The 57,671-nt window shown below is 44.2% G+C and carries 50 protein-coding genes (2 of these 50 running past the window's edge); 31 read left to right on the top strand and 19 right to left on the bottom strand.

What is annotated here, in order from left to right; genetic code table 11:
- Nucleotides 1–533, top strand: partial view of an ion transporter gene (locus C1X04_RS17935; protein ID WP_137170624.1) — the 3' portion only. 301 nt of this gene lie to the left of the window's left edge; only the last 533 of its 834 coding nucleotides appear in the window; its start codon lies beyond the left edge, outside the window; the stop codon is at nt 531–533.
- 16 nt (nt 534–549) lie between these two features.
- Here the strand turns inward: C1X04_RS17935 and C1X04_RS17930 are convergent, their stop codons facing one another.
- From C1X04_RS17930 to phnD, 5 genes are all read right to left on the bottom strand, one after another.
- Nucleotides 550–2,259: a diguanylate cyclase gene (locus C1X04_RS17930; RefSeq protein ID WP_137170623.1), complete on the bottom strand. Its 1,710-nt coding sequence runs from the start codon at nt 2,257–2,259 to the stop codon at nt 550–552.
- 198 nt (nt 2,260–2,457) lie between these two features.
- Nucleotides 2,458–3,267 (bottom strand): phosphonate ABC transporter, permease protein PhnE, encoded by an 810-nt coding sequence (gene phnE, locus C1X04_RS17925; RefSeq protein ID WP_110577086.1) that lies wholly within the window; start codon nt 3,265–3,267, stop codon nt 2,458–2,460.
- Nucleotides 3,255–4,043: a phosphonate ABC transporter, permease protein PhnE gene (gene phnE / locus C1X04_RS17920; protein WP_110577085.1), complete on the bottom strand. Its 789-nt coding sequence runs from the start codon at nt 4,041–4,043 to the stop codon at nt 3,255–3,257. The genes phnE (C1X04_RS17925) and phnE (C1X04_RS17920) overlap by 13 nt, the downstream gene beginning before the upstream one ends.
- Nucleotides 4,043–4,837, bottom strand: coding sequence for a phosphonate ABC transporter ATP-binding protein (gene phnC, locus C1X04_RS17915; RefSeq protein WP_137170622.1), 795 nt, complete (start codon nt 4,835–4,837; stop codon nt 4,043–4,045). The genes phnE (C1X04_RS17920) and phnC overlap by 1 nt, the downstream gene beginning before the upstream one ends.
- An 8-nt stretch (nt 4,838–4,845) precedes the next feature.
- Nucleotides 4,846–5,787 carry a phosphate/phosphite/phosphonate ABC transporter substrate-binding protein gene (gene phnD, locus C1X04_RS17910; protein ID WP_110577083.1) on the bottom strand — a complete coding sequence of 314 codons (942 nt, stop codon included), beginning with the start codon at nt 5,785–5,787 and terminating at the stop codon, nt 4,846–4,848.
- 259 nt (nt 5,788–6,046) lie between these two features.
- Here phnD and C1X04_RS17905 point away from each other — a divergent pair, with 259 nt between their 5' ends.
- From C1X04_RS17905 to C1X04_RS17830, 16 genes are all read left to right on the top strand, one after another.
- Nucleotides 6,047–7,477 carry an amidohydrolase gene (locus C1X04_RS17905; RefSeq protein ID WP_137170621.1) on the top strand — a complete coding sequence of 477 codons (1,431 nt, stop codon included), beginning with the start codon at nt 6,047–6,049 and terminating at the stop codon, nt 7,475–7,477.
- 420 nt (nt 7,478–7,897) lie between these two features.
- Complete coding sequence (locus C1X04_RS17900; protein WP_137170620.1) at nt 7,898–8,785, top strand: NAD(P)-dependent oxidoreductase; 888 nt, start codon at nt 7,898–7,900, stop codon at nt 8,783–8,785.
- Between the two features lie 19 nt (nt 8,786–8,804).
- A complete protein-coding gene (locus C1X04_RS17895) occupies nt 8,805–9,212 on the top strand; it encodes a carboxymuconolactone decarboxylase family protein (RefSeq protein ID WP_137170619.1) in 408 nt (135 codons plus the stop codon).
- A gap of 44 nt (nt 9,213–9,256) precedes the next feature.
- Entirely contained in the window at nt 9,257–9,637 is a 381-nt protein-coding gene (locus tag C1X04_RS17890) for a hypothetical protein (protein ID WP_137170618.1), read from the top strand.
- 3 nt (nt 9,638–9,640) lie between these two features.
- Nucleotides 9,641–10,516 carry an alpha/beta fold hydrolase gene (locus C1X04_RS17885; RefSeq protein WP_137170617.1) on the top strand — a complete coding sequence of 292 codons (876 nt, stop codon included), beginning with the start codon at nt 9,641–9,643 and terminating at the stop codon, nt 10,514–10,516.
- Between the two features lie 32 nt (nt 10,517–10,548).
- Nucleotides 10,549–11,703 (top strand): ABC transporter substrate-binding protein, encoded by a 1,155-nt coding sequence (locus tag C1X04_RS17880; protein ID WP_137170616.1) that lies wholly within the window; start codon nt 10,549–10,551, stop codon nt 11,701–11,703.
- 74 nt (nt 11,704–11,777) lie between these two features.
- The gene (locus C1X04_RS17875; RefSeq protein ID WP_137170615.1) at nt 11,778–13,319 is read left to right on the top strand and encodes a sugar ABC transporter ATP-binding protein; all 1,542 of its coding nucleotides are present in this window, start codon (nt 11,778–11,780) and stop codon (nt 13,317–13,319) included.
- An 11-nt stretch (nt 13,320–13,330) separates the two neighbouring features.
- Nucleotides 13,331–14,305: an ABC transporter permease gene (locus C1X04_RS17870; protein WP_137170614.1), complete on the top strand. Its 975-nt coding sequence runs from the start codon at nt 13,331–13,333 to the stop codon at nt 14,303–14,305.
- Between the two features lie 5 nt (nt 14,306–14,310).
- Nucleotides 14,311–15,315: an ABC transporter permease gene (locus C1X04_RS17865; protein WP_137170613.1), complete on the top strand. Its 1,005-nt coding sequence runs from the start codon at nt 14,311–14,313 to the stop codon at nt 15,313–15,315.
- A gap of 10 nt (nt 15,316–15,325) precedes the next feature.
- Nucleotides 15,326–16,804, top strand: coding sequence for an NAD-dependent succinate-semialdehyde dehydrogenase (locus tag C1X04_RS17860; protein ID WP_137170612.1), 1,479 nt, complete (start codon nt 15,326–15,328; stop codon nt 16,802–16,804).
- Nucleotides 16,805–17,698: 894 nt separating this feature from the next.
- A complete protein-coding gene (locus C1X04_RS17855; protein WP_137170611.1) occupies nt 17,699–18,388 on the top strand; it encodes a GntR family transcriptional regulator in 690 nt (229 codons plus the stop codon).
- Nucleotides 18,381–18,803: a PaaI family thioesterase gene (locus tag C1X04_RS17850; protein WP_137170610.1), complete on the top strand. Its 423-nt coding sequence runs from the start codon at nt 18,381–18,383 to the stop codon at nt 18,801–18,803. The genes C1X04_RS17855 and C1X04_RS17850 overlap by 8 nt, the downstream gene beginning before the upstream one ends.
- A 456-nt stretch (nt 18,804–19,259) precedes the next feature.
- The gene (locus tag C1X04_RS17845; RefSeq protein WP_137170609.1) at nt 19,260–19,565 is read left to right on the top strand and encodes a hypothetical protein; all 306 of its coding nucleotides are present in this window, start codon (nt 19,260–19,262) and stop codon (nt 19,563–19,565) included.
- Nucleotides 19,566–19,785: 220 nt separating this feature from the next.
- A complete protein-coding gene (locus C1X04_RS17840) occupies nt 19,786–21,039 on the top strand; it encodes a DNA cytosine methyltransferase (protein ID WP_137170608.1) in 1,254 nt (417 codons plus the stop codon).
- Between the two features lie 17 nt (nt 21,040–21,056).
- The gene (locus tag C1X04_RS17835) at nt 21,057–23,033 is read left to right on the top strand and encodes an ATP-binding protein (RefSeq protein WP_217494981.1); all 1,977 of its coding nucleotides are present in this window, start codon (nt 21,057–21,059) and stop codon (nt 23,031–23,033) included.
- 3 nt (nt 23,034–23,036) lie between these two features.
- Nucleotides 23,037–24,221: a hypothetical protein gene (locus C1X04_RS17830; RefSeq protein WP_137170606.1), complete on the top strand. Its 1,185-nt coding sequence runs from the start codon at nt 23,037–23,039 to the stop codon at nt 24,219–24,221.
- Nucleotides 24,222–24,351: 130 nt separating this feature from the next.
- On the opposite strand, the gene C1X04_RS17825 is transcribed toward C1X04_RS17830, so the two are convergent.
- From C1X04_RS17825 to C1X04_RS17815, 3 genes are all read right to left on the bottom strand, one after another.
- Nucleotides 24,352–25,665 (bottom strand): ATP-binding protein, encoded by a 1,314-nt coding sequence (locus tag C1X04_RS17825; protein ID WP_137170605.1) that lies wholly within the window; start codon nt 25,663–25,665, stop codon nt 24,352–24,354.
- Nucleotides 25,666–25,782: 117 nt separating this feature from the next.
- Complete coding sequence (locus C1X04_RS17820) at nt 25,783–27,021, bottom strand: type II toxin-antitoxin system HipA family toxin (protein ID WP_137170604.1); 1,239 nt, start codon at nt 27,019–27,021, stop codon at nt 25,783–25,785.
- Between the two features lie 12 nt (nt 27,022–27,033).
- A complete protein-coding gene (locus C1X04_RS17815) occupies nt 27,034–27,348 on the bottom strand; it encodes a helix-turn-helix domain-containing protein (RefSeq protein WP_137170603.1) in 315 nt (104 codons plus the stop codon).
- A gap of 631 nt (nt 27,349–27,979) precedes the next feature.
- Between C1X04_RS17815 and C1X04_RS17810 the strand changes: the two genes are divergently transcribed.
- Both C1X04_RS17810 and C1X04_RS17805 read left to right on the top strand, forming a co-directional pair.
- On the top strand, nt 27,980–28,270 hold the full coding sequence (locus C1X04_RS17810; protein ID WP_110577071.1) for a helix-turn-helix transcriptional regulator: 291 nt from the start codon (nt 27,980–27,982) through the stop codon (nt 28,268–28,270).
- Nucleotides 28,260–29,609: a type II toxin-antitoxin system HipA family toxin gene (locus tag C1X04_RS17805; RefSeq protein WP_137170602.1), complete on the top strand. Its 1,350-nt coding sequence runs from the start codon at nt 28,260–28,262 to the stop codon at nt 29,607–29,609. Before C1X04_RS17810 ends, C1X04_RS17805 begins: the two co-directional genes overlap by 11 nt.
- Nucleotides 29,610–29,656: 47 nt before the next feature.
- Here the strand turns inward: C1X04_RS17805 and C1X04_RS17800 are convergent, their stop codons facing one another.
- A complete protein-coding gene (locus C1X04_RS17800) occupies nt 29,657–30,262 on the bottom strand; it encodes a LysE family translocator (RefSeq protein WP_110577069.1) in 606 nt (201 codons plus the stop codon).
- A 114-nt stretch (nt 30,263–30,376) separates the two neighbouring features.
- On the opposite strand from C1X04_RS17800, the gene C1X04_RS17795 reads away from it, so the two are divergent.
- Nucleotides 30,377–31,351, top strand: a complete 975-nt coding sequence (locus tag C1X04_RS17795; RefSeq protein ID WP_137170601.1) for a GlxA family transcriptional regulator — start codon at nt 30,377–30,379, stop codon at nt 31,349–31,351.
- Between the two features lie 47 nt (nt 31,352–31,398).
- Here C1X04_RS17795 and C1X04_RS17790 read toward each other — a convergent pair whose 3' ends face one another.
- A complete protein-coding gene (locus C1X04_RS17790; RefSeq protein WP_110577067.1) occupies nt 31,399–32,265 on the bottom strand; it encodes a YicC/YloC family endoribonuclease in 867 nt (288 codons plus the stop codon).
- Nucleotides 32,266–32,478: 213 nt separating this feature from the next.
- On the opposite strand from C1X04_RS17790, the gene rph reads away from it, so the two are divergent.
- The 4 genes from rph (at nt 32,479) to C1X04_RS17770 (ending at nt 37,356) form a co-directional block, all read left to right on the top strand.
- Nucleotides 32,479–33,198, top strand: coding sequence for a ribonuclease PH (gene rph, locus C1X04_RS17785; protein ID WP_137170600.1), 720 nt, complete (start codon nt 32,479–32,481; stop codon nt 33,196–33,198).
- A 274-nt stretch (nt 33,199–33,472) separates the two neighbouring features.
- A complete protein-coding gene (locus C1X04_RS17780; RefSeq protein WP_137170599.1) occupies nt 33,473–34,264 on the top strand; it encodes an ABC transporter substrate-binding protein in 792 nt (263 codons plus the stop codon).
- A gap of 18 nt (nt 34,265–34,282) precedes the next feature.
- Complete coding sequence (locus tag C1X04_RS17775) at nt 34,283–36,697, top strand: bifunctional diguanylate cyclase/phosphodiesterase (RefSeq protein WP_137170598.1); 2,415 nt, start codon at nt 34,283–34,285, stop codon at nt 36,695–36,697.
- A 125-nt stretch (nt 36,698–36,822) separates the two neighbouring features.
- Nucleotides 36,823–37,356, top strand: a complete 534-nt coding sequence (locus tag C1X04_RS17770; RefSeq protein ID WP_254682293.1) for a hypothetical protein — start codon at nt 36,823–36,825, stop codon at nt 37,354–37,356.
- A 92-nt stretch (nt 37,357–37,448) separates the two neighbouring features.
- Here C1X04_RS17770 and ushA read toward each other — a convergent pair whose 3' ends face one another.
- From ushA to C1X04_RS17735, 7 genes are all read right to left on the bottom strand, one after another.
- A complete protein-coding gene (gene ushA, locus C1X04_RS17765; RefSeq protein WP_110577063.1) occupies nt 37,449–39,056 on the bottom strand; it encodes a bifunctional UDP-sugar hydrolase/5'-nucleotidase UshA in 1,608 nt (535 codons plus the stop codon).
- 251 nt (nt 39,057–39,307) lie between these two features.
- Entirely contained in the window at nt 39,308–40,417 is a 1,110-nt protein-coding gene (locus C1X04_RS17760; RefSeq protein ID WP_110577062.1) for an ABC transporter ATP-binding protein, read from the bottom strand.
- 99 nt (nt 40,418–40,516) lie between these two features.
- Nucleotides 40,517–41,401: a carbohydrate ABC transporter permease gene (locus tag C1X04_RS17755; protein WP_110577061.1), complete on the bottom strand. Its 885-nt coding sequence runs from the start codon at nt 41,399–41,401 to the stop codon at nt 40,517–40,519.
- Nucleotides 41,394–42,323, bottom strand: coding sequence for a carbohydrate ABC transporter permease (locus C1X04_RS17750; protein ID WP_175404971.1), 930 nt, complete (start codon nt 42,321–42,323; stop codon nt 41,394–41,396). Before C1X04_RS17750 ends, C1X04_RS17755 begins: the two co-directional genes overlap by 8 nt.
- Before the next feature lie 180 nt (nt 42,324–42,503).
- Nucleotides 42,504–43,751, bottom strand: a complete 1,248-nt coding sequence (locus C1X04_RS17745; protein WP_110577060.1) for an ABC transporter substrate-binding protein — start codon at nt 43,749–43,751, stop codon at nt 42,504–42,506.
- 245 nt (nt 43,752–43,996) lie between these two features.
- Entirely contained in the window at nt 43,997–45,463 is a 1,467-nt protein-coding gene (locus tag C1X04_RS17740; RefSeq protein ID WP_110577059.1) for an ATP-binding protein, read from the bottom strand.
- Entirely contained in the window at nt 45,453–46,187 is a 735-nt protein-coding gene (locus tag C1X04_RS17735) for a response regulator (RefSeq protein ID WP_110577058.1), read from the bottom strand. Before C1X04_RS17735 ends, C1X04_RS17740 begins: the two co-directional genes overlap by 11 nt.
- Before the next feature lie 229 nt (nt 46,188–46,416).
- Between C1X04_RS17735 and C1X04_RS17730 the strand changes: the two genes are divergently transcribed.
- The 7 genes from C1X04_RS17730 to C1X04_RS17700 all read left to right on the top strand — a co-directional run bounded on the left by C1X04_RS17730 (nt 46,417) and on the right by C1X04_RS17700 (nt 55,517).
- Nucleotides 46,417–47,388 (top strand): carbohydrate kinase, encoded by a 972-nt coding sequence (locus tag C1X04_RS17730; protein WP_137170597.1) that lies wholly within the window; start codon nt 46,417–46,419, stop codon nt 47,386–47,388.
- 460 nt (nt 47,389–47,848) lie between these two features.
- Complete coding sequence (locus tag C1X04_RS17725) at nt 47,849–49,201, top strand: ABC transporter substrate-binding protein (RefSeq protein ID WP_110577056.1); 1,353 nt, start codon at nt 47,849–47,851, stop codon at nt 49,199–49,201.
- 112 nt (nt 49,202–49,313) lie between these two features.
- Nucleotides 49,314–50,324 (top strand): carbohydrate ABC transporter permease, encoded by a 1,011-nt coding sequence (locus C1X04_RS17720; protein ID WP_110577055.1) that lies wholly within the window; start codon nt 49,314–49,316, stop codon nt 50,322–50,324.
- A gap of 1 nt (nt 50,325) precedes the next feature.
- On the top strand, nt 50,326–51,468 hold the full coding sequence (locus C1X04_RS17715) for a carbohydrate ABC transporter permease (protein ID WP_110577054.1): 1,143 nt from the start codon (nt 50,326–50,328) through the stop codon (nt 51,466–51,468).
- A gap of 71 nt (nt 51,469–51,539) precedes the next feature.
- The gene (locus C1X04_RS17710; RefSeq protein WP_110577053.1) at nt 51,540–52,634 is read left to right on the top strand and encodes an ABC transporter ATP-binding protein; all 1,095 of its coding nucleotides are present in this window, start codon (nt 51,540–51,542) and stop codon (nt 52,632–52,634) included.
- A gap of 66 nt (nt 52,635–52,700) precedes the next feature.
- Complete coding sequence (locus tag C1X04_RS17705) at nt 52,701–54,320, top strand: alpha-glucosidase (RefSeq protein WP_110577052.1); 1,620 nt, start codon at nt 52,701–52,703, stop codon at nt 54,318–54,320.
- Nucleotides 54,321–54,425: 105 nt separating this feature from the next.
- On the top strand, nt 54,426–55,517 hold the full coding sequence (locus tag C1X04_RS17700; protein WP_137170596.1) for a LacI family DNA-binding transcriptional regulator: 1,092 nt from the start codon (nt 54,426–54,428) through the stop codon (nt 55,515–55,517).
- Here C1X04_RS17700 and C1X04_RS17695 read toward each other — a convergent pair.
- Together C1X04_RS17695 and C1X04_RS17690 are read right to left on the bottom strand one after the other, a co-directional pair.
- Complete coding sequence (locus C1X04_RS17695; protein WP_110577050.1) at nt 55,500–56,216, bottom strand: 3'-5' exonuclease; 717 nt, start codon at nt 56,214–56,216, stop codon at nt 55,500–55,502. The genes C1X04_RS17700 and C1X04_RS17695 overlap by 18 nt on opposite strands.
- Nucleotides 56,217–57,671 carry the 3' portion of a DUF294 nucleotidyltransferase-like domain-containing protein gene (locus C1X04_RS17690; protein ID WP_137170595.1) on the bottom strand. The gene runs 402 nt beyond the window's last position, so the window shows 1,455 of its 1,857 coding nt (coding positions 403–1,857); its start codon lies beyond the right edge, outside the window; its stop codon occupies nt 56,217–56,219.

The following is a 57,671-nucleotide window of genomic DNA, read 5'->3' as shown; positions in this document are numbered from 1 at the left end:
CGGCGAGTGGGCCTTTTGCTGTATTGCGTTCACTCAGAGTATTGCGAGTGTTGCGTGTTCTGACTTTTGTCCCATCGATGAAGAAAATAGTCGGTGCCTTGATCAAATCCCTGAACGGTATGTTGTCTATCGCCATGGTGTTGGGGCTTGTGTATTACGTGGCTGCGGTCATGGTGACTAAGCTGTTTGGTGAGGCTTTCCCTGAATGGTTTGGTAGCCTAGGTGCTTCGCTGTATACCTTGTTCCAAGTGATGACCCTAGAAAGCTGGTCAATGGGGATTGCGCGGCCTGTCATGGAAGCTTTCCCTTATGCTTGGGCGTTTTTTATTCCATTCATTCTGATCGCCACTTTTACCATGCTTAACCTCTTCATTGCCGTTATCGTCAATGCTGTACAGACCATGCATGATGATGAACACAAAGACGAGATGGATGAAGAAAAAGCGACTCAAAAACAGCTAATGGAGCAAATGCAGCAGCTCCAGCAAGAATTACAGGCATTGCGTCGTGATATGAATCAGCCGCGTGAATAAGTAGCCTGTTCACAGCCTATATTTTATATACTTGCGACTGATTGCGGCCATTTTCTTTGGCTCGGTAAAGGGCTTTGTCAGCTTGGTTTAAGCTGTTCTTTAAATTGGGCTTGTCTATATCTGTGGCCGCAATGCCAGCGCTTATAGTGATGTGTACGGTTTTCTCACTGCTCATTTCTATGGCTTTCTTTTCTAGTATTTCTCGCATCCGTTCAATCAATATAAACGCGTCATTCACTTGCGTATTAGGCATAAAAATAATGAATTCTTCGCCACCGTAACGTGCTAATAAATCTTGCTCTCGGCATTGCGCTTTTAAGGTGTTGGCAACTTGAACGATGACTTTGTCGCCAAAGCTGTGACCATTGGTGTCATTGATCTTTTTAAAGTGATCAATATCAAACATGGCAATGGCGGCAGGCTGTTGGCGTTGCTTAGCCTGGTGTAGTAGGTACTCCGCTTCGGCATTGAAGTGACGGCGGTTGAATAGTTGTGTTAGCGAGTCTGTTGACGCTAACAATTTCAGCTCATCTTGCGCAGCCTTCATTGTTTCCAGTGAACGAATGCGATACGCAATGATGAGAGATAAAACCAGCGCTTCAAGCATGATACCAATACCAACGCCGTGGCTATTGATATAGGTAAACTCGGCTTTGCCTTTGTAAAATAACACGGCCATGGTGCTAAATATGGCGAACAGCCCGTGACCCAGTAAGAAGAAAGGGGCGATTGGGTGCTTTCGGATCACCATAGAAATAGTCACAGAAACACTGACGATCATCATGATGGCGGCCAAACTGCTGGAATAATTAAGGGCCGTGATCATATCAAACAAGCCGTAAACAAAATCAACGATTAGCAAGGTTAGAATGGAAAGCAGCGCCCAATGTTCTATGGGGTATTTCTTTTTGGTTTCAAAAATATTGATCATGAAAAGCAGCAAAAAGATCGGCATAGCGACGAGCGATAAATGCCACTTTAGGGTGATCGACCCGTAGACATCAAAAAGATCTGCGAGTAATCCATAAGAGAGCGCAACCCAAAAACCGCCAGCAACGAGATAACAAGCGTAAAAGAAGTGCTCTCTTAAACGAGACGAAAAGAAGAGTAAGAAGTTGTAGATTATCAGCGCTAATAACATGCCAACCATCAAGGCGATGTCTGTGTATAACCCCAACAAGGCTCTTTTTGACTGGTCTTCACTGTATAGGTTAAGAGTGAACCATTGGTGCGAAAAAGACTGACTTTTGACGAACAATGTTTTGTGTTGGTTGGGCTCTAATGAAATATCAAACACAGCGCTACCACGATACATCCACTGCTGTGTTTCTTTTCTGTCCATATCGAGCACGCGTTCGCGAGTTAACGCGCCATTCACTACTTCATAAAGTTCTACTTTGTGATTGTGATACGCATAAGGGTGGTGAAGATATACTTTAGTTGGCGTCGTATTGGTGTTTTCAATTTCGATTTTTGCCCAGGTTACCTTGGATGTTGTGCCTAATGACACACCATTTGCAGATAACTGGAACGCTTGATTTTGAACCTCAGAGAAAGGCATTTCTTCCGTTTTATCAACAAAATATCCCATCTGAAATTGCTCTAGTTTTACCGATGATCCTTGAATAACTTGTGTAGGAATATCAGCCAGAGCGGCAGCTGAGACAAATACGCACCAGAGCATTATAAATACACGAGTCAAAAATATTGGGTGATTAAACGTCATGAATCATGTTCCGTAATGAGAGCGTTTTTTCCGTATTGTTTGTTGAGGTGAGTATTTTAACCGATTGTTCAAAAAAACATCGAAATTGAATTGTTTGAATTTGTAGCTGCGATATTAGGTAGGAGTGTTCTAGGTATTTGTCGTAACGAGAGGGAATGAAGCACACCATTCGCCGCTAAGACGAATGGTGTGCTTGGTTTAGATAAGTAAGCTGCGTACTTTTGCCGAGAAGTATTCCGATACGACCACGGTGGCAAGGATAACAAGGATGATCAGCGTCACTTGAGGCCACGCCAAAGTATTCAGTGACGAAGACAAGAACAGGCCGATGCCGCCCGCGCCAACAAGCCCTAAAATCGTCGATTCACGAATATTAATATCCCAACGGAAAATCGCGATGCTCAAAAAGGCTGGCAATATCTGCGGGATGATCGCGTAATTGATCACCTGAAAGCGTGATGCGCCCGTGGATTCGATGGCTTCCACGCTGGTGCCATTGGTTTCTTCAATGCTTTCATAAAGCAACTTGGCAACAAAGCCAATAGAACGTAAACCGATGGCAATGATGCCCGCCAAAATCCCAGGCCCTAAGATAGACACCAGCAGCAATGCCCAAATCAAGGAATTGATAGAGCGCGATGCCGCGATGATAAACAGCGCCACAGGGCGAACAAACCTAGTGGATGGTGTGGTGTTTCTGGCGGCCAAAAAAGCAACGGGAAACGCCAGTATCACACCAAGCAATGTCCCCAACGTGGCGATATTGAGCGTGTCCCACAAGGCTTCATACAGCTGATTGATATAAAGCCAGTTTGGCGGAAACATGCGGCTAAGAAGATCTGCGCCTTGCTCGGGAGCATCGTAGACAAATATCCACATGGTTTCTTCGTTCATCACCTGCCAGCAGTAAACGGTTAGCAACACAGTGATAAACCAGAACCCCCAGACGATCCGAGCGTGGCGACGGTTATTGCTATGCCAAAGCGTCGATTGATCTAACTGACCCATTTTCTAATCCATCCTGATAAATATTCGCACGCCATAACAATGACAATAATGATAAGAAGAATGGCGCCTGCGGAATCGTATTCGTAGCGATCGATAGCGGTGTTCAAAGTCGCGCCTATGCCACCCGCACCGACGATGCCGATAACCGCCGATTCACGAAAGTTGATATCAAAACGATAGAAAGACAGACCAATCATACGCGGCATAACTTGCGGCCAAATTGCCATGTGAACGCGCTGCAACCAAGAGGCGCCAGTGGCACTGATGGCTTCTAACTGCTTGCGGTCAATGCCTTCGATTTCTTCGGCCAGCAACTTACCAAGAAAGCCGATGGTGGCATAAGTCAGCGTTAGGAAGCCGGCAAACGCACCAAAGCCAAACAAGGCAACAAGGAATATCGCCACAATGATTTCTTGCATAGAGCGCGATAAAGCAATGAAAGCGCGGCAAAACAAATAAATCGGCTTAGGCGAAATATTACGAGCGGCACCAACGCCAAAGGGCAGCGAGAGCAAAACACCCACCACGGTGGATGTTACCGTCATCGTCAGGCTTTCTAAAATGCCTGCGTAGATGTCTTTTGCTCGGCTGGTAAAGTCGGGCTGTAAAAAGCCAGAAAGAAATTTAGCGCCACGATCTAACCCTTCGTAAGCGCGCATCCAGTTTACCTCGACACTGCCAATACCAACGACTAAATAGGCGATAAATATTGCCCAAAGCGCTAAGCGCCAGCGCTTATTTGGGACGAGGTAATGCGGCCTTTGCCAAGTGCGCATTAAGCCACCTCCGCCTGTTCAAGCTCTTCCACATCATCCTGAGGCGTAGGGTGCCAGTCTTCGTCACCATAAATACGTGTCAGCACTTCTTCGGTCAGCTCGTCTGGTTTGCCATCAAAGACGACCTCGCCCCCTTGAAGACCGATAATACGATCCACAAATTGCTGAGCTAACGGCACGTCATGAATGTTGATGATCGCCGGTAAACCGTTTTCACGGCAGATGGACTGGATTAGTCGCATGATTTGACGTGAGGTTTTCGGGTCTAAACTGGCCGTTGGTTCATCGACCAGAAGAAGGCGTGGATCCTGCGCGAGGGCACGAGCAATACCAACACGTTGGCGCTGCCCACCGGACAGTTCATCCGCACGTTTGTTGGCGTGATCGATTAAGCCAACACGGTCTAAATATTCAAAGGCATTGTCTATGTCGTTGCACGGGAACTTACGCAAGAAGCTGCGCCAAAACGGCAAGTAACCCAAGCGACCAGATAACACGTTTTCCATCACGCTTAATCGTTCGACCAGTGCATATTCTTGGAAGATCATGCCGATTTTGCGACGTTGGGTACGCATTTGGCTGGTGGATAGCTTGCTAAGACAAGCGTCTGCCAAGTAAATGTTGCCTTCGGAAGGTTCGATCAAACGGTTTATGCAGCGGATTAAAGTAGATTTACCGGCCCCACTGGGGCCGATTAATCCAACAATTTCTCCTTCAGGTACTTCAAAACTAATGTCTTTCAGTACCCAAGGACCAGTTTTGTAGCGTTTCTTTAAATGTTCAAGTTTTAACACGTTATCGCCTATTTGCAGCTGTAAGAAACGCCATTGGCAGTATCAATTTTACGAATGACATTCCAATGTTCTTTGAAGGTGATAGGCAAGAATTGATCTTCGTTTTTGAATTCTTGCTTCAGCTTGCTGCCTTCCCAGTTAAACGTGAAAAACGCTTCTTTGATCTTATCTTGCAGCTCTGGTTTTAGGTTGTATGCCACGCCATAGCCTGTAGTCGGGAAGGTTTGTGATTTGTAGATGGATTTAATTTGTTCAGATTGCACTACATCACGAGAGATCATGCGTTTTAACACAGAGTTGGCGACGGCCGCAGCAGGGTAGTCTTTGTTGGCAACACCCAAAATAGAGTTATCGTGTTTGCCAGAGAAAACGGGCTCAAAGTCACGTTCTGGCAGCATGTCAAAATCGGCTTTCAAGATGGCAGAGGGTGCTTTAAAGCCGGAATTGGATGTTTGAGACGTGAATGCCAGCTTCTTACCCTTTATGTCTTCAGGTGAATTGATACCTGAGCTAGGGTAAGTGATGATTTCCATCTCATAACCAAATGAACCGTCGGCTGCTGCCATCATAGCGAAGGGACGAAAGCCTGCACACGCCACCGCAAGAGGGTTTGAACCTGTGTTGAAACCCGCAACATGAAGACGACCTGCACGCATTGCTTCAATTTGCGCCGCGTTGGACTGTACTGGGTAGAATTTTACCTTCTTGCCCGTTACGTCTTCCATGTGCTCAAGAAAGTCGGACCAAACATCTTCGTATACCGCTGGATCTTCTACTGGCGTGTAGGCAAAAATTAGCGTGCTAGGGTCAGTTAGCTGCGATTTGTCCGTTGGGATATCCGCCACGAGATCGTTATCGTTATCAACGTAGCGGCTATCTAAAGAAAAATCCGCATACGCAGCGTTAGCCGCGATAACAGAGGAAAAAGCGAGAGTGCAAAGGCGTTTCATAAAGTCTTCCTTACCCATGAGAGTGTGTTGAATTCGATTTAGTAGATCGGGAGCATGACAGCCACTCTAGCGTGAAAATATGACACTTTGGTGACGATATGCTGACAGGGGAAAAGCCTAGATTGTTTGCAATATTAATTAGATAGGGCGAGGTGTAAAAATATTATCCCTATATATCAACTGTCTATATTATAAATAGTTATATAGGTATTATTAAAATACCGAGCACCTAAAGATTAAAAAACAGTAAGGTTTAGCAATGAAGTTTCAATATTTGGTTGGGATCGCCAGTGTGTTTTTTCTCGCTGGTTGTACAACAATGCCTCGCGGCGACAACGCCGATCTTATTATTCACAATGGTCAAGTTTTAACCATTAACACCGAGATGGACGTGATTGATGATGGGGTTGTGGTGGTGAAAGATGACACCATTATCGCCGTCGGTGGTCATGAACTAATGCAACAATACCAAGCGAAAAAGGTGATTGATGCCCATGACGGGATCATTATGCCGGGAATGGTGAATGCTCATAACCATCTTCCTATGATTGCCTTCCGAGGACTGGGGGAAGAGGGGATCTCGAATCGTCTATTTGCCTACTTCTTTCCGCTTGAAGCACAAAAACTCAGCCGTGATTTAATTTACAACGCCACCAAGCTTGGAGCGATTGAACTGGCTCAAAGTGGTGTGACGACTTACGCCGACATGTATTACCACATGGATGAAATGGCTAAGGCCACCAAAGAAGTGGGCTTGCGTGCTGTACTGGGCGAAACCGTGATTAAATTCCCTGTGGTCGACGCCAAAACACCCTACGGCGGCGTGGAGTATGGCAAGAAGTTTGTCGAAGAATACAAGGGTGACGCTTTGATCACACCGGCTTATGCGCCGCATGCGATTTACACCGTCAGTAAGGAAAAACTACAAGAGATTCATGCACTTTCAGAGCAGCAAGATGTTCCTGTATTAATACATGTGGGTGAATTTCCTAACGAAGAAAAACGCCTAGAAGGCGAAACTCAAGCAAAAACGCCCATTGAGTATCTATCTGAAATAGGCGTACTTGATCAACGTCTTGTGATTGCTCATGGTATTCATTTAACGCCAAACGATCAGAAACTCTTAAAAGCGGCTGACGTTGGGATTGCATATAACCCAATGGCGAATGCCAAAGGCGCTACAGGGATTGCACCCGCTTGGGAAATGTATCGCGCAGACATGAGAATAGGTTTGGGAACCGATGGCCCTATGAGCTCTAACCAAGTGGATTTGGTCAAAACCCTAAGCTACGCCGCCAATATGCAGCGCTTAAAGTATTCTGATCGTACTATTATGATCCCTGAGCAAGTGATAGAAATGGCCACATTAGGTGGCGCCAAAGCGCTTCATATGGAAGACCAAATTGGTTCTTTGGAAGTCGGTAAAAAAGCCGACATTGCCATTTTTGAAACCCAGTCTGCCAACATGATGCCCAACTACAACCCATACGCGACCTTGGTGTATCAAGCTAACCCAAGCAACATAGATACCACGATCGTGAATGGAAAAGTGATCATGGAAAACCGAGTTATGCAGACAGTTAAACTGGACGATATTCGTGATAACGTCGATGCCTTTGAAGCAGACATCGCAGAATTCGCCAAAGAACTCGCCAAAAAAGCCATTAAATCAAAAAGTTTAATGGACTGATTTTCCTTTCAGAAAACATCAATAAAAAAGTGACAGATTCCGTGCCTAATAAAACTAAGGTGCTGGATCTGTTGCCTTTTATAGACCTAGTTATTTCTTCAAGTGCCTGACTTTATAGGGATTTATATGGCGTTTATTTGCTATCCGCCCTATGAGAAAACCTCTATCAAATTGCGTGGCTGTATTTAGATTTGCACGCGATATCTGCGAGTGTCAGCAAACCAATCCCCTAAAATGCGACTGGGGGATAAAGGTATGGATTACCCTAGCTGAAGCGGCTAAATCTCTATGTTCACAGATATTGCCATAGCTTAATAACTTACCGTTCTATCCAATAGCTTGCTTATCCAAAAAAAAACCAATAATATTTTTTGACATATTGTATGACAATATGTCATTTTAAAGGAAAAGAGGTGCAAAATGAGTAGAATAAAAACAGTATCTTTTATCGGACTTGGGCAAATGGGCCGTCCGATGGCTAAAAACTTGCAGGCAGCTGGCTTCAAGGTAGTTGGATACGATGCTTCAGAAGGAGCACGTTTAGAGGCTAGTAAATCAGGTCTGACCGTTTCTGAGTCTTTAGAAGACGCTATTCGCGATTCCGATTGCATTGTAACTATGTTGCCTAACGGCAGTATCGTACAAGACGTATTGGTTACGAATGATCGCTTTTTATCCGCAAACAAAGGCGCCTTACTTCTAGAAATGAGTTCTTCTGCACCACTGCAGACCCGCGAGCTATCAGAGATCGTTGGAGCTCATTTACGCGTCGTAGATGCCCCTGTATCAGGTGGCGTAAAACGAGCAGTCGAAGGTACTCTCACTGTAATGGCTGGCGGGAGTGACGAGGACATAGAATTCTCGAAGTCTGTCCTTGGAGCCATTTCATCAAAAGTCTTTTCCTGTGGCGCCGTAGGTGCCGGTCACGCAATGAAATCAATCAACAATTATGTGTCTGGTGCTGGTGTTGTAGCGGCCAGCGAAGCGGTTCGATTAGGAACAGGCTTTGGTCTGGAAGCTGAGACAATCGTTGATGTGCTTAATGCATCATCCGGAAAAAACAATGCCACTGAAGTCAAAATGAAGCAATTCATTCTTAACGAAACGTTTGCGTCGGGATTTGCTTTAGGTTTGATGTCAAAAGATATTGGCATTGCAGCAGATCTAGCGAAAAGTCTGAACTTGAATCTAAAAAATCTGGAAGAAACAGATTTAATGTGGAAGCAAGCGTCCAAAGAAGTAGGCGGTGCTGCTGACCACACACGTATGTTCGAATTTGTAACCACAAGTTCAGATTCGAAAAACTAAAAACAAGAGGAGCATACCGATGAGTACTAAAAAAGAACTGTTAGAAGACAATATCAGTGAATCATTCGCTCGAGGACTGAAAACTCGAAAAGAAGTTCTAGGTGATCAATATGTAGATGCATCACTGGGCAACGCCACTGACTTTAGTGCGCCGATGCAAAAGCTTGTAACCGAATATTGCTGGGATTCCATTTGGAACCGTCCGGGTTTAAGCCGTCGTGAAAGATCTATTCTGAATCTAGGTATGATCGCTGCGCTAAACCGCCAGCATGAATTAAAAACCCATGTTAGAGGTGCATTAAACAATGGTTTGACTCAAGACGAAATAACAGAAGTATTTTTGCAGGTCGCGATTTACTGTGGCGTGCCAGCTGCGATAGATAGCTTCCGCACGGCACAACCTGTTATCGACGAACTTGCAGAGTAAAAAAATCCCTGATTAACAGGAAAATAAAAATAAAAGAGGTTGTTATGAAAGTAAGTAAAGAAACTTTTTTCGATCTGGCAAAAAATGATTTTGAGTTCAAGAGAGAAACTCGATATCTGACAGGAATGATCAAGATCGATTTTGATTCACATGCATGGGCATTGATCTTCCAAGATGGGGAGCTCGTTGAAGTCGTAGACGGTGGAACTGTTTCTGATGAGGATGCAAAAGTTATCGTTGGTGGCACTAAAGAGCAATGGTTAGCACTTTTGGAAGTTAAGCCAAAGCCGTTTTACCAGTGCATTCAGTCAGCAGCGGTTAAACATGGTATGCGTATCAACGTAGCCCACGAAACATTTGCATATTTACCCGCCCTAAACCGTATGACATCACTACTTCGTCATCTTAACAGTCAGGAGGCCTAAGTCATGGCTAAGCATGATCCAATTACAGGACGTTACGTTTACTTAACCGTGGAAGGTATTGAGTACCGAGTCTACTACGAAGAAGCAGGACAAGGTATCCCTCTGATTGTTGGTCATACAGCTGGCTCTGATGGTCGGCAGTATCGCCACATGCTGTGTGACGAAGAAGTCACCAAGCACTTTCGTGTTATTGCTTTTGATCTACCTTACCATGGTAAATCTCTCCCTCCATACGGCGTTCGCTGGTGGGAGCAAGAGTACAACATGACCAAAGATCGCATGATGGCTTACCCTAACGCCTTGTCTGAAGCCCTAGGGCTAGAAAGACCAGTGTACATGGGCTGTTCTATGGGTGGACATCTTGCATGTGATTTGGCTTCGAACTTCCCAGATGCTTACAGAGCAACCATTGCGGTGGAAGGCGCTCTTAGATCGGCAGAAGAATACGTCAATGTAGGTATGGAAGGTATTCGAAAAGAGTTCGATAACCCGAACGTAAACCGCACATCTGTGGGTGCTGCGATGATGTTGAATATCTCTCCATATTCTCCCGAAGAAAATGTTCGTGAAATCCAGTGGGAGTACAGCTGTGGAGGACCAGGCGTCTTCGCAGGTGATCTTTACTACTACTATTACGATCACAACATGTCAGAGGAAGAAGCGCGAGCAATTGATACTGATAAATGTATGCTCTATATGCTTACAGGTGAGTATGATCCTAATACATCACCTCAGGATACTCAGGAGCTTGCAGACCAAGTTCCGGGTGCTAAATATTGGGCTATGGAAAAGCTAGGCCACTTCCCAGTGACCGAAGACTACTCTAAGTTCAGAGAATACCTACTCCCAATACTTACTGAAATCAAAGAAAAGTCATAAGCGCCTAAATACTAAAAATAAAAGAGGGAAATATGATGAAACACTCTAAATTAAGTCTAGTTGCTGCTGCAATTAGCGCTACATATCTAAGCCTAACTGCAGGGACTGCTTTAGCAAACGGGGTAGACTTGTTACCAGATAGCGAAAAAGCTATTTACGAACTGGTCGATTCACAAACCCCGCTTGAAGAATCGGTTCTGGCCGATTTTAAAGCTAAGAATCCGCCACCTTGGAAAATTGGCTACGCTTCTTCTTATGCTGGTAATACTTGGAGAGCGTCTATTATGGATGAATTAATGGACGATCTTTATCCAAAGGCAAAAGAAGCTGGTCTGGTTTCTGAAGTGGTTGTAACTCAATCTGACCTACGTGACTCTGTACAAATTCAACAGATGCGCCAAATGGTTGATGATGGAGTGGATGCGATAATTATTTGTTGCTCCAACGTAACAGCTTTAAATTCGACTATCAAATATGCTTATTCGAAGGGTGTTCCAGTATTTTCCTTTTCTGGATACGTAACGTCTCCTTACGCAGTAAATGTTGCAGCGAATCACATGCTCGGTGGCTACGAAATGGGCAAGTGGTTAGCTGAAGAAATTGGCGGTAAGGGGAATGTTGTTATGGTATCCGGTATTCCAGGTGCTGCCTCTTCTGATAGTTTTGATCTTGGTGCGAAAAAAGCACTTAAAGAGTATTCTGATATAAACATTATCGGGGAACTAGCTGGCGGATGGACGGATCAAGTTGCTCAAACTGAAGTCCAGAAGTTCCTAGCGACGAACCCTCGAAAAGTAGATGGAATTCTTACTCAATCTGCTCAAGAAAATGGCGTCTTGAATGCAATGCTGCAGTCTGGACGTCCTATGGTTCCTATTACCTTAGGTGGACAGGCATCAGCAGCTTGCTATTGGCGTAAGCACCCAGATTGGATCTCTTCTTCGTTCCATATTTGGCCACCAGCTCGCGAAATGTCGCAAGCTTGGGATGTGATGTTACGCACAATGCAAGGTCAAGGGCCGAAAATTCAGTCCATGTTGAGACCTGTTCTTCCTTACTCTATAGCAGATGTTAAGGAAGCACTTCCAGAGAATTGCGATCTAAATTCTACTGACTGGATACAACCTACTCACTCTGAGTGGTGGCCTGACGATATTGCGAAGCAATATTTTCATAATCCAAGTTAAGTAAAGCTAGGTGCTGGCCGGTATCCGGCCCAGCACCTCACCTACTTATCTCTCTGGCCACAGGACCAATGTTTATGTCAAAAATAAGAACAATTAATGTAAATAGTATTTCGAAAAACTTCGGGGAAACGCGGGCTTTATCGAATTGCAGTTTTGAGGCTTACGCTGGTGAAGTTCACGCCATAGTTGGTGAGAACGGCTGCGGCAAAAGCACACTCGCGAAAATCATATCAGGTGTACTTCTCCCAGATAGTGGAGATGTAAAAATCTTAGATAACACCATCACAACACCAATAGAAGCGCGTAACTTAGGCGTTGCTACAATATTTCAAGAAGTATTAGTAGCGGATCAGGCGACAGTGCTTGATAACTTGTTTGTTGGATCGGAAGGCTTTTTGTCTGTGGGCAAAGACGAGTCCGAGAAGGTTCGAGAAGCAAGTGAACTTCTAACTCGCTGTATTGGGCAAGAAATAGATTTGTTCGCCGATGTTGGTAGCTACCCACTTAATATAAAGCAGTGGATAGTAATCGCACGCGCAATTCTAAGAAAACCAAAGGTAGTCATTCTAGACGAGTCATCTGCAGCCTTAGATCTTGATGCCACAAATCGTCTTCATGCTGAAATCAATCGACTTCGCGATGAAGGTTGTACCGTTTTAATTGTTACACACCGTATTGCTGAACTTGTAAAGATCGCAGACCGCGCAACAATTCTTAGAGACGGTGGACCAGTTGGTGTATTAGAAAAGTCTGACATTACTGAAACCAAATTATTAGAATTGATGACGCCTACAGAACGTACTGTAATGGCTCAGCCAAATTCAAACATCAAGGCAGATACAAGTAAGGACATCGATTCTATTCTAGAAGGTAAGTCGCTCCAGTTGACTGAAGGAGCCAACCTTTTTGACTTTGAATTAAAGCCTGGAACCATCGTTGGACTGGCTGGATTAGATGGTCATGGGCAAGATCTGTTCGCTCGTTCACTTGCAGGGCTTTACCAACAAAATAGTGGAACCATAAGTTTTCGGAAAGAAAATGGAGAGTTAATAGAAGTTAATGGATTGGAAATTGCGTCTGATCTACATATTTCTTGGGTTTCCGGAGATAGAAAAAAAGAGGGGATTTTCCCAGAACGTAGCATATTCGATAATTTTGCATTTGGAATTTACCGACGAAACTTAGGTTGGTTTGGCAAAGTAAATAAGCAATACGCAAAAAATGCTTTCAACCATGAAGTGCAAAGACTGAAAATCAAAACTGGCAATACATCGAACAAAATCACATCGCTTTCTGGCGGAAATCAGCAAAAGGTTCTGATCTCTAGAGCTTTTGCCGATCAACCGAAAGTCATTGTTCTCAATGATCCGGCTAGGGGCGTTGATCTGAATACAAAAAGGGATCTTTATCAAGAACTTAGGAACTTTACAGATGCTGGAGGCGCAGTGGTTTACTTGTCTTCAGAAATCGAGGAATTCTTAGGCTTTGCAGATAGAGTAGATGTTTTCTATCAGAATGCCATTTTCCGCTCACTCGATTATCAGTCTGTAAGTGAAGAATCCATGTTGGCCGCTATGTTTGGGCAGCCACTAGGACAACATATTAAAATCGAATAGGTATTAAACCCATGTTAATCACGAAAACTTTTCGATCTCTAGGTTCTATAAAAATACCACTTGTATTGTTCAGTATTTTACTTTTAGCCATTGCGTTTCAGGCTCCAAGACTATTTTCTGTTTCGGGCTTCTCAAATGCAATATTAGTATCTGCGCCTCTTATTTTGGCGACATTAAGCTTGACCCCCATCGTTTTGGCGGGGCGTGGTGCCGTTGATTTATCTGTTGGCCCATTAATCAGTTTTCTGAATGTCACCCTTATTGCGTGGCTATCAGGAAACAATATAACAAACCCAATTGTATTTTGCCTTTGGGCTGTTATTGCGGGTGCTGGCTACCAAATCATTCAGGCTTTAATCGTTACATACGTTCGTATCGCGCCAATCATTGTAGCCCTTTCTGGCTTTTTGATATTGACCGGGGTCAATTTAATGGTAATGAAAAGACCTGGTGGACTTGCGCCTGAATGGATGTCTAGTTGGTCAGGTGGAGGAGAGCCACAGATATTGTCTCCTATTCTAGTGCTAGTGGTATTGGCATTTTGTATTTGGGGTTTAGTGACACGCACTGGATTCTATAAACAATTAATGCTTGTTGGCTCTGATGAGCGAATGGCTTATACATCTGGCGTAAGAGTCGATTTGGTGCGCATCTTAGCTTATGCCCTAGGGGGTGTTTTTGCGGGCTTTGCTGCGCTTAGCTACACGGCGCTTATTTCCTCAGGTGATCCAACGCAAGGATCAACCTACACATTGCAGGCTGTTACGGCTCTTGTATTGGGGGGCGCGAGTTTGTCTGGAGGTAAAGGTACCGCGACGGGTGCTCTTCTAGGCGCTTTGAACATGTTCCTAATCACTTACTTACTGGGTGCATTCAACTTTGGGTCTTTGTCTGGTTACATTACTTCGCTGGCATATGGCGGCATTTTAGCTGCGTCGTTGCTTGTAAACGTAGTATCGAATAAGTCCAATGTTGGGAGAGGATAATAATAATGTCTACAAGTAACTTTAATGATCGATACTTAGCAAAAGTATCTATGGACAAATCCATAGCGCTAGGAGCCGCACTATTAATACTCCTTACGCTAATGGGAGGATTTTTGTTGGAAGGATTTTTTTCCTTTCAGAACTTGAAATCAATACTCCTACTTGCAGCATTTTTGGGCATTGCATCGTTGGGGCAAACGCTTTGTGCGCTAATTGGTGGACTAGATTTATCCATTCCATTTGTGATTGGCTCCGCAAACATTCTGTTTCCTAGTTTGCTGTCATCTGGGGTTCCACCCATTGTGGCGATAGCGATTGTGTTAGTGCTCGGTGGATTAGTGGGTCTAGCAAACGGCGCCTTAAGTTTCCGTCTACAGGGGCAGGCGTTGATCATGTCATTGGCGGTCGGTTTTATGGTCGTCGGAGCAACACAGATCTACACATCAATTGGATCTGAGTTTGGAAGTAATGTTTTTACTCCTATACCTGAGTGGCTTAGAAATTTGGCTGCTTTTAATGGCGTCACGTTTGGGATCCAGATTCCACCAGTAGTATTTATCTGGGCTGCAATCTCTATCCTGCTCATTTGGGTGATGCGAAGCACTTGGTTCGGTATTGGGATCTACGCAGTAGGTGGAAGCCGAGTTGCTGCACATAGATTAAGAATCTCAGAATCTCGTACCTGGATTCAGGTACATGGTATTTCTGGTCTTATGTCTGCTACGGCTGGCGTATTACTACTAGGATTCTCTGGCGGCGGTTTTGTCGGCGTCGGTGATCCATACCTCTTTACAACTGTTGCGGCAGTCGTCATTGGGGGAACATCTTTGTTAGGTGGTTCGGGGGGATACGGTGCAACGATTCTAGGTGTCTTGGTTCTTACTGTTTTAACCTCGTTGCTGGTCGGGCTGGGTTTAAGCTTTGCTGCACAACAGGCGGTCATAGGTTCCTTTATTATTCCTATGGTTGCCATTTACGCCCGCTCTAAACATATTCGTAATCAAATATAAGGGTTTTTATATGATCGCAAAATCTCTATCAAGTAAGTTGTCAGATCCTACGCTTGTAATAGAGCAAGCTCTTCTTGCCGGTGAATGGGTGAATTCTAGCGAAGGAAAAACCATCGAAGTGACGAATCCGTCTACAGGTGAAGTCATTGCTAACGTCGCTGACATGTCGCTAACGGAAATGAAAATAGCGATAGATAAAGCCGCAGAAGCGCAAAAACAATGGGCTCGTACAACTGGGAAAGAGAAAGCCGTTATTCTTCGTCGATGGTACGATCTTGTTATCGCTAACCAAGAAGATCTCGCTATCATTCTTACCTCTGAAATGGGTAAGCCACTTGCTGAAGCACGAGGCGAAGTCTCTTACGGTGCTGGTTATATTGAGTGGTTTGGCGAAGAAGCTAAGCGTGTTTATGGCGATACCATTCCAGGACATGACAACGATAAACGGATCATGGTTATTAAGCAGCCAATTGGTGTTACCGCGGCGATAACGCCTTGGAACTTCCCATCGGCGATGGTGGCTCGTAAATTCGCGCCTGCTCTTGCCGCTGGGTGTTCAATGGTATTTAAACCTGCCGAGGAAACACCATTGTCTGCCCTTGCATTAGCTGCATTGGCGGAGCGTGCTGGCTTGCCAAAAGGTCTTCTTAGCGTTTTGCCGACATCCGAGGCAAAAAGCTTTGGTGACGAAGTGTGCAGTAACCCGATTGTCAAAAAACTTACCTTTACCGGTTCGACAGAGGTTGGTCGAATTCTAATGGCTCAAGGCGCCAAGAAAATTCTAAAACTCAGTCTGGAGCTTGGTGGTAACGCCCCATTTATCGTCTTCAATGACGCAAACATAGATGAGGCCGTTCAAGGGGCTATTATTTCTAAATTTAGAAACAATGGTCAGACGTGTGTCTGCGCTAACCGAATCTATGTGCAGTCCGGAGTTTATGATCAATTCGTTGAAAAGCTTACAGCCGCTGTTAAAGCCCTGAAAGTTGGAGACGGTTTTGATGAAGGAACGTCTCTTGGGCCTCTGATCAATGCGGCTGCGCAAGAAAAGCTATCCGATCACATATCGGATGCCGTTTCTAAGGGCGCTGAAGTTCTGACTGGAAATGAGCCACATCCTCTTGGTCGCACATTCGCTTATCCAACTGTCCTGAAAAATGTGACAACGGATATGAAAGTTGCGAGAGAAGAAACATTTGCACCTCTCGCTCCAGTCTTCAAATTCGAAACGGTTGACGAAGTGATTGAGCTCGCCAACAACACCGAGTTTGGTTTAGCGTCATACTTCTATGCTAATGATCTTACTCAGGTATGGAAGGTTGCTGAAGCACTAGAGTATGGCATGGTTGGTGTAAATACAGGCCTAATCTCAACGGAAGTGGCGCCTTTTGGTGGCGTTAAACAATCCGGTTTTGGTAGAGAAGGTTCCAAGTACGGACTAGACGACTTCTTGTCGCTTAAATACGTTTGCCTTGGCAGCATGGAATAAATACCAATGCCTGGCCTAGATATAAACTTTTACTTATATCTAGGCCAAAATGCTCGGTGCCATGCACTGAGCATTTCCCTATAAATCTTGTAGTGACGTAAGAAATTGAGTTATCTGGTTAGGTGCTTTATTGCATCAATAAGCCATAAGACGACAATTATAAATAATAAAAACAACAACAGGTAATGTTAGCCCTAAATTTCGACTTAAAACCGTAGCAGTAACGGATGTTGGTCGATAAATGGGTGAAACGGATACCAAAACCTTACGGAGACAGTCCAAAAGCCCCCCAATGACACCTAATAGTTAACTATACTAGAATTCGAATAGCGTATTCGAGACATCGAGATGGAAAAGTACATCTTTAAAGGCTGCCATTCTCTTGATGCCCGATGCCCTGAACGGTTTTCGATAACTCAAAAAACTCAAGACGGGTTGCCCACCGAAAAACTGTGTTATGTATTTAGAAGCTGCTTTGGTAAAAGAGTTTTTTGAACAAGTGAGGGCGCAGCTGGCGAAGTAAGCTCCTATAACAGCGGGACGAGGAAAAGCATTTAAAGTTACGCTGATAGCGTCCGCTGTGTTGATGTAACTTATATTTGGGTAATACCAATGACTCAAAGTTTAAGTTGATGAGGAATATTGCTGTATAATGCGCGCCAAAAGGAACGACTCTAGAGAAGCTTTAAAAACAGAATGGGGGTAACTATGTGGTTATCACTTATTCAAATAAGCCAAACATCATTTAAGAAATACATCATCAGGTATTACAGTCAGCTAAGACTCCAACGGCACCACGCATGTATGAGCCTGAATAAAACAGAATAGCTGTACTGGATTAACTATAAAGCGGTGGTCAGCTTCATTTGACCACTTACAGAAAGGTAAGTTTACATGCGAGTTTTAAAGCAAAAAGCATCATTGCGGTATCAAATACAGGAGGTATTAAAAGAAGAGATATTTTCCGGTAGATTTAAGCCAGGACAACGTCTGATAGAACAAGATTTATGTGCAGAGCTGGATATTAGTAGAACATCACTGAGGGAGGCCTTGAGGTGTTTAGAAGCAGAAGGCCTAGTCACCATCGTGCCGCATAAAGGCGCAGTTGTCACCAGTTTAGATATTGCAGATGTTAAACAAATATACCAAGTACGAGGCGCTCTAGAGGCTCTGGCTGTACAAAACTTTGTCTTACATGGCACAGATAAGGATTTGGCGAAGTTAAACTCATCAGTCGAAGACTTTTGTGAATTTGTGGATGACAAGCTAGATGGTGAGAACAGTAGAGATCTAAAAAATCGATTTTACGACTGCCTGCTTTCGATAAATGAAAATAGAATTATTCAAGATCAACTGAGCAAGCTAAATAATCGAGTGAGTCTATTTCGTACTCTCTCAATGGGGCGTCCAGGAAGGCTAAAATATACCGCAGAAGAGCTTAAAAGTATCATTCAGGCGATTTCTAGTAGAGACGAGTTTCTAGCAGGTGAGGCCGCTAAACGTCATATCGAGATGTCGGAGAAAAATATCATTGAACTGCTATCAGAATCGAAGCCAAAAGGTATTGAGAGCTCTGATGATTAAACCAACCTATGGTGCGAGAATGCAAGAAAATTTGTCTAAGTTACCGCCTTTCGCTGAAGAATTAGGTGTCGAAATCGTTGACGTGACTGCGGACAAAGTTGTTGGGCAGCTTGTCGTCACCCCTAAGCACGCGAACAGAAACGGAGTGATGCATGGTGGAGCGATAATGGGCTTCGCCGATGTACTGGGCGGACTAGCTGCCGCTGCTAACCTAGATTCAGGTTACTCCACTGTTACCGTCGAAAGTAAGACCAACTTCATTCGAGCCGTTCAAATTGGTAGTGTCGTCAAAGGCGTATGCGAACCGATTAATATCGGTAAGAAAATAATGATATGGCAGACTAAAATTTTTAGGGAAGATAACGCTTTAGCAGCAGTTATCACACAAACACAAATGACAATTAGCTGGAATTAGTTAGACACAATGCTATGACCTTTGCTGCTTAACGCTTGTGAATCATGTCAGAATCATAAACTAACAATCCTTTGCTATCGCCTCATTGCTTCAATCTAACACGCACTTTTGCATACGTAAAAGTGCGCAAACTTACATTTTTATGCGCGTAAAGTGTAAGACGTTTTGAGTGAAAACAGTCCTTCACTCGCTTTCTTTACTTTCTCTCATTTTTAAATTGTAGGCTGCTGAATTGCTAATAGTTTGTGGTAGAACCGCAAGGTACAAACTAGTGTTTTCTTTTTTAGGTCTGCCTGATCCCAGAGCGTGGAAAAATGTCGTGATCACGGACGTTGTTATGATTGTGAATAATACAATTCGAGACTAATAGAAATTTAACTAAATAGGATAGTGTGCCCTGGTTTTCATCAAAGATTGATTTATACTGTATATTAAAACAGTATGGAGGCTGATAATATGGAAAACTTAAAACTTGGCTTTAATGCAAGCGATTTGCCTGTCGCACTTACGAACAATACGTCACCAAACGATATTTGCACGTCGTTCTACTTTCAACAGAACGATGCTTATTACCTCCTTTGGGTGGAACACCAGAACCCACAATACCGCGAGAACGAAGACTCTCCGAGATATACCATCAGCTATGCTGTGAACGAGGGCGACGATGAATCGCCGGAGATCTACAGCGATTCATCCAAAGAAGTTCTTCTTCAATCAGAAGTGCCAGGTGCGATGATTCAGTTTGTGATTGAGATGCACTGATTCTTTTCAATGATTTCAGGTTCTAAGAGTCTTTACAAAAAGTTATACCAACACTTCCAGAATAAGTATTTCAGTATTAGCGTTAGATATCTTTCTAAAATAAAATGCATATTTACAACTGGTAATTTGTGATGTGGCGCATTTGTTGTATCCTGGTGCATATTATCAACTAAGCTCATCATAGAGATGGCTTTGAGCGCACGTCATAGAGTAGATTTTAATGGAATCGGGAAGCGATAAAAAAACTGGGACTTATATAGACCTATTTTCAGGTTGTGGTGGATTTTCTTTAGGGCTTGGGAAGGCTGGTTGGGAGGGGCTTTTTGCTGTGGAAAAAGATCCTATGGCTTTTGATACTTTTAAGCATAACTTAATTGAAGGTAAATACGCCCATTTTAGTTGGCCTGAATGGCTTCCTATGCAGGCCACAACTATTCAAGACTTACTGCAACAGTACCCAGAGGAACTAAAATCACTCAAAGGAAGCGTTGACTTAATTGCGGGTGGTCCGCCATGCCAAGGTTTTTCACTTGCCGGCAGAAGAAATGCTTCTGATCCTCGCAACAAATTGTCTGAAGAATATATGCGCATGGTTGAGATCATAGCTCCTAAGTACCTTGTGCTAGAGAATGTGAGAGGGTTCAACTCGAAATTTAAGGATCTTTCTGGCAAACAAGAGAAAGTACCTTATTCAATGATCGTAAAAGCGAGGCTTGAAGAGTTAGGCTATAAAGTGTTCACAGATTACCTTCACAGTGAACAGTATGGTGTCCCGCAGAAACGGACACGCTTTATCATGATAGGTATTCGAGCAGACCTTCCTGTTGGTGAGATTGCTCCATTCAACATTCTCGCATCCATTCGCTCTGACTTCTTGCACTCAAAGAAATTGCCACTAACACCTGTAAGTGTAAAAGATGCTATTGGCGATTTAGAAGTGTCAAATTCTTCCTTGATTTACCATTCTGGCAGTCAAACCCAAGGGTTTAAGCAAATTGACTACAAACCTCCTCGTCGATTGACAGCGTATCAGAAACTAATGCGAGAAGGGTTGAGGCGAACCAAACCAAATAGCTTACGTATCGCTCGCCATCGACCAGAGACAATAGAGAAATTTAAAACCATTCTTGAGTTATGTAAGCCTGGGAAAGGGCTTAGTGACGAACATAAGAAAGCGCTGGGTACGCGGAAACAAGTTATTTCTGTTCTGAATCCTTTTGAGCCTTCACGTACCTTAACAACACTTCCTGATGATTTGTTACATTACTCAGAACCAAGAATTCTAACTGTAAGAGAGAATGCCAGAATACAATCTTTTCCAGACGATTATGTCTTCAAAGGAAAATATACAACTGGCGGATCACGAAGAACGCAAGAGTGCCCTAGATATACTCAGGTGGGCAATGCTGTTCCTCCATTTCTTGCTGAAATATTAGGTGTTTTGATAAAGAAATTAATTTCTAATAAGGTTTAGTCGTTATGGAAAGTGACATGCAATTTGATTTAAAGCTAGTAGAGAATATTAAAAAAGGTGTACGTCAAAGCACTAAGTTAGAAACTGATGATAAGGTTTTAGCCCGAGTGACTGATGGTATATACCGCCTACCAGGATCAGCCTTAAGGGAGCTGATATCGAATGCATATGATGCTGATGCCGAGAATGTATACGTTAGTACTGATGTGCCGCGTTTTAATTCCATGACGATTAGAGATGATGGAAATGGCATGTCCATCGATACTTTAGTGAACATGATACGCCACATCGGTGGAAGTGCAAAAAGAACAGAGAAAGGGCAAGAGCTAAAAGTCACAAATGCAAGTGATTCTAGTTTGAGTCTAATTAAAAAAAGAAAATTAATTGGGAAAATTGGTATCGGTTTGTTTAGTGTCGCTCAATTGACAAGAGACTTTGAGATTATAACTAAACAGAAAGGTGATAGTTTTTACTCACGAGCAAAAATAAAATTATTTAACTATTCAGATGAAAGTGTTGAAATAAAATCTGCTGACGATCGAGGGAAGAGTTTTCAAACAGGAAATGTTGATATTTGGAAGGAAGAAACTGAAAATATTAATGCTCATGGTACAGATATTATATTAAATAATATAAAAATAAGCGCAAAAGATCAGTTACGTAGTGTTGATATTTGGGGGCAAACTGAAAACGAAACAGACAAAGATGAAGAATCGGATGATATTAAAGATTCCTCAAAAGCTATTCTTCCTGATTTTCATGTTGGCTATCTAGAAAAAGACTCTGATGGTATCCATGTTTACCAGAAAGAAATGGCTAGATCTCCAGAATTGCCTTGGACAGATGATACTCTACCGGAAGAAAGGTTTAAAAAACTTTATGAAGGTATTCTGGATAAAACTAAGAACGCAGTAAGTCCAAAGCTGAATTTAGTATTAGATAATTATCTCAATATGCTTTGGACTCTTGGTCTTTCTATACCACTTCCTTATATAGAAAAGCACCCATTTCACCTTACTAAGAAAGACATACCTGACATCTATGTCATAAGTAATAAGAAAAAAGGGCAAGTAATTGATGCTGCAGAGTTGCTATCTGAAGATGAGAGCTTAGGAGACAAGTTTGGTTTTTCTTCTCAGGAAATCAAATCCGACTTTAATGTCGTAGTTGATGGTGTGAAGTTATTTAGGCCTCTTAAGTTTAGAGATCTGCCTGAGTCAAAAGCTATGATCAAGAAACCAATACTATTTATTGGTAAATATCAAACTAATTTGTCTGATATGGCTTTGGAAGACTCTGCTGGTAATTTAGAGTTTGAGGCATATATTTTATGGACGCCTAAAGTTAGCCCTCGAGACCACAATGGCTCTTTGATTAGAATAAACGATGCATCGGGAATCATGTTTGATGAAACATTTATGAAGCATCAAGTCGCAGAACATACTATAAAAAGTCAGCTTACTATTGAAATATTTGTAAATAAGGGCTTGGACTCTGCGTTAAATATTGATCGAGAATCTTTTAACATTGCACATCCTCATTATCAAATAGTTATGAGGTGGTTGCATAGTGCTTTAAGGCAAGTGGTCAATAGATATAAACAAATAAAAAAAGAAAAGAAGAAAGAAATAGAAGAAAGCTATAAAGATGACTTTTCTAAAGCACTGGATGATATAGTTTCAAAAAGCTATATTTCTAACAAAAAAGATCCACATGAGAGATCTAGCTTATTTATATCCAAGGAAAGTGATGAGGCAGGTGAGTTAAGTAATGATAAGGCTGTTTTAGCCGATAGTTTCATTGTATCTTCGGATAAAATTCATAGTGTCTTCAAACTAATGGTAAGGAATAAAACCAAACAAGAACAAATTATGAATAAATCAGAAGCGATACTCCAAATACTAGATTCATATGGACTGTTGGAAAATATGACGCTTGAGAGACAGGAGAGTTTAGTTGTTGATCTAATAGAAGTAATTAAGCTGGAGGGGTAATTTATGAGTTTGTTTGATTCTGATGACTCCCTGATTGATGATGAAGTTTTTGGTTCTGTATCGCAAAGCTTATCACAGGATTTTAAACCATGGCATAAACCAAGAAAACAGTTTATTAGGGATAAGCAATGGTTAGATCAATTTAAGCGTATGGTTGGTGATAGAAAATATAAAGATATCGAAACTATCAATTACTTTGGTTTGCCTGGTGGTGATTTGCTTGATATAAATTATTTATATGAAGGAATGATTAAAAGTAATAGGTGTAGTGCTAAACGGTTAGGCTTTCATGGTTTTATTAATAGTGATTCTGATCACACGAAAGCTCAGGTGGAAATTGGTAAGATTTTAGATAAAGAAAGGATAGAAAAAAGGTCATTGGTCGAAAAATTTCGTTTCGAAGATCTACAAAAAAATAATTCTGAAGCTTGGATGAGAGTAAAAAGATTTGGTGATTATCACTTTATTAATTTAGATTTTTGTAATAATGTGATGTCTTTTGAAACATTAATATCAATTTATAACTTACTTCAATATCAGATGAAGAAGGTTGTTGGTATCCCATGGTTGTTTTGTTTGACAACTAGGCTAAATAAAGAAAGTACAACAGAAACGATAATTATTAAGTTCAAAGAGATAATCACTGAATCTCTTGGTGTTACAAAGTTAAAAGAAAAAATAGAAGAGTGCTTTGTTGAAGTACATAACTATTTTTCAAGTAGAGAGAATGAAGATTATATAATAGATATCGAAGATGATTCACTAATGAATCAGATTCTGCAAATATGTTTAGTCCTTTGGATACTTAAAGAAGCTTCAATAAGAAACTTCACAGTTTCTTTGAAAAGTAGTATGAAATATTCAGTTGATCTTTTTTCTAGAGATGCTGATATGCACTCATTTGTTTTTAGTTTTGAAAAAGAAGAAGAGTTTGAGCCTGACTTACTTGGGTTAAGTCCAGTCAACGGAAGTAAAATTGAAGAAGTAACGTTTGACACAGTAGCTACTCCGGCTTTAGATAAACTTTCAGACACTGCGGATGTAGATAATATCTTGGAACAGGATAAAGAGTCTCTTAATTCATACGCAGATGACATGATTAATTGGCTAGCTAAATGTGGATATGATACTTCGAATTACAGAAATTTTATGTCGAGCAATTATGGCTATGATTTTAATCTAGAGTAGATCATCTCAAATTGAGACATCTAGTTTCTATAATTGGATGTCTTAATTTAAAATAAAATGTAAATAAAACTGGTCAGAGTTAAATTAAGCCTAAAGTCACGTTGTGTCGTCCTCGGCTCGCAACGCTTTTTTACCATTTCTGTGGCAAATACTGGGTGAAATACAAAGGCATCACGATATTGGTTTGCTCTAACGCTGATGAGCCTTGTGTGCCAGTGAGTTTGAATGTTTTGTTTGGTGCGCATTTATCGATGTAAGACGCGAGTGACTTTGCGCGGGTACGTTTACCACTTTTGACTTCCACCGGGACGATATCGCCTTCATCGGTTGCCAAAATAAATTCGATCTCGGCACGGGCGTCATTCCATGAATAGCTTGGGTCAACGCCAATAGCAGTGAGCTCTTGTTGCACAAAGTTTTCAGCCACATAGCCTTTGTATTCGTAGTTTTGTTGCTTAATCTCTTTATAACTACTGCCTAGCATATGATTGAGCAGGCCCACATCAAACATAAACAGTTTAACCATATTTTCTTTTTTATAGGCTGCCAGTGGTGATTTTGGCAGCCCTTCAATAGGGTAGTTTGGCAAGGCTAAGCGGCAGCAGTGAAGCCAATGGATCGCGGTTTCAAAGTCGCTATAACGAGATTTGCGCTCATGCACATGCTTAAATTTAAAGCGTTTAACCGACTCATCGCTGACAAGTGATAGCTGGGATGGAATGCTATTAAATACTGATTCAATCAGTGTGGCGTCTACCTTGCCCGCGTACTTACCAAAATCGCGACGATAACCTTCAACTAAATCCGCATGAATTTTAGTGACTTTTTCAACCCGATCTAAAATGCTGGCGTCTTTAAACTGATACCAAGCAGAAACGGCTTCTGGCATACCACCGGTAAAAAAGTAGTCTGTTAGTTTATCCATCAATTTAGTGTGCACAGCGGGTGTGCTGGCTTGACTATCAAACGCTTTGATCAGCGCTTGCTCGTTGGATGCGTAAATAAATTCTTGGAAGGTCAGTGGTTGTAAATTGTATTGTTCTACCTTGCCTACAGGGAAGGTATTGAGCAAACCAATGTTCGAACCGCTGGCTGCGACAAAATAAGACGGTGCTTTTTCAGCAAAATACTTAAGCGAAGTAACAGCGCGTTCACATTCGCCAATTTCATCTAATATCAGCAGATCGGTTTCTGGATTGAACGCCTGATTGGTTAAAAGCTCAATGTTCATTAATAGCTCATCAGGTGACAGTGAGCCATCGAACGCTTCTTTGTAGGCTGGGTTTTCAAGAAAATCGATACGAAGGATGTTGGCAAAGGTGTTACCAAACAATTCCTGCAGCAGATACGTTTTACCTGTTTGCCTTGCACCATCAATCAATAACGGCTTGCGAGCAGGTTGGTTTTTCCATGCTATTAGGGCGTTGAGTAAGTTGCGCTGCATTGTTATTTCCCGCCAATTAAGATTGTTAACGGTCTATACTATAACTAATTACACACTTTTATGCGCATAAAAGTGTGTAATTTTGCTTTTTTACGCGCATAAAAGTGTAAATGTGTTCTAGTCGAGTATAAAGCAGTCTCTCAATAGTTCCCTTTCTTCTTTGCGGATACCCATTTGTTGGGCAAGGACTTCCCATTGTGAAACGGCCTTTAACAATCTTTTGTGAATGGCCTTGGCTTTACTGTCGCTAACGTGAAAATACTCTGCAACGTCAAATGCTAAGTCAATCGAAAGCGCATTGCTTACGTCATCAATATTAAGGTGTAGACCAGAGGCGTATAACATAGGGTTGATATCGTAGGCGGGAGATAGTCGCCAGCCAGTGGGCTCCAGAATGAATCCGTGATTTCTCAGATGATCATCACAGTTCGAGACCATGATGTTAAACAGTATTCTGGTCCACAGTTGTTCGAGGTCTTGCCGAGTATTGGAACCGTGTTGGATCAGAAACTCAGCCAGCTCTAAGTAACTTGCTCCATCATCCTGACCATCAAAGTACTCTAGTTGAGTCATCGCAGAGCTGAAGTGTAGTCGCTTTCCTGTTTCGGTACGGTCGAACCTTTTTGTTAAAAAAGTATGATGTCTGCCAATGGCTTCGACTTTCGATTCAGCCATTGCGATGCCTGACTCTATGGCCATTTGATAAACAATGAACTCCCATAAGCCAATATCGTAATCATCGTGACGACTGGGAAACTTAGCTAACCACAAACTGTTATCGTGATTTCTAATTGACGCCTTTGGTCTGGCTCCGCCTAGTGATGAACCCGGTGAGATCAGCATATTGAGCCATTTTAGATAATCTGGATTATCTAAATCCGGAGTTTCTTCGATTTTGTTAGCGGCATATTGTAGCTCGGGTAAGCTGGTTATTGCAGGTGCTGCCAGCTCATGGCTATCGTCTAAAAATGGACCCGTTGGTGATGTACAAAAGCGTAGTGCTCCCATGCGAAATGAATCGTGAACACCTAATAAGTAATCCGTCTCGTATAGGTTTTTTGCTCGCCGTTTCTCTTGTCTAGCAACCACTGCTTCTCTGCGCTGCATTAACAATCTACCCCAACGGTCGGGGCATGAGTCTAGAAATGTTTTGAAATTCTTATCAGCCAGCGCATGTTGGTCGCCAACGAATAGTTTTAAAGAAGGGTCAATTTGGCGAACATAATTAGAAGTTAGCCATGTCCTGTCATAACTAAAGCTGAAATGTTCTTTGCCTCTAATTTCTGACGATCGTAATGTGCCAACTAATATAGGGTCGGTTGAATCAGTCCAATCAGCATAAACGTAGATTTCCATAATGCGACACTCTTATTTTTTGTTCAGCAATTGGATGTCTTGCAGCTTTCTTCCCAGCTCGTCATCAAAGGCGACTTTGGCTAGGTCTTCCAAGAGACCTAAACAGGCTAATACGTTGACATAGTGACCAAGCGAAACGGAAGGATCACCCTTTAGGATTTTTCGTAACGTTGGTTTAGACAGACCTGTTCTGTCGTGCAGCATTTCTTGGGTAATGCCGCGTCGCTTCATCGCCAGAGTTAAGTTCTCGCCCAAGATGCTTAACACCTTTTTGTGCTTTGGAAAAACGACGGCGGTGCGTTTTGCTGTTGATTTGATGGTATTCATAGAGAAACTATATTTTCTTAAATCTTCAGATAGTGAAAGTATAGCTTCATTTTTGACTTTGGGTAAAGGTTCGTTTGATATTATCAAGCAGGTTAAAGTGAAACTATATTTTCATTTTTCAGTGTATAAAGAATTTATAGCTTCACTTTCATTCTTTGTCTCACACTTCCTTTGCTGTAACACATCGCTTACCCCTTGGGCATTTGGGGCAAAGCTGCCAGTATTACGGCAGCTGTGTCTCTAAATAGCTCACCATGGTGTCCACCACTTAACAGGTTGTGGTAACGGATTTCTGCAAACGGATTTGGGCGGGAAAAATAAAAAAGCCCTGTATTTTCAATGCTCTTCACAAGGTAATACAGGGCTTCTAGATGTTCTTCGACGGGGAACTTTCTATCTAGGAATCTATTCGATGTTTTGTATCTGTTCATTGAGTAGCGGCCTGGACCCTAACAAACCCAATAAGTTATCGAAAAGAAACCGTTCGAAAATGCCTGTTTACCCACCAAACTGCCCACTACTTGCCTATGGCTTTTACTAAATCTTAGTGGTTAGCAATGGATACAATAATACCCATTTTCTGTTTTATTTTGCTATTATGGATATAACTGTATCCATTTTGTCTTTGCTGATGAATTTTACCTTACTTGATGATACCGATGTAAGCCAAGCCTATGCAGCTTATTTACGTGAGTTACGAAAGCAGGCAAAGCTGTCACGAGCGGCGCTTGCTGAGCGAAGCTGTGTACCTGCGGCCACCATTAAGAAATTTGAGCTGACCGGGCAAATTTCATTTCGCCAATTGCTGTTGCTATGGCAGACCCTTGATTCGCTAGATAGGTTTTATCAGCTCACGCAACCTAGCAAAGAACGCGCTGCTATACCCACGAGTATTGATGAGGTGCTAAAAGATGAGTTTTAAACCCATTCAGAAGCTTAATGTAACTCGAACGCTAAGATCAGGTGAGCAGGTTGCTGTAGGGGTCTTGGCGCAGAATCGGCAAGGCGTTTTTTTTCAGTATGCAGACAGCTATTTGCAGCAGTTTGACAACTTATCACCTTTTACCTTGCATGCGAACGCGCAAGTTCAAGTCGCACCTAAAGCGCCGCACCAAGGTGTACATGGCGTATTTGGAGATTGTTTGCCCGATGGCTGGGGCATGCTGTTACAAGATCGTATTTTCCGGCAAAAGGGCATTTTGCCAAATCAAGTAACCGCGATGGATAGGCTGGCCTTTGTTGGTGATAAAGGCATGGGAGCATTGTCTTTTTCTCCGGTGTCTGAGTTTTCAGCCACCACGCACGCGGATATTGATTTAGCTACTTTAGGCTTAGAAGCGCAAACGCTGTTCGATGCTTCAATGTCAGATTATATGGATGATAATCACGATGAGTTAGATGGACATACTCAGCAGGTGTTGGCCGCATTAGTCGCCGGTGGTAGTTCGGGTGGGGCAAGACCTAAGGCACAAATTTATATGCCTGCTGGGGAAACTCAGCATTGTCGAACCTTCGCTCAGCCTGGTGATGAAGCGTGGCTGATTAAATTTACTTCTAAAAATCTCGCGCTCGGCCATGAAGAAGGTTTGTGTGAGGCGGTCTATTTACAAATGGCTGAGCAAGCTAAGTGTCAACCACCGCTATGGCAACTCATTGAAGCACCATCCTCAAGCGGTGCGCCTGCTTGGTTGGCGCTCGAGCGTTTCGATTATGTCACAGAGCAGTCCAATTTAAGCAGCAATCGTAGTTCAGGTCGATTGCATATGCACAGCGCGTGTGGGCTGCTGGATGCAGACTTTCGAACACCAAGTTTAGATTACATTGATTTAATTAAAGCCAGCCGTCAGTTGTGTAAATCTCCAGCGGCTGGACAACTGCAATTTCGCCGCGCCGTTTTTAACCTGCTGTCGTCTAACCAAGACGACCACAGTAAAAACTGGGCGTTTTTGCAAGCAGACGATGGTCAATGGGATCCTGCACCTTTTTACGATGTTACCTACAGCCCGCATCCATTTAACGAACACGCCACTGCGTTCGGAGGTTATGGCAAAGCGCCACCGCTTAAGGTGATGCAAAAACTTGCTACCAGTGCTGGCTTTTCGAATTGGAATGATGCAAGGCAAGTCATTGAAGAAGTCGCAGAAGTCATCAGTCTATTTACGTATCTGGCACAGCAGCAAGGGATCAGTAAAACAACAGTGTCTGCGATTGCTAAGACATTGGATCAGCGCAAACAGGAAAATGCAGCGCTTTTTCAATGACAGTAAAACAAACTTTTCAATTCACAATAAAAGAATAGCTTTGCCATTCACAATAGAATAGCCATTATCGCTAACAGTAAGAATAGCGCACCACAACACTGATTGAAAATTCGCCCATTGGCCAAAAGTAGCGTTTGAACCCTATCAGCTAACCTCGCCACGCAAAACTCTACGGCGAATTCGATGCAAAGAAAGCTCAATGTTATCACCAGAAACTGTGGAATAAATGCCTCGTCTGGGTTTATAAACTGAGCTAAAAATGCAGTAAAAAATAGCAAGACTTTCGGGTTAGACAATGCTGCAAAATAACCTTGTTTAAATAGCTCTTTAGGCAAAGTAGAAACCACTGTTGTTTGCTCTAAGCTACTTGCAGACGCGAAAAACAAATTGAAACCTAACCATGCTAGGTATAATGCGCCCAGCCATTGAAGACCAATCATTAACTCAGGATTGGTTTTTAGTAGCGTGCCTAATCCGAGCATTGCTATCGTGATCAATATGAAGAAGCCACTAATACCTCCACATATCGTCCAAATTGTTTTTTTATAACCATATCGAGCACCATGGCTCAGTGCCAATAGTGAGTTAGGGCCCGGTACACAAGCAAGCCCTAGAGCAGATAAAGCAAATACACACCAAATTTCAAACGTCATAACTCACCAAATAATTGAGAAACTGAATTGGGTTTAGTATCTCTCAGCTTTAACATTATATATGGTATTATTTGGACGCAAAGTACGACTATTTAGACAAAGGGTGGGCGACAAATGAATGATGAAAATGGTGTCCGCTTTCTATTGATACCTCTAAATAATTTTAACATGCTTCCGTTTGGTGGCTTCTTGGATAAGCTCCGTTTTTCAGCAGATGAAGCCGATAACAGTCAACAGCGGTATTGTTCATGGAAAATTTTATCTCACACCAAGGGATTAGTTGTTTCTAGTAGTGGGATTCCAATAAATGTAGATCTCGAACCTAGTGAGGTGCAGCTTGCGAATTTTGACTATGTGGTGTTCTTTGGTAGTCGCACTGCGATTGAATCACAGCAACAGGCAGCTTGTTACCGCTCTTTTATTCGAACCGTTGCCGCCAAAAGAATACCAATAGTAAGCATCGATAATGCTTGCTTTACCCTTGCAGAGTTGGGGCTACTAGATCGTCATCAAGTCGTGGTTCATTGGCGACATCATAGTGAATTCAAAGCGACTTACCCAAAAGTAGTCGTAAAAGATGAACAGCTTTATCATTTTGACCGCAAGCTGATTAGTTGTACTGGTGGAAGCGCAGCTATCGATCTTGCAGTGGCAATTTTGCAAAACCATGTAGGTCAGACGAGAGCAGAAAAAGGCTTAGCGGATATGCTGGTTGATGAAAATCGCAGTATGCAACACCGCCTGAAATCGTCAGAGCAAGGACTATACAGGAATCGTCATATGGATAGAGCGGTTTCTTTGATGCAAGAAAACTTAGAACAGACAATAACCGTAGAACAGGTTGCTTCGCTCATTGGCATTAGTCGACGTCAATTGGACCGCTTATTTCAGCAAAAGCTCGGTGTTTCCGCGCGTCATTATTGGCAAGAGTTACGATTACAACATGTCTACTGGCGATTGACCCATTCTGGCCATGACCTTGCGCAACTCGCAGATGAAGTTGGTGTCAGGGATACCAGTTATTTGTGTAAAATATTTAAAAAAAGATTTGGAATGACGCCAGGGCAATGCCGCCGCGACCCGATATAGTGATAGCGAAGAAGTGGATAGCATCGCCACCCACTTACCATTCGAAATTATTCGATGTTTTGAATCTGTTCTCGCATTTGCTCAATCAAAACCTTTAATTCCACAGCGCTTTGCGTTGTCTCTACCACAATGGATTTCGACGAAAGGGTGTTGGCTTCGCGGTTGAGTTCTTGCATTAGGAAGTCGAGGCGGCGGCCGATGGGGCCTTTTTGTTGTAGCTGACGGCGCACTTCTTTGGTGTGGGTCGCTAGGCGATCCAGTTCTTCGGCGACGTCGGCTTTTTGTGCCAGTAGGACGATTTCCGCTTCTACGCGCATTGGGTCGAGTTCGACTTTGGCGGCTTCCAGTTTGTCCAGTAGGTTTTGTTTTTGCGCGGCGATGATTTCCGGCAGTTTGGCTTGCACGTCTGCGACGATGGCATCGATGGCGTCTAGGCGTTGTTCGATGATGTCTTTTAGTTGTGCGCCTTCACGTAGGCGAACTTGGATGAGTTCGTCGACGCTTTTGTTAAAGAGTTCCACGACCGCTTTTTTGATGATTTCAAAGTCGTTGCCTTCGTCGCTTAGGATGCCTGGCCATTTTAGGATGTCTAATGGGTTGGCAGGGTCGAGGTCTTTGAACCAAGTGCCAAGGGTTTCGATGGCGTTTGCCAAGGCTTGAGCGTTACTTGGGTTGATTGTCAGGTTGGTGGCCGCTTTGTCGACGCCTTGGAAGCGCAGTTGGCATTCTAGTTTACCGCGGTTTATTTTTTTGCGAAGCACGTCACGAAACGCAAATTCAAGCTCGCGGAAGTTTTCAGGTAGACGAAAGTTGGGTTCTAGGTAGCGCTGGTTTACGGAGCGCACTTCCCAGCTGATGGTGCCCCAATCGTATACGGCTTCTTGGCGTGAGAAGGCGGTCATGCTTGCTGTCATGTTGAGTACCTAAGTAAAAAATAAATAGAGAGGCCTTTGCACGATTACTGTGCTTGCCAATACTTTGTTAAAAATAGAGGCGACATTGTAGCCTAACCAGACTTTGTTCGACAGGTGTGCTCAATGTCATGTTTTCCTTTTGTCGGGGGCGCAATTTTGCGTGGGTTCGTTATAATTGCGCCTTTATGATGTTTATCGATAGAGAGAGCAAATATGCGTCCAAGCGGAAGAGAAGCTGATCAATTACGTCCACTTAAAATTATACGTAATTTCACTAAGCATGCCGAAGGCTCTGTGCTGATCGAATGTGGCGACACGAAAGTTATTTGTACGGCGACTGTGGTTTCTGGCGTGCCGCGTTTTTTGAAAGGCAAGGGCCAAGGTTGGATTACAGCAGAATACGGTATGTTGCCTCGTTCTACGCACAGCCGTATGGATCGTGAAGCGGCTCGTGGTAAGCAAACGGGTCGTACGGTTGAGATTCAGCGTTTGATTGGTCGTTCTTTGCGTGCGGCTGTGGATCTTAAAAAATTAGGTGAAAACACCATCACGATTGACTGTGACGTTATTCAAGCGGATGGCGGTACTCGTACTGCTTCTATTACTGGCGGTTTTGTGGCGTTGGCGGATGCGATGCGTGTCTTGGTGGAGAACAAAAAGGTCAAAGCAAATCCAATCGTATCGCAAATCGCAGCGATTTCTGTGGGCGTTTATCAGGGTGTTCCTGTGTTGGATTTGGATTATCCAGAAGATTCTAATGCTGAAACGGACATGAACGTGATCATGAACGATAAAGGCGGTTTCATTGAAATCCAAGGCACTGCAGAAGGCGAAGCGTTCAGTGATGAGCAGATGGCTGGTATGTTGGCTGTGGCTCGTAAGGGCATCAATGAAATTATGGAAGCGCAGCGCGCGGCTTTGTTTGAAAAGTAGAAGCGTATAAATAATATTTATCGCTGTGGTTAATGGAAGTCGGTAGAGAGTCCAGGTTTCTTATTAAGCATTTCTAAAATCTAGCTTCGGCTAGATTTTTTTTGCCTGTCATATCCCAAGGCGGTGATTTTTTGTTTTGTAACAATTTGCAAAGCAGCCGCTATTAGGGCGTTTAAAGCTTGAGTCACTTTGTGTTCTGCTGCATATTTATACAATGGTAAATCGGTGATGTTTTGGTCAAATTCCCCTGAATAGAGCAGAGAACAGCGTCAATATGAAAGGATTCCCTCGTTTTCTTATTTCGTGTCTTTTGGGCTTCCTATTCATACCTGCTACGGCTATTCATGCCAAAGAAATCGTTTTACACACCATTCACTTGCCGCCTCATATTATTGATCCTGACATTATTCCGCCTCCGGAAGGTTTTGATGAGGACGCTGTGTACGGTTTTGATGTGGATATATTACGTGCGGCTTACGCAACGCAAGGCGTGCAGGTACGAATAGAGCTAACACCTTGGAAGCGCATAATGCGTGATGTTGAAAAGGGTTTGGTACTGGGGGCTGTGTCTTGTCGGAGGCTTCCAGGGCGTGAAACTTTTGCGCTTTTCTCTGCGCCGTTAAGCGATTCATCTAATGCGTTTGTTACTCGGCGCGGTTTTCTGGACGGTGAAACGCCGAACTTAGCTTTGCTCAATCAATATCACGTTGCGGCAGTAAATGGTTGGTCTCAGACTGATATTTTGCAGGGGGCCGATATTCCTTATTACTCGGTTCCTGGATTAGATCAAGGTATTAATCTCGTGCTGCGTCGCAACAAAGAGGTTTTTATGACGGAGCGTGATAGCGCTATGTTTGCGGCAAGGCGCATGGGCGTCATTGATCAGCTTAGTTTTTATGATGTTTTTGGGGTTGGCTTAGATCATTATGCCGTCTGCTTTAGCAAGAAATACCCGAACGCTGAAAAGTGGCGCGACCTTTTGAACAAAGGGTTAATGGAATTGAATGAAAGTGGAGAGAGGGATGTGATATTCGAAAGATATGGTCTTCCGTCTCTATCACATTAGCGCATAGCGTGAGGAATTATGTTACCACTTCGTAAGCGTCTTTCTTATAAACAAGCCAAATGGGCATTGATGCTGATTTTATTGCTCAGCTTGTCGATGAGCGCTTTGCAAATCTTTGTGGATTGGCAAGACGAGAAAGCGGCCATTCAATCTCATGTTATGTCGACCTTGTATATCGCCGAGAATGCAGCGACTGAAGCGGCGTATTCATTGGATGAGGATTTGGCCAAAAAAGTACTTGTTGGGTTGATGCGTTCGAATAGTTTTTATAAAGCGCGCTTGGAAGATGATTTGGGTTACGAACTGGCGAGCACCTATCGCCCTTTGGAGCCCATGTTTTTTCGCGGGTTATCTGAAAAAGTATTCAGCGGATTACCACAGGACTTCCAACTGACATTAAGGCGCGGCCCTCACTTCATTGTGGGGCGTGTGATTGTCACCATAGACAGCGGCGCTGTAACAAATGGTTTCTTACGCCGTAATGTCCGCTTACTGGCGACGTCAATGGTATCGGCATTGTTGCTTGGTGTGGCAATGTTTATGTTGTTCTACGTGCAAATTTCTCACCCGCTTTCTCGAATGATTGAACAGTTAGGCAAGCTAGATCAAGAGGATAATGGCCCAGCTCAGTTGAGTTTCGCTCAGAATGCTCGCGAAGATGAATTGGGCATTTTAGCAAGAACGATTACGGCACTCTGGCATAAACGTAAGAAGGTTGAGACAGAGCTGGCGAAAAGTGAAGCCTATTTCAAAGCGGTACTGCACCAGTCCAGTGAATGTATGTTACTGACCAATTTAAAAGGGAAGATTCTCGATTGTAACGACGAGGCTTGTCGACTATTGGCTTATGATAAACACACATTATTGACGTTAAACATCCAGCAAATCGATTTTGATCATACACCAGAGCGATTAAAAGAGTGGGCTGAATGGTCTCAGGGTGAAGCTCAAGTTTATGAGACTAATTATCGTCGCAGTAATGGCATCGATTTCCCTGTTGAAGTGTGTGGGAACATTATTATTTTGGATCATGAGGCGCGCTTTCTGGCGTCATTTCGTGATATCACACAGCGTAAACTAGACCAAGAGCAAGTTCAGTTTTTAGCCTATTACGATGCGTTAACCAATTTACCTAATCGACGCTTTTTAAATCAGAACATCGACAGTGTTATCTCGACGGCACAGAACGATGGCCACATTGGTGCTGTGTTGTTTATTGACCTAGACCGCTTTAAAAACGTCAATGATTCTATGGGTCACCATATTGGTGATGCGCTGTTGATTGAAGCGTCAAAGCGTATTTTATCGTGTTTATCTGATGCTGATATTGCGGCTCGAATGGGGGGCGATGAGTTCGTTTTGTTGGTTCCAGTGCTCGCTGATGATTTGGAAAGAGCACAAAATAGAGTGACCGTATTGGCAGAGACATTATTGCTGCAGTTGTCTCAGTCATTTCGTTTGGAGCAGACGGATTTATTTATCTCTGCGAGTATTGGCATTAGCTTGTTTCCACAGGACGATGCCAATGGTGTGCAGATCTTACGTTATGCCGATACGGCCATGTATGAAGCCAAAGAAAGTGGCCGAAATGCCTTCCGTTTTTATCAACAAGGCATGCAACAGCAAGTCACCGAGCGTGCGTTACTTGAAAAGGCGCTGCACAGTGCGATTAGCAATGATGAGTTGTATTTGGCGTACCAACCTCAGGTCAATAAAAATGGCGAACTGATCGGCTTCGAAGCACTGTTACGCTGGTTTAATAAAGAGCTTGGTTTGGTGCCTCCAAATCGCTTTATCCCCGTCGCTGAGGAAACAGGTCTCATTTATGACATGGGTAATTGGGTGCTTGAAACGGTATGCCAGCAATTGAAAGTTTGGCAAACCATGGGCTTGCCAGCCGAATTTAAAGGGGTGGCGGTGAACATCAGCCCGCACCAATTTGCCAAAGAGAACTTTGTCGAAACCGTCCAATGTGTCATAGAGGCGGCTCAAATAGATTCGGATCTGCTCGATCTGGAAATCACGGAAGGCATGCTGGTCGAGAATATCTCTTCTGTTGCAGAGAAAATGTGGCGTCTGAAAGAACAGGGTATCCGTTTTTCTATTGACGATTTTGGCACTGGCTATTCGTCGTTACGTTATCTGCAGCACTTCCCCATTAACCAATTAAAAGTGGACCAATCTTTTGTCCGAGATCTTTCTTGCGACCCTAAGAGCCATGTGATTATTAACACTATCCTCTCAATGGCAGCGCATATGAACGTGACGGTTTTGGCAGAAGGTGTGGAGAGGCTCATTGAAAAAGAGATCTTAAGCAGCATTGGTTGTACAACGTACCAAGGTTATTATTTTTCGATGCCAGTAAGAGAAGATCTTGCCACTGAATATCTGCGTAGTGCGACGGTTTTTCCGCTACAAACCGAAAGCGTTTAATCTGTCGTTCTCTCTCTTTTTAATGATTTTGGCGCTAAATGTCAGTCATTGTGCGCGTTTTTGCGCCTTACAAGCGCTGAGTTCTTTGCCATTATCAGTTCACAATAAAAATAAGGAGAAGCAAGGTGAACAAGCTGATTGGTGGTGTTGGTGTTTGTGCTGGAATTGTTGTGGTCATGGGGTTTAGCGCAGCAGCGCAAGCGTCAAGTGATGACTTAGCGGGTAAATGGGTTCTGCAAAACGCAGGGAGCACACAAGCTACGTTGGATGAAGCGGTTGAAAACGTGGCGCAGGAGATGAATTTCTTTATTCGTGCGTTGGCGCGACCGGTATTGAAAAAACAAACACAGATTTGCCAGCAGTGGACATTAGGTTGGCAAGCGAAGCAGTTTCAATGGCAATGTGACAGTGCCGACATGGATTCCATGCCGATTGCGGCAAAGGGCGATGTGTTTAAGCAAGATGAAGAAGGCATTGATATATCCGGTACTTATCAGCAAACAGCTGACTCTGTGGTGTTGGTATTAGAGTCAGAGCGTGGCAAACGCACCAATACCTGGAAGCAGGTAGGCGAGAATGAATTGCTGTTTACTGTTAAGTTGGAATCCGAAAAACTACCGACACCCCTGACTTGGTCCTTGTCCTATAAAAAAGAGTGACCCTGTCGCTAACCTGTTTTTAAGACTACTCATAAAAAGCCCCAATAGACGAATCTATTGGGGCTTTATTGTGGTTACGTTTTGTCTTTTGATTAACGCTTCACAGCACCAGTTGGCGCAAATTTCGCGCCATCAAGTGGGTAGTTATTACGGATGTATTCCACCAACACATCGGCATCTACATAACCAGAGTTTACGTAGTTTGGATGATTGACGATTTTAGGGTAACCATCACCGCCTGAAGCCGAGTAGTTATTCATCGCAACACGGTAGGTTTTGTCTGCGTCTAAGGCTTTACCGTTCACCATGATGTTGGTTGCTTTGCCGTCTTTTAATGTTAAAGACACGCCACTGAACTGAGCGAATGCGCCTGTACCCGCTTGTTTAGCAGCCAAAGCTGAAAGGTAATCGGTTAGCTCGTCCGCGGTGAAATCAACATAAGACACCATGTTGCCGAAAGGCTGAACTTTCAACACGCTCTTATAGGTTACGATGCCTTTTTCTAGATTGTCACGAATGCCGCCAGAGTTCATTACGCCAATATCGGCGTTCACTTTTTGCTTCATTGCGAAGGCAATCAGGTTACCTAAGTTGGTTTCTTGGCTGCGGACAATGCTGCGCTCGCCAACAAAATCATCATTCGAGAAGCCAATTTCGATGTTTAGCTCTTTCTGACCCTTTTCTTGGAAAGGCGTTAGCATTTCAAGCATGGTTGGATCTTGGGCGATTTCTTCTTGGATGAAAACGCGCTCAGATTTGCCATCGGCATTGGTGATCTTTTTCTTCAAGTTGACCGGAATAAGTTCGTATTCAGACCAAACAATCGCTCCGTTTTTGTAGACAAAGTCTAGGCGGCCAACGTATTTACCCCATTCGTGCGCTTGAAGGATCAGCGTGCCGTTTTGCTCGTCTGGTTCAGTCAATGGGTTTTGAGAGTGACCACCAACGATGACATCTATGCCAGGAACGGTTCGAGCCAAGGTGACATCGCCTGGTGCATTGCCACCATAATTGCCGTCTTGGTAGTGTCCCATGTGAGTGACTGCAATCACTAGGTCCGCTTTTTTGCGTAACTCAGGAATCAGTTTTTTGGCTACCGTGATTGGCGATTCAATCTTGATACCCTCTAAAAATTCAGGGTTACCTAGCTTAACCGTGTCGTCGGTAGTGAAACCCACAACCGCGATTTTAAGGTCATCTACTTGGAAAATTTTGTAGGCATCAAATAATGGTTTGCCTGTTTTTTCATCAAGAATGTTGGCAGAAAGGAAAGGGAAGCCTGCCCATTCTTGTTGTTGTCTCAATACAGAAAGCGGGTTGTCGAATTCGTGGTTACCCAGCGCCATTGCATCGTATTTCAGCATGTTCATGCCACGGAAATCTGGCTCTGCGTCTTGTAGATCAGACTCTGGAACACCGGTATTGATGTCACCACCAGACAGTAATAATGAATTACCATCGTCTAGCGCTACTTCTTCACGAATATTGTCGATTAAGGTTTTGCGAGCGGCCATGCCGTATTCGCCCTTGTCGTTTTGCCAGAAACGACCGTGATGGTCATTGGTGTGCAAAATGGTGACTCGATATTCTTTGTCTGCTTGCCAGTCTGGCTTTTGAGGTCCCATCATTGAACAAGCCGTTACAGAAAGAGCAACGCCTGTAATGGCAAGATTCGTGATCAAACGCTTGGTAAATTTCATGGATTCGTTCCTTACATGATATTAGTCGACCGTTCTTGGATTCTGAGTAATCAAATGGTCGCTTTAGGGCGACTTATTTAATTGCAGTTGTGAAAATGTATCGCATATTTATGACAAGTTCGAGAGACTGTGCAGTAATTTTGACCATTTGTGCAATATCTTACGCTTTTCAGGTAAAAAAAAGCCTGCGATAGAGTTTCACTCTTTCACAGGCTCGCTTATAAAAGCTAAAACGTTATAAATGGTAACTATCAAACATCAAGACGTTTGCCAGACTCTTGATCAAAAACAACGGCTTTGGAAGTATCAAACATCATTTTGATGATTGAGCCCGCAGCAGCTGGGTACATAGGGTTAGAACGACAGTTGATTTCTGCATCGTTAACACGAGTCAAAATCATTGTATCGGCACCCATAGGTTCTGTTACTTCCACTTCTATGTCTGTGGTTGTGACAAATGGTTGGCCTTCTTTGTGTGGTTGCGGCTCTGTGATCATTTCTGGGCGCAAGCCAAGCAATACTGTTTTGCCAACGTAATCTTTTAGAGACTCTGGTTTCGGGAATGGCAGTGCAACCGTTGTGCTAGTAGCCAGTTCCAACATTGGCGTGCCATTTTGTTCAACGACATTCGCTGGAATGAAGTTCATCGCTGGAGAACCCATGAAGCCTGCAACAAATAAGTTTGCTGGGTTGTCGTAGATTTCTTGTGGCGTACCAAGCTGTTGCACTTGTCCGTCTTTCATTACTGCGATGCGATCGGCCAATGTCATGGCTTCGATCTGATCGTGTGTTACATAAACGATGGTTGTACCCAGCTTTTTATGCAGCTTCTTGATCTCTGTACGCATTTCTACGCGCAGTTTTGCATCAAGGTTAGACAATGGCTCATCAAACAAGTAAAGCTGTGGACGGCGCGCTAAGGCACGACCCATAGCAACACGCTGACGCTGACCACCAGACAATTGTGCGGGTTTACGGTCAAGCAGGTGGCTGATTTGCAACAATTCAGCAACGCGTTGAACTTCCACATCGCGTTCTTCTTTTGGCACTTTACGCATTTCCAAACCGAAAGAGATGTTTTGCTCTACTGTCATGTTTGGGTACAAGGCGTAAGACTGGAACACCATCGCGATATCACGATCTTTTGGGCTGGTGTAAGTTACGTCTTTATCTGCGATTAGGATGCGACCTTCGCTAACGTCTTCAAGACCGGCAATAGAGTTCATCAGGGTGGATTTACCACAACCAGATGGTCCAACCAAAATGAGGAATTCACCTGTTTTGATGGAAATGTTGATGCCTTTTAAAATCTCAGTCTCGCCGTAGCGCTTTTTAACATTATCAATGACTAGGTTTGCCATGTTATTACTCCGAATTTTTTAGTTCACTCGCGCTGTGTTAGGTAGAAGGCGCGAGTGCATTTTGTCTTTATCGTTGTTCGCTAGGTTGCTAAACCACTGTTAGCCTTTTACAGCACCAGCTGTTAAGCCACGGACGAAGTATTTTCCTGCAAACACGTAAACGGCCAGTGTTGGTAGGGCGGCGATAATGGCTGCTGCCATGTCGACGTTGTATTCCTTACCGCCGAAGCTGGTGTTTACCAAGTTGTTCAAGGCCACCGTTACTGGCTGAGTATCAAAACCAGAAAAGGCCACGCCAAATAAGAAGTCATTCCAAATTTGCGTAAACTGCCAAATGACGGTTACGACGATGATCGGCGTAGAAACCGGCAAAATAATGCGGTAGAAAATAGTAAAGAAGCCTGCGCCATCAAGACGAGCCGCTTTTACCAATTCACCCGGGATAGACTGATAAAAGTTACGGAAGAACAAGGTTGTAAAGGCGATACCGTACACCACGTGTACGAACACCAATCCCGATGTGGTATTAGCAATGCCTAACCAACCCAGTGTTTGTGCCATTGGCAACAAGATCACTTGGAACGGAATGAAACAACCAACCAACATAGCAGCAAAGAAGAAATCACTACCACGGAACTTCCATAAGGAAATAACGTAACCGTTTAGCGCACCCACCAAAGTTGAAATAGCGACCGCTGGTAAAACGATTTGAAACGAGTTCATAAAGTAAGGCGAAATACCACCACAGCTACCGCCAGTACAAGCACTTGACCAGGCTTTTGACCAAGACTCGAAATTCAAGGTAGCAGGCAAAGACAAGAGTGTGCCTGTACGAATTTCTTCAACGTCTTTTAGAGAGGTCAGTAACATGACGATAAACGGCATCAGATAGAACGCAGCGACGACAAGTAATACCGTGTACAGGGCAACGCGTAGTGCTTTGTCTAGGCCAGATGTTTTACGGCCAACGGCTTTATTACTCATGGCGTTTACCTCGCAACTCAGAATACAAATAAGGAACCAAAATCGCCAAGACACAACCTAGCATCACCATCGCAGACGCTGAACCTAAGCCGATTTGGCTACGGGTAAAGGTGTAGGTGTACATGAAGTTAGCCGGTAGGTCGGAGGCGTAACCTGGTCCGCCATTGGTTAACGCTGCAACCAAGTCGAAACTCTTAATCGCAATGTGCGACAGAACGACCAAGGCACTGAAGAATACAGGTTTTAATGATGGCAAGATGATACGGCGATACGTCGTAAATGTGCTTGCACCATCAAGATGTGCTGCTTTGATAAGGTCGCCATCAACGCCACGAAGTCCCGCTAGGAACAAGGCCATGACGAAGCCAGAGGCTTGCCAAACGGCGGCGATAACCAAACAGTAGACCACCATGTCAGGGTTGATTAACCAATCGAATTTGAAGTTTTCAAAGCCGAAGTCGACCATCATTTTTTCTAGGCCGTTGGTTGGGTTAAGCAACCATTTCCAAGCGGTACCGGTTACGATGAAAGAAATCGCCATTGGGTATAGATAAATTGTACGGATCGCGCCTTCAGCACGAATCTTTTGATCCAAAAAAATGGCCAGTGTTACGCCAAGGAACAAACAGATAGCAATAAACAAACCACCGAAGATCCCAAGGTTGGATAGGGCTACCATCCAGCGGTCGTTGTTAAATAGGCGCTCGTATTGATCAAAGCCGACAAAGTTGTACGACGGCAACATACGAGAACCAGTGAAAGAGAGAACGGCTGTCCAAATCATGTAGCCGTAAATGCACACCAAGGTAACGATTACCGTTGGGGCCATGACAATTTTCGGCATCCAATCTGCCAGACTGAGGCGCGCAGGACGTCCTGACTGAGTCGGCCCTGACCCAGTATTGGCGGCTTTAGTGTTCATATTTGATGCTTCACTATAGAAGAGAGTGCGATAAAACGACAAGGCTCGACGTTGGGATGTAAACCCCTGAGTTATCTTTGCTTGTGATGTTTTGGCATTCTCTGAGAAATCTTAAGAAGAGGCTGACCTGAGGGTCAGCCTCGTATGTTTACTGCAAGTCAAAGATCTGCAGATTAGATCTTACATACTTGCTTTAACTGCACGTGCTAGCTTGTCTACTGCTTCTTTAGATGTCATAGACTCATCATTGAAGAAGTTCGTTACAACGTCAAAGATAGCGCCTTGAACCATAGAGTTCACAGCCATGCCGTGAGCCATACTTGGTACTAGGTTGCCAGTCGTAGAGCTTGCTAGGAAAGCATCCATAGAAGCGTGTGCACACGTATCAAATTTCTCACGTGGCATATTCAAACGAACAGGGATAGAACCTTTGTTCAAGTTGAACGTTTCTTGGAATTTAGGCTCAAGAATCAAACGAGCAAGGTCTTTTTGCGCAGCTTGTTTGTCTTTACCGTCTACTTTAAACATCGCTAGAGAGTCGATGTTGAAAGTGAAAGCACCGCTTGTGCCTGGCGCTGGGTAACAAACGTAATCGATACCGGCTTTTTTGCCCGCTGCAGTGAACTCACCTTTCGCCCAGTCACCCATGATTTGCATTGCTGCATCACCATTGATAACCATAGAAGTAGCAACGTTCCAGTCACGACCAGAGAAACCTGGATCAACGAACTCACGCATTTGCTTGAAGGTGTCAAATACGTCGATCATGTCTTGGCTACGTAGCGTTTTGTCAGACAAACCGATGAATGCGCTGTTGTAGAATTTAGCGCCTTTTGCCAAAGCAATGGCTTCAAACAAAGTCGCGTCTTGCCAGTTCTGACCACCATGAGCAAGTGGAGTGAATCCCGCTGCTTTGATTTTCTTCGCTTCTACGATGAACTGTTCCCATGTTGTTGGGATAGATGCGCCAGATTTACGGAATACTTCAGGGTTTGCCCACATCCAGTTTACGCGGTGAACGTTTACAGGAGCCGCAACATAATGACCGTCGTATTTCATCGTATCGCTAACGACTTGAGGAAGGATAACGTCCCATTCGCCTGCTTTTGCCACATCGTCAAGGTTTGTTAGGAAACCAAGATCACCCCATTCTTGAATGGTTGGGCCTTTAATTTGAGCAGCGGAAGGTGGGTTGCCAGAAATGGCACGAGATTTTAGAACGGTCATGGCGGATTCACCACCGCCACCTGCGACTGCGAAGTCTTTCCAAGTGTGGCCAGCGTCTACCATTTCTTCTTTAAGTACATTGATCGCAGCGGCTTCGCCACCTGATGTCCACCAATGCAAAACTTCTACTTCACCAGCCTGAGCAGTCGCTGCGGCTAGAGAAAGTGCAACTGTGGTTAAACCGAAAGCAATTTTTTTCATGATAGGAACCTTTGTTATTGTTATATCATCCAACCAAAGACATTTTACAGACTTTGATATCGCGTTATTTTTTTGTGTCGACTTCGCTTTCTGAAGATCAGCTTAAGCGAGTGTTCGAGTTACAGAATTTAGCAAAGGAACTGACAAGGGGGGGTAAAGTAGAGCAACCTATTGTAACAAAGTCTTGCAAGTTTGCTTTTTATTGACGACTTTTTTGCGGTTTTTTTGCACATAAGCCCATGAAATCAGTGCCTTGGCAACCAAAGCTTGGCTTCCAGTCCTTGCTTAATATTATTGCTCAATGTCACTTCGCCACCATGGGCGCGGGCAATATTTCGTGCAATGCTTAATCCCAGTCCCATGCCTCCTGGGTGACCAGAGTGATCTGGAGTAAGGCGCGTATAGGGTTGAAAGACTTTGTCCATTTTATCTATTGGAATGCCTGGCCCTTGGTCACAAATGCGAATACAGACTTCGTCTTCATCATCTTCAATGTACACGATGGCGGTTTTTCCGTAATACAGTGCGTTATCAACCAGATTGCCTAGGCAACGCTTGATCGCCAGTGGTTTGCCAATAAATGGGTGATTTAAATCCCCTACAACCGTGAGCTTTACATCGTGTAAATTGGCTGTGGCTTGCATGTCTCGTAACATGCGGGAGATGTTTACCTCGATTCGATTTTCATGAATATCGGTTTCTTTCACACTTTGTAGTGCGCCTTTCACCAGCATGTCTAGGTCTTCTAAGTCGCGAATCATCGCGTCGCGCGTATCGTCTTCGTCGAGCATTTCTGCCCGTAACCGTAGGCGAGTGATGGGGGTTTTCAAATCATGGGAAATGGATGCAAACAGTCTTTCCCGATCATTTAGATAACGTTGTATACGGCGCTGCATATCATTGAAGGCTTTGGCGGTATTACGCACTTCGACACTGCCTACTTCTTGTATCGGTTTCCAATCGCCTTGCCCAAAGCGTTCTGCTGCTCGTGCCAACGTCGCCAGCGGACGAGTGACGCGACGCAGAATAATAATGCTTAGCAAGAGTACCGTAATGACCGACATGGCCATAGAAAACAAGCGATCGCCAGTGAGTGCAGAGTTGCCATCCAGAAAATATGGGTCTGGCATGAGGCTCGCCAAATACAGCCAGTCTTTGTCGTTGATGGGGATTTGGATAACAATAATCGGCGGCGTAAGAGGCTTCACTAATAAACTATGGTGTCCCCAGCGTTCTGGCAAATCTACAAGACGAGTATGGTTGTTGATCACGTGCAAATCGCTTGGGCTGGAAAATGCAATCTTGGCGTTGTGAATGCCCAGTTGTTTGATCAGTGTGGATTGCACCTCGTTTTTGACAATGTTTTTGAGCGGCGAGTCAGGAATATTGTTGATGAGAATTTCTTCTTTGTTGAGCGTTACAAAGAAGCGTGTTCCACCCATGTCTTGCAATTGATCGATGACGATATGTCGATAATTGGTGGGCAAAGAGGTGAAGTAGCTAACAGTGGCGGCGATACGAAATGCCATGTGTTTAGAGACTTCACGGACGTTTTGTTCGGTGTCGGATTCAAGCTGACGCAGCCAAATGGTCGAGCTAATAAACTGTGCGCTGGCTACCCCAAGCGCCATAATAATCAAGATTTGTCCTGTCAGTGATTGTGACCAGCGCTTAATGCGAGAGCGGCTGCTTTGAGCTGTGCTATTGGACATCACTGATGACTTCGACATTGGCGGTTAAGATGTAGCCTTGGCCACGGACCGTTTTGATCAGTTGGGGCTGACGAGCATCTTCATGCAAGCGTTGGCGTAAGCGGCTGACATGGACATCAATAAAGCGATCTAGGGGCGCGCTGTCACGCCCGCGGGTATTTTCTGCGATAAGTTCGCGCGTGAGTACTGCACCGGGGTGAGTCAAAAACAACATGAGCAAATTATAATCTGCCCCAGACAGCGATTCTTTTTTGTCTTCAAAATGCAGTTCACGTGACACAGTATCCAAGGTGAACTGGGCAAACCGATAAAAGCGGTGGCTAACGGTTGTCACTTCAACTACTTCGGTGTGTTCCATACGACGCAAAATCGCTTTCATTCGCGCTAGCAACTCACGAGGGTTAAATGGCTTTGCCAAGTAATCATCCGCGCCAATTTCTAGACCAATAATACGATCCATTTCATCCGAGTTGGCTGTTAGCATAATCACAGGAACTTGCGAAAGAGCACGCAAAGAACGACACACAGCAAAGCCATCTTGCCCCGGAAGCATGATGTCTAAGATCACCAGATCTACGCCTTGCTCTGCTCGAAAATTTGCCAAGAACGCTTCGCCAGAATCAGCGGTAAGTACGTTAAATTGGTGCTTTTCTAAATACGTTTTGAGCAGGGTGCGAATCTCGTCGTCATCGTCTACAACATAGATACATTTTGCATTGGTCATTCTTTTGCTCGGTGGAAGTGTTGATAGAAACCTAGGTGGAGGTTCTATTTAAGATAAAAACCGCCTTGTAATATTTGAGTCTAGCAAGAAAGTGAGAGTGAACCAATTGTTCAAACGAAGCGGTGACACCAAGTCAATTAAATAAATTAAATTGATTTAAGGCTTTTCCACCTGCATAATTTTTCATCTATCCTTATTTCTACTTACGCATTTAAAAGAGAACGCAATAATGACAACAAAAGTGATGGCATTCGGTGAAGCCTTAATCGACTTTCTTTCAAACGGAGCAACCAAAGCCGGAGAGCTTGAATCTTTTACGAAGTTTCCAGGTGGTGCGCCAGCGAACGTTGCCGTTGCTGTGGCTCGCCTAGGCGGTAACAGTCATTTTGTTGGTCAAGTGGGTGATGATGCGTTTGGCCATTTCTTGAAAGCATCTCTTGATGATTATGGCGTGAATACCAGCAATATGCTGATGACCAAAGAAGCCAAAACCGCGTTGGCTTTTGTGAGTCTAGACCAGACGGGCGAGCGTAGCTTCGAATTCTATCGCAGTCCTTCAGCAGACATTTTGTTTCGAGAAGACGATTTCGATGACGCTTGGTTTGCAGGCAGCAAAGGGGTTTTCCATACTTGCTCCAATACCTTAACGGATGCAGATATTACTAAGGCTACCTTGGCTGGTGTGAGCATGGCGCGTGCAGCCAATTGGATTGTCAGTATCGATGTTAATTTACGCGTTAATCTTTGGCCCAATGGTCAAGTGGATACCAAGCGTGTGATTGATTGGATGCAAAGTGGCGACGTGGTAAAAGCCAGCTTGGAAGAATTGGTTGTGTTGGCGGAAGATCCATTTGCTCTGATCGAGCAATCACTGGCTGCGGGCGTGACCTTATTTGTCTTAACGGACGGCGGTAATCCAATCCGCTTTTATACGCAGGCTCATGGTGTCAGTGAAGTGGTTACACCGAAAGTCGAGGTAAAAGACACCACGGCGGCGGGCGATGCCTTTGTTGGAGGCTTGCTTTACAAGCTAGCAGAGCAAGGTGGCGATCGCGCAGCATTGGCTGGGTTATCACAACGGCAGCTTATCGATATTGTTCGTTTTGCGGCGGCGTGTGGTGCGGACTCGGTGACTAAATTGGGTGCGTATCCTTCTTTGCCTACTGTTGCCGAAGCAGAGGCTCAATTAGCGAAGTTCTAGTCCAACGGACACTGATTTAGGTTGAAAAGGCCATTTTTTAGTTAAACGGTTAAGAAGACAAAAAAGCGGTATTGTCACCTATAAAGCGCAGCTTGGCTGCGCTTTTTTTATGACCAGAAAATCACCATCAATTTAGCAAAAATTGAGAATAAAAGTGGTAGAAAATGCTCGATAAGTGAGCATTAACTTGCTGAATTCAGAGAGAAAACCCTATATTGTTGGTTTTTTATACAGACTATTGAGAATAGATAATATTCGCGTTTTCGTAATAACCAACTAAATTTAACAAATAATTAAGTTAATATTAAGGACGCTAAGTGCTTGAAGCGCGGGTTTTGTTTGTTAATAATCAAATTCCTTCTTAATCCTTATAGAAGACATGTTTAGTGTGTTTCGACCTACGATAATAAAAACAAAGGCGTACTTTGGGAGGATCCCAAGTGTGCCGTAAGGAGCGATGATGAAAAAGTCTCTATTGTCCGCGGCGGTAGCCCTGACGCTTTCCGCAAATGCTGTGAATGCAGCTGATCTTATGTTCACACCTGGTGAAGACTCTCGTTTTAGCTGGAGCAGCTATGAAGCTTTGAAGTCTACTGATTTGTCAGGTGAAACTATCTCCGTATTCGGCCCTTGGATGGGTGACGAGAAAGGTAACTTTGAACGTGTTGTTGCGTATTTTGAAAAAGCCACTGGCGCTAAAGTCAATTACGCAGGTTCAGATTCCTTTGAGCAACAAATTGTTATTGATGCCCAAGCGGGCAGTGCCCCTAATATTTCTGTTTTCCCTCAGCCTGGTCTAGCGGCCGATTTAGCGGCGAAAGGCTTTATAGCGCCACTAAGCGATACCGTGAAAAAGGCCGTAGTGAACGACTATGCTGCCGGGCAATCTTGGGCAGATTTGGCAACCTTTAAAGACCAAAATGGTGACAAAGAGCTCTTTGGTGTCTTTTACCGTGCGGATTTGAAATCTTTGGTTTGGTACTCGCCAGATAACTTCCAAGATGCAGGCTACGATGTGCCTGAAACCATGGAAGACCTAAAATCACTGACCGAACAGATTGTTGCTGATGGCGGCACGCCTTGGTGTATCGGACTGGGTTCTGGTGCCGCAACGGGTTGGCCTGCAACGGATTGGGTAGAAGACCTTATGTTGCGCACCCAGCCTGCATCGGTTTACGACAAATGGGTAACCAACGAAATTAAGTTTGATGACCCTCGTGTGGTTGGCGCGATTGAGGAATTTGGCTGGTTTGCTCGTAATGACGACTTCGTCGATGGTGGTGCTGGTGCGGTGTCTTCTACGGACTTCCGTGATAGCCCTAAAGGGTTATTCCAATCGCCTCCTAAGTGTTACTTGCATCGTCAAGCGTCTTTCGTTCCTGCGTTCTTTCCTGAAGGAACACAGCTTGGTCTAGACGCTGATTTCTTCTACTTCCCTTCGTATGAGTCTAAAGATCTAGGTAACCCTGTATTGGGTGCGGGTACTTTGGTAAGTATTACGAATGATTCAAAAGGCGCTCGTGCTTTTATCGACTTTATTCGTTCTCCAATCGCTCATGAGTTGTGGATGGCGCAAACAGGTTTCATTTCGGCTCATTTGAAAGCCAATCCTGAAACTTATGCGAGTGAAACAGCGAAGAAGCAAGGTGAGATCCTGCGTTATGCAACCACGTTCCGCTTTGATGCGTCTGACTTGATGCCGGGTAAAATCGGTGCAGGCTCTTTCTGGACTGGAATGGTGGATTACACTGGCGGTAAAGACGCAAAAGAAGTTGCTCATGATATTCAGAAAACATGGGATGCGTTGAAATAAGCTAACTAAAAGCCTCTAAACGAGTGATCGTTTAGAGGCTTTATTATTTGTTGTTCACATTACCAGATGGCCCTTGGGTGATCTGTTTGTTCTAAGAATTTTTGGAGTTTATATGGCTCAGCTCGCTTCCGCGTTAGTGACCATGCTTTTGGGTGTACTGGGATGTGCTGTGTATTTTTACGGTTCTAATGTCCTATTGGATAAAGTCTTTCCGACAAAAAGTGGACCGGCTCAAAAAGTCGCTCGAAATCTGCGTATTTCCAATACCATTCGCCCTTGGCTGTTTTTAGGCCCAGCGGTATTGTTGCTGACGTTTTATCTGTTTTACCCCGTTATCGATTCCATTCGCTTGTCCTTCTTTGACCGTAGTGGCGATGAGTTTGTAGGTATTTCAAACTATGTGTGGTTGTTTAACAGTGATGAGTTTTTTGAATCCTTCCGCAACAACATGTTGTGGCTGATTGTTGTACCAACTGCCGCGACCTTTTTTGGTTTGATTATTGCCACCATGACAGACCGTATCTGGTGGGGAAATATTGCGAAAAGTCTGATTTTTATGCCGATGGCGATTTCGTTTATCGGTGCATCGGTCATTTGGAAGTTTATCTACGACTTCCGTAGTGGCGATGATGCTCAAATTGGTTTGCTCAATGCTATTGTGGTGTTCTTTGGTGGTGAGCCACAAAACTGGATCACTATCCCTTTCTGGAATAACTTCTTTTTGATGATCATCCTAATCTGGATTCAAACCGGTTTTGCGATGGTTATTTTGTCCGCGGCGTTACGCGGAATCCCTGATGAAACCATTGAAGCGGCAGTGTTAGATGGCGCTAATGGTGTGCAGATTTTCTTTAAAATTATGGTGCCGCAAATTTGGGGAACCATTGCGGTTGTTTGGACGACGATCACCATTTTGGTTCTCAAGGTATTTGATATTGTACTGGCGATGACAAATGGCCAATGGGATACGCAAGTCTTAGCGAATCAGATGTTTGATTGGATGTTCCGTGGCGGCGGCGATTTTGGTCGCGGCGCTGTGGTTGCCATTGTGATTATGGTGTTGGTTATCCCGATTATGATTTGGAATATAAAGCGTGCGAACGCAGAAATGGAGGGTCGTTAATATGATTGCATCATCAAAACGTTCCCCATTGACTTATTTGGTACACGCCACTGTTTTGTTCTTGGTAGTGATTTGGACGATCCCAACCGCTGGGTTGTTTATTTCTTCCATTCGTGACAAAGACCAGCTGTCTGTGTCTGGCTGGTGGACGGCACTATCGACTTCGGAACAACGTATTGTTGACCGCGCCAATGGACCGAGTGCCCAAGCCCAAGAGGGTGATCTGTTTGTTATTCGCGGTAATTTGTTGACGAATTCATCGGCAAAAGTGACCAAGTTTGGTTTTAGCTCGTTAGAGCCTGAAGCATTTTCAGCGGGAGACTTAGCTGAAATGAGGAAAGGGCAGACCTTACAAGTGATGCCGAACGGTGACTATGCTCTTTCTTCTCCAACCGAATGGAAGGGGTCGCGAGGACAACGGATTTTCTACACGGCAGAAGTGCCTCCGCGTTTTACTTTGGACAACTATCGCGAGGTTTTAAGTGCGGAAGGGTTGGGACAATCGTTCCTAAACTCCTTAACGGTGACGATTCCTGCGACAATTATTCCTATTTTGGTGGCTGCGTTTGCTGCGTATGCCTTGGCGTGGATGCGTTTTCCAGGCCGAGCATTGTTGGTCGCTGCGGTAGTGGGATTGTTGGTAGTGCCTCTGCAAATGTCGTTGATTCCTTTGCTTAAAAGCTACAACTTGATAGGTGAGTTCTTTGGTGTTGGCTCAAAAACCTATGTGGGGATTTGGCTGGCGCATACGGGGTTTGGTTTGCCTTTGGCGATTTATTTATTACGTAACTACATTGCCGGATTGCCGGGGGAAATTATCGAGTCGGCCCGTGTGGATGGTGCATCGGATTTTGATATTTTCCGCAAAATCATTTTGCCATTGTCTTTCCCTGCGTTGGCCTCGTTTGCGATTTTCCAATTTCTTTGGGTATGGAACGACTTGTTAATCGCCATGGTTTTCTTGGGGAATAATGAAGAGCATTTGGTGCTAACTGGCCAGTTGCGAGAGCTGCTAGGTTCTCGTGGTGGTAATTGGGAAATTCTGACCGCGTCGGCGTTTATCACCATTATTGTTCCTTTGTGTGTCTTCTTCAGCTTGCAGCGCTATTTAGTGCGCGGTTTGTTGGCAGGTTCTGTGAAATAACACCCGTTGCGCGAGTGAGTTGAGCTTGGCTCCTCACTCAAGGTACGTATTTAGATTGAGGCGATTGAATCATGGCAGATGTAAAGTTAACCCATGTTAAAAAGATTTATTCCAATAAAGTGGAAGTGTTAAAAGACATTAATTTAGACATTAAAAAAGGCGAGTTCATTGTCTTTGTTGGGCCTTCGGGCTGCGGTAAGTCTACTTTGTTGCGTATGATTTCTGGTCTGGAAGAAATCTCGGCTGGTACGTTAGAAATAGATGGTCAGGTGGTGAATGATATACCGCCTGCACTGCGTGGTATTGCGATGGTATTCCAGAGCTATGCTTTGTACCCGCATATGTCTGTGTACGACAACATGGCATTCAGCCTACAGATTGCTAAGGTCAGCAAAGAAAGTATCGATCAGCAGGTGCGTAAAGCGGCTGAGATGTTGCAGCTTACGCCTTACTTGGATCGATTACCGAAAGCCCTTTCCGGTGGCCAGCGTCAGCGCGTGGCGATTGGACGAGCAATTGTTCGTCGACCTAAGGTGTTTTTGTTTGATGAGCCTTTGTCGAACTTGGATGCGGCATTGCGTGTGGCGACTCGTATGGAGATCGCCAACTTAAAAGACACGATGCCAGATTCAACCATGATTTATGTGACCCACGATCAGGTAGAGGCGATGACTTTGGCCGATCGTATCGTGTTGTTGTCGGCAGGTAATATCGAACAAGTGGGGTCGCCATTAGAACTTTATGAGCATCCTGCTAACGTTTTTGTGGCTAAGTTTATTGGTTCGCCAGCGATGAATGTTGTGCCTTGTCGTATCGAAAAAACCGGCGAGCAAACCCATGTGTCTTTATCTTCTAGTATCACGGTTGAAACCCCTATTGTGACTGAGGCCAGCGAGCAAGCGAAAGCGGCATTCTTTGGTGTACGTCCTGAAGATTTGCTGGTTGTAGCGACTGAGGCGGAAGGCTTTTTATCAGGTAAGGTGACGTTCGTAGAATCTTTAGGTGAAGCAACGTTACTGTATCTCACGGTGCCAGGCTGTGAAGACATGATCATTGCGAAGCAAGCAGGTACGTTGAAAACTCAGCGTGGAGACACGGTTCATTTGTCTGCCTTACCAGAAAAAATGCATTTGTTTGATGATAAAGAAGTGTCTTATCGTCGTTAATCGTTTGAATTCTTTTGATCGGAACATGGTGTTGTTCCCTGTTTTTCTTGTTTTTGGAGAGCCGTTATGACGACCACTTTAAATTGGTGGAAAGGTGGAGTGATTTACCAGATTTACCCACGTAGTTTTATGGATGCGAATGGCGATGGTATTGGTGATTTAGCGGGCATTACAAGCAAGCTTGATTACGTAGCGTCATTGGGTGTGGATGCGATTTGGTTGTCGCCTATCTTCACATCACCAATGAAAGATTTTGGTTATGATGTGTCAGATTATTGCGATATCGATCCTATGTTCGGCACGTTAGCGGATTTTAAAGCCTTAATTGATCGTGCTCATGAGTTAGGTCTTAAGGTGATGATTGATCAGGTAATCAGTCATTCTGCGGATTCTCACCCTTGGTTTGAAGAAAGTCGACAAGATAAAACGAACCCTAAAGCCGATTGGTATGTTTGGTCTGACCCTAAACCAGATGGCTCGCCACCAAACAACTGGCTATCTATTTTTGGTGGCAGTGCATGGAAGTGGGACAGCCGTCGTTTGCAGTATTATCTGCATAATTTCTTGGAGTCTCAGCCTGATTTTAATTTCCATAACCCAGATGTACGTAAAGCGCATTTGGAGAATATGCGTTTTTGGTTAGATATGGGTGTGGATGGTTTCCGTTTGGATACGGTAAACTTCTATTTTCATAGTGAAGGTTTGGAAGACAATCCTCCGGTGTTACCTGGTGAGCCCAAAACTATGGGGGCGCCACACGATAACCCTTATACCTACCAACGACATGTGTACGATCTGAGCCGTCCAGAAAACCTCGATTTTCTAAAAGACATGCGCGCCATGATGGACGAATATCCGGGTACGACGACTGTGGGCGAAATTGGTGACGATTTCCCGCTAAAACGCATGGCAGAATATACTTCTGGCGGCGACAAGCTGCATATGGCGTACACGTTTGATTTTTTGAATAAGCCACATGCACCAGATTATATTCGTGATGTGTTGAAAAACATGCAAGAGATAGTGGGCGATGGCTGGCCATGTTGGGCGCTGTCGAACCACGATGTTGTGCGTTCTCGCACACGCTGGGGGGCGAATGAAGATGGTGAAGCCTATCCTCTGATTACCTTAGCGCTTATTTTATCTCTGCGTGGTAGTGTGTGTTTGTATCAAGGTGAAGAATTAGGCTTACCTGAAGCGGATGTGCCGTTTGAACGCATTCAAGACCCTTATGGCATTCCATTGTGGCCAGTGTTCAAAGGCCGTGACGGCTGTCGTACACCCATGGTGTGGGATAAGTCGCCATTAGGTGGTTTCTCTACAGTAGAGCCTTGGTTGCCAGTGTCTAAAGAGCAGTTACCTTTGAGCGTGGCTGAGCAGGAAGCGAATCCAGATGCGCTATTACATAAGGTGCGTAAGCTGATTCATTGGCGTCAACAGCAACCGGTTTTGGTGAATGGTGAGTTATCGCAGCGAGATGTGGATAATGCGCAGTTGATTGCTTTGGTTCGTGAGTATCAAGGTGAGCGTTTGCTGGTAGTGTTGAATATGACTGGGGAATCTCAACAAGCGACTGTGGGGAATGATATTGCGGCTGAACTGCAAGGGCATGGCTTTACATCATCATTGAACGGTCAAACCTTGACGTTGCCAGCGTATCAGGCGTTTTTCGCTAAGCTTTCTTAAACTTCTCTGTTATACGACATTAGGTTGTAGTAACAAACAAGCCGATTTTGGGAGACCTAAATCGGCTTGTTTGTCGTTGTTTTTTGGTAATTATGGACAGTGAGCATGACAAAAAATATAAAAAAGCTGACTTTAAAAGATGTCGCAGAGCGCTTGAATGTGTCTACGGCAACCATTTCAAACGCATTTAATCGCCCAGATCAATTATCGGCCCACTTGCGTGAAAACATTCTTAGCGAATGTGAGAAAATGGGTTACTTTGGCCCTAACGCTGCGGCTCGGAGCTTGCGAACGGGGCGAACCGGAATTGTTGGTATCGTGCTTTCAGACGATTTGAGTTATAGCCTCACCGATCCGGTTGCGAATCAGTTTTTGAAAGGCATGGCGGAAGTCTTTGAGGCCAATGAGTACAACATGTTACTGCTGTCGTCTGACCATGTAGAACAAGACGCACAAAGTCGTATGCAATCGTCTATGGTGGATGGCTTTATCGTTTACGGCCATAAACCTCAACAGTGCATCAACGCGCCTTGGCTAATGCCGAATAAAAACATTATTACGGTGGACAGTTTTATTCCGGGTACCACGTCGGTCAACATTGAAAATCACAGCGGTGCTTACCGAGTGGCGAATCATGCGTTGCAGCATAAACCTGAGTCGGTGGCCATTCTAGGCTTAAGTTTGCTGGATACGGATCGTGTCTGTCGGATACGTGAAGATGAGTTATTTGACCGCGCGGCGTCGATTTCTATTCAACGCTTACATGGTTACTTCGAAGCATTGGAAGAGCATGAACTATCAGTGCCTTCTGAGCATATTTGGAATATCCCTGAGAATAACCATAAACAAGCGTATCAAGCCGCCCGTGAAGCATTGACCATGGCTCAGCGCCCACAGTTGTTATTGTGCATGAGTGATTGTATTGCCATTGCTGCGGTGCAAGCTGCTTTACACTTAGGCTTACGAGTGCCGGAAGATTTGCAGGTCGTGGGCTTTGATGGCATCGCGGAAAGCGCCAATATTCACCCTTCAATCACCACGATACATCAGCACACCGTGGAAAAAGGCCGTGTGGCAGCGGAAGTGTTCCTAGGGCTTAGAGAAGCGAGGGACGTGGTGCTAGAAACCGAACTGGTGGTTCGTGAGAGCTGTCCCTCGATAACTGAGCCTGCGAGAGGCTTACATCCAATAGTTTGAGATGTCCGCTTCTGGATCCATGTGATAGGAAATCTGTGCTTGCAGCAGTTCCGCCGATGACAGGGCATCAGTGAGTGCATGATGTGCTTTGTAACGAGGCAATTTATAACGTTGGCGGCATGCGTCTAAGCGCAATGACGGCCGTCTGCCAAAGCGTTGCCACCAAGGTTTGAAGGTCGCCTGGCGTTCAATGTCCATGGTATCAAGCACAGGGAAGTACAATGGATAACCGTAGGCTTTCATTGACGCTTCGAGCAAAAATTGTCGTTCGATAGCAACGCAATGGACAACCACTACTTGACTGGTTAACGCGATCAGGATCTCGTCTAAGATCGCATTCAAAGAGGGGGCTCCAGCCAGCTCTGCATGGGTTATTTCATGAATCGTTACCGATTCAGCGTTTAACGAATGCTCTGGCTTTGCCATCCAGTATTTCGCCCCTTGGCAGCGAATGATTTTGCTGCTAAGTGGAATCAAACCAAGACTGATAATTTCATCATGTTGTGGGTCAAGGCCAGTTGTTTCTAAGTCCAACGCTAACAAAGGTGTGTCTTTAAGCGCGGTGTTGGGCGCAATCATGCCTGCTTGGTAATAGCGCTTTAATGGGCCTTCTGGTGCTTCCTCGGCCCACTGTGCAAACATGGCTTGCCAGTCTTGGATCTCTTCTGTGCTCTTCTTTTTCAATAGGTGCTTTGACATTTAACTACGCTTCCCTGCATATCGGAACTTTATAAACTCCTGTTGGCGAGAGACGATATGAAACGCATCGCGTAAATGACGCTTTTCAAAAGAAGATAAATGCTCTGGGTTGACGTGGTTGTTTGGTTCTTCACCTGCTTCAATCTGTTCTTTTTGGTTGCGAATTCGTACCATGCCGATCATTTCTAATGCCAAAGCAAGGTCTTTCGCGCGCCCGCCAGGCAATAAGCCTGCCGCTTCAATGTCTTCTATTCGTTCCAAGGTATTGAGTTTATCGCTACCGCAGGCCAAAGCGTGCACTCGGACAATGTCGATGATTGGCGCAATGCCACGTTCTTTTAAGTTGAAGGTACGCGATTGTTTACCTTCACCGTCTAAGACAAATTGCCTAAAGAAACCTAAAGGTGGTTTACGCTGATTGGCGTTTCTGGCCATAAAGGTTAAGAAGCCAGAGTGTTGTTGCGCCTGTTGGCGTATATGTTGATTCAATTGTTTGGCGAGGGTTTTGTCGCCGTAGATACCGCGTAAATCGAAGAAAATCGACAAGCGCAATAGGGCTTCGGCTTTCGGCTTTTGTATCCATTCGCTGAAATTTTCTTTCCACGCTTTTAGCGGCTGACGCCAGCGTGGGTTTGAAGCCATGATATCGCCGCTACACAGTGTGTAACCACATTCATCAAGGTTCCGACATACCCAGTCGCTTAGCGCTTCAAAGTATTCCCCATGAAGCTTTTTATCGTATTTGTCGCTTAAAATAAGCGCATTGTCTTGGTCTGTTTTGATGGTTTGCTCTTCGCGTGCTTGTGAACCAAGCGCAATAAAGCAATAAGGCACCGGTGGCGGCCCATATATTTCTTCGGCTAATTGTAATAATCGTTTCACAAAGGCGGTGCCAATATGCGACATGGCATTGCCTATCATTTGTGTATTGGCATCAGCGACCACAAGCTGTGTGAACGTGTGGGTCATTTTTTGGCTGATGCTTTTTAAGCCTTCAATACTGGTTTGTTTATAAATATCACTGATCAGATAGACACTGCCGTGGCTTTCTTTCTGAATGATGTCACCCGTACTGACAACGCCTATAGGGCGACCGTTTTTGACGATCGGGATATGGTGGACGTTGCGTTCCATCATTTTTAACACGGCTTCTGATGCGTAATCACCGCTGTCCATGACGATTGGATCACGAGTCATAATTTCTGAAACAGGCGTATCGTAAGCAAGACCTTGAGCAACCGCTCGGGTGCGCAAGTCTCGGTCTGTTAGGATGCCTATCAATTCATCGCCGTCTGTAATCAATAAGCTAGAAACGCGGTGTTCTGCCATGATCTGAGCGGCGACACGAATATTTGAATCAATGTTTGTGCTGATCGGAGGGCGCCTTAATAAACTGACGACAGGACACGTCATTAAGGAGACATCGGAGTTTTGCGCATCCATGGCGGCACGCAA

It is taken from the genome of Marinomonas sp. FW-1, from assembly GCF_005222245.1.
GTDB classification, from domain to species: Bacteria; Pseudomonadota; Gammaproteobacteria; order Pseudomonadales; family Marinomonadaceae; genus Marinomonas; species Marinomonas alcarazii.
Note: the sequence above shows the minus strand (reverse complement) of the source record. Positions and strands in the feature narration are given on the sequence as shown.

Excerpts from the sequence above, each read along its gene's own strand:
- C1X04_RS17815 (WP_137170603.1), bottom strand. The coding sequence starts at position 27,348 with ATGAATACCATCAAATCAACAGCAAAACGCACCGCCGTCGTTTTTCCA.
- phnE (WP_110577086.1), bottom strand. The coding sequence starts at position 3,267 with ATGGGTCAGTTAGATCAATCGACGCTTTGGCATAGCAATAACCGTCGC.
- phnD (WP_110577083.1), bottom strand. The coding sequence starts at position 5,787 with ATGAAACGCCTTTGCACTCTCGCTTTTTCCTCTGTTATCGCGGCTAAC.
- phnE (WP_110577085.1), bottom strand. The coding sequence starts at position 4,043 with ATGCGCACTTGGCAAAGGCCGCATTACCTCGTCCCAAATAAGCGCTGG.
- C1X04_RS17840 (WP_137170608.1), top strand. The coding sequence starts at position 19,786 with ATGGAATCGGGAAGCGATAAAAAAACTGGGACTTATATAGACCTATTT.
- C1X04_RS17905 (WP_137170621.1), top strand. The coding sequence starts at position 6,047 with ATGAAGTTTCAATATTTGGTTGGGATCGCCAGTGTGTTTTTTCTCGCT.
- C1X04_RS17930 (WP_137170623.1), bottom strand. The coding sequence starts at position 2,259 with ATGACGTTTAATCACCCAATATTTTTGACTCGTGTATTTATAATGCTC.
- C1X04_RS17775 (WP_137170598.1), top strand. The coding sequence starts at position 34,283 with ATGTTACCACTTCGTAAGCGTCTTTCTTATAAACAAGCCAAATGGGCA.
- C1X04_RS17835 (WP_217494981.1), top strand. The coding sequence starts at position 21,057 with ATGCAATTTGATTTAAAGCTAGTAGAGAATATTAAAAAAGGTGTACGT.
- C1X04_RS17710 (WP_110577053.1), top strand. The coding sequence starts at position 51,540 with ATGGCAGATGTAAAGTTAACCCATGTTAAAAAGATTTATTCCAATAAA.
- C1X04_RS17740 (WP_110577059.1), bottom strand. The coding sequence starts at position 45,463 with ATGTCCAATAGCACAGCTCAAAGCAGCCGCTCTCGCATTAAGCGCTGG.
- C1X04_RS17880 (WP_137170616.1), top strand. The coding sequence starts at position 10,549 with ATGATGAAACACTCTAAATTAAGTCTAGTTGCTGCTGCAATTAGCGCT.
- C1X04_RS17755 (WP_110577061.1), bottom strand. The coding sequence starts at position 41,401 with ATGAGTAATAAAGCCGTTGGCCGTAAAACATCTGGCCTAGACAAAGCA.
- C1X04_RS17780 (WP_137170599.1), top strand. The coding sequence starts at position 33,473 with ATGAAAGGATTCCCTCGTTTTCTTATTTCGTGTCTTTTGGGCTTCCTA.
- C1X04_RS17870 (WP_137170614.1), top strand. The coding sequence starts at position 13,331 with ATGTTAATCACGAAAACTTTTCGATCTCTAGGTTCTATAAAAATACCA.
- rph (WP_137170600.1), top strand. The coding sequence starts at position 32,479 with ATGCGTCCAAGCGGAAGAGAAGCTGATCAATTACGTCCACTTAAAATT.
- ushA (WP_110577063.1), bottom strand. The coding sequence starts at position 39,056 with ATGAAATTTACCAAGCGTTTGATCACGAATCTTGCCATTACAGGCGTT.
- C1X04_RS17820 (WP_137170604.1), bottom strand. The coding sequence starts at position 27,021 with ATGGAAATCTACGTTTATGCTGATTGGACTGATTCAACCGACCCTATA.
- C1X04_RS17850 (WP_137170610.1), top strand. The coding sequence starts at position 18,381 with ATGATTAAACCAACCTATGGTGCGAGAATGCAAGAAAATTTGTCTAAG.
- C1X04_RS17885 (WP_137170617.1), top strand. The coding sequence starts at position 9,641 with ATGGCTAAGCATGATCCAATTACAGGACGTTACGTTTACTTAACCGTG.
- C1X04_RS17875 (WP_137170615.1), top strand. The coding sequence starts at position 11,778 with ATGTCAAAAATAAGAACAATTAATGTAAATAGTATTTCGAAAAACTTC.
- C1X04_RS17805 (WP_137170602.1), top strand. The coding sequence starts at position 28,260 with ATGAGTTTTAAACCCATTCAGAAGCTTAATGTAACTCGAACGCTAAGA.
- C1X04_RS17795 (WP_137170601.1), top strand. The coding sequence starts at position 30,377 with ATGAATGATGAAAATGGTGTCCGCTTTCTATTGATACCTCTAAATAAT.
- C1X04_RS17860 (WP_137170612.1), top strand. The coding sequence starts at position 15,326 with ATGATCGCAAAATCTCTATCAAGTAAGTTGTCAGATCCTACGCTTGTA.
- C1X04_RS17865 (WP_137170613.1), top strand. The coding sequence starts at position 14,311 with ATGTCTACAAGTAACTTTAATGATCGATACTTAGCAAAAGTATCTATG.
- C1X04_RS17900 (WP_137170620.1), top strand. The coding sequence starts at position 7,898 with ATGAGTAGAATAAAAACAGTATCTTTTATCGGACTTGGGCAAATGGGC.
- C1X04_RS17790 (WP_110577067.1), bottom strand. The coding sequence starts at position 32,265 with ATGACAGCAAGCATGACCGCCTTCTCACGCCAAGAAGCCGTATACGAT.
- C1X04_RS17695 (WP_110577050.1), bottom strand. The coding sequence starts at position 56,216 with ATGTCAAAGCACCTATTGAAAAAGAAGAGCACAGAAGAGATCCAAGAC.
- C1X04_RS17725 (WP_110577056.1), top strand. The coding sequence starts at position 47,849 with ATGAAAAAGTCTCTATTGTCCGCGGCGGTAGCCCTGACGCTTTCCGCA.
- C1X04_RS17830 (WP_137170606.1), top strand. The coding sequence starts at position 23,037 with ATGAGTTTGTTTGATTCTGATGACTCCCTGATTGATGATGAAGTTTTT.
- C1X04_RS17730 (WP_137170597.1), top strand. The coding sequence starts at position 46,417 with ATGACAACAAAAGTGATGGCATTCGGTGAAGCCTTAATCGACTTTCTT.
- C1X04_RS17825 (WP_137170605.1), bottom strand. The coding sequence starts at position 25,665 with ATGCAGCGCAACTTACTCAACGCCCTAATAGCATGGAAAAACCAACCT.
- C1X04_RS17890 (WP_137170618.1), top strand. The coding sequence starts at position 9,257 with ATGAAAGTAAGTAAAGAAACTTTTTTCGATCTGGCAAAAAATGATTTT.
- C1X04_RS17810 (WP_110577071.1), top strand. The coding sequence starts at position 27,980 with ATGAATTTTACCTTACTTGATGATACCGATGTAAGCCAAGCCTATGCA.
- C1X04_RS17705 (WP_110577052.1), top strand. The coding sequence starts at position 52,701 with ATGACGACCACTTTAAATTGGTGGAAAGGTGGAGTGATTTACCAGATT.
- C1X04_RS17845 (WP_137170609.1), top strand. The coding sequence starts at position 19,260 with ATGGAAAACTTAAAACTTGGCTTTAATGCAAGCGATTTGCCTGTCGCA.
- C1X04_RS17735 (WP_110577058.1), bottom strand. The coding sequence starts at position 46,187 with ATGACCAATGCAAAATGTATCTATGTTGTAGACGATGACGACGAGATT.
- C1X04_RS17715 (WP_110577054.1), top strand. The coding sequence starts at position 50,326 with ATGATTGCATCATCAAAACGTTCCCCATTGACTTATTTGGTACACGCC.
- C1X04_RS17760 (WP_110577062.1), bottom strand. The coding sequence starts at position 40,417 with ATGGCAAACCTAGTCATTGATAATGTTAAAAAGCGCTACGGCGAGACT.
- C1X04_RS17800 (WP_110577069.1), bottom strand. The coding sequence starts at position 30,262 with ATGACGTTTGAAATTTGGTGTGTATTTGCTTTATCTGCTCTAGGGCTT.
- C1X04_RS17750 (WP_175404971.1), bottom strand. The coding sequence starts at position 42,323 with ATGAACACTAAAGCCGCCAATACTGGGTCAGGGCCGACTCAGTCAGGA.
- C1X04_RS17700 (WP_137170596.1), top strand. The coding sequence starts at position 54,426 with ATGACAAAAAATATAAAAAAGCTGACTTTAAAAGATGTCGCAGAGCGC.
- C1X04_RS17745 (WP_110577060.1), bottom strand. The coding sequence starts at position 43,751 with ATGAAAAAAATTGCTTTCGGTTTAACCACAGTTGCACTTTCTCTAGCC.
- C1X04_RS17855 (WP_137170611.1), top strand. The coding sequence starts at position 17,699 with ATGCGAGTTTTAAAGCAAAAAGCATCATTGCGGTATCAAATACAGGAG.
- C1X04_RS17895 (WP_137170619.1), top strand. The coding sequence starts at position 8,805 with ATGAGTACTAAAAAAGAACTGTTAGAAGACAATATCAGTGAATCATTC.
- C1X04_RS17720 (WP_110577055.1), top strand. The coding sequence starts at position 49,314 with ATGGCTCAGCTCGCTTCCGCGTTAGTGACCATGCTTTTGGGTGTACTG.